At 62.2% G+C, this 47208-nt stretch carries 48 protein-coding genes and 1 pseudogene (1 of these 49 running past the window's edge); 15 read left to right on the forward strand and 34 right to left on the reverse strand.

The genetic code is table 11. The features are described 5' to 3' along the window. The 12 genes from V8J83_RS18510 to pdeM form a co-directional block, all read left to right on the forward strand. Positions 1-63 carry the end of a type II and III secretion system protein family protein gene (locus tag V8J83_RS18510; RefSeq protein WP_339987979.1) on the forward strand. The gene continues 1332 nt to the left of window position 1, outside the view, so the window shows 63 of its 1395 coding nt (coding positions 1333-1395); its start codon lies off the left edge, out of view; its stop codon occupies positions 61-63. Between the two features lie 10 nt (positions 64-73). Further along, a complete protein-coding gene (locus tag V8J83_RS18515; protein ID WP_339987980.1) occupies positions 74-724 on the forward strand; it encodes an OmpA family protein in 651 nt (216 codons plus the stop codon). 292 nt (positions 725-1016) lie between these two features. Continuing rightward, positions 1017-2279 (forward strand): CpaE/TadZ family protein, encoded by a 1263-nt coding sequence (locus V8J83_RS18520; RefSeq protein WP_339987981.1) that lies wholly within the window; start codon positions 1017-1019, stop codon positions 2277-2279. Beyond that, positions 2280-3758, forward strand: coding sequence for a TadA family conjugal transfer-associated ATPase (locus V8J83_RS18525; RefSeq protein ID WP_339987982.1), 1479 nt, complete (start codon positions 2280-2282; stop codon positions 3756-3758). A 14-nt stretch (positions 3759-3772) separates the two neighbouring features. Further along, the gene (locus V8J83_RS18530) at positions 3773-4741 is read left to right on the forward strand and encodes a type II secretion system F family protein (protein WP_339987983.1); all 969 of its coding nucleotides are present in this window, start codon (positions 3773-3775) and stop codon (positions 4739-4741) included. A gap of 39 nt (positions 4742-4780) precedes the next feature. Next, positions 4781-5761 (forward strand): type II secretion system F family protein, encoded by a 981-nt coding sequence (locus V8J83_RS18535; RefSeq protein ID WP_339987984.1) that lies wholly within the window; start codon positions 4781-4783, stop codon positions 5759-5761. Positions 5762-5825: 64 nt separating this feature from the next. After that, a complete protein-coding gene (locus V8J83_RS18540) occupies positions 5826-6440 on the forward strand; it encodes a tetratricopeptide repeat protein (RefSeq protein ID WP_339987985.1) in 615 nt (204 codons plus the stop codon). A gap of 63 nt (positions 6441-6503) precedes the next feature. After that, positions 6504-7346, forward strand: coding sequence for a tetratricopeptide repeat protein (locus tag V8J83_RS18545; protein WP_339987986.1), 843 nt, complete (start codon positions 6504-6506; stop codon positions 7344-7346). A gap of 145 nt (positions 7347-7491) precedes the next feature. Then, positions 7492-8019: an A24 family peptidase gene (locus tag V8J83_RS18550; protein WP_339987987.1), complete on the forward strand. Its 528-nt coding sequence runs from the start codon at positions 7492-7494 to the stop codon at positions 8017-8019. Between the two features lie 12 nt (positions 8020-8031). Continuing rightward, positions 8032-9354, forward strand: a complete 1323-nt coding sequence (locus tag V8J83_RS18555) for a DUF8689 domain-containing protein (RefSeq protein WP_339987988.1) — start codon at positions 8032-8034, stop codon at positions 9352-9354. Between the two features lie 148 nt (positions 9355-9502). Beyond that, a complete protein-coding gene (locus tag V8J83_RS18560; RefSeq protein WP_339987989.1) occupies positions 9503-11929 on the forward strand; it encodes a ligase-associated DNA damage response DEXH box helicase in 2427 nt (808 codons plus the stop codon). A gap of 51 nt (positions 11930-11980) precedes the next feature. After that, positions 11981-12646 (forward strand): ligase-associated DNA damage response endonuclease PdeM, encoded by a 666-nt coding sequence (gene pdeM / locus V8J83_RS18565; RefSeq protein ID WP_339987990.1) that lies wholly within the window; start codon positions 11981-11983, stop codon positions 12644-12646. Between the two features lie 15 nt (positions 12647-12661). Here pdeM and V8J83_RS18570 read toward each other — a convergent pair whose 3' ends face one another. Beyond that, positions 12662-13462 carry a LytTR family DNA-binding domain-containing protein gene (locus V8J83_RS18570; RefSeq protein ID WP_339987991.1) on the reverse strand — a complete coding sequence of 267 codons (801 nt, stop codon included), beginning with the start codon at positions 13460-13462 and terminating at the stop codon, positions 12662-12664. A 102-nt stretch (positions 13463-13564) separates the two neighbouring features. Between V8J83_RS18570 and V8J83_RS18575 the strand changes: the two genes are divergently transcribed. After that, the gene (locus tag V8J83_RS18575; RefSeq protein WP_339987992.1) at positions 13565-13996 is read left to right on the forward strand and encodes a PaaI family thioesterase; all 432 of its coding nucleotides are present in this window, start codon (positions 13565-13567) and stop codon (positions 13994-13996) included. Between the two features lie 42 nt (positions 13997-14038). On the opposite strand, the gene folD is transcribed toward V8J83_RS18575, so the two are convergent. Together folD and V8J83_RS18585 are read right to left on the reverse strand one after the other, a co-directional pair. Next, positions 14039-14938 (reverse strand): bifunctional methylenetetrahydrofolate dehydrogenase/methenyltetrahydrofolate cyclohydrolase FolD, encoded by a 900-nt coding sequence (folD, locus tag V8J83_RS18580; protein ID WP_339987993.1) that lies wholly within the window; start codon positions 14936-14938, stop codon positions 14039-14041. Then, positions 14938-16614, reverse strand: coding sequence for a formate--tetrahydrofolate ligase (locus tag V8J83_RS18585; RefSeq protein ID WP_339987994.1), 1677 nt, complete (start codon positions 16612-16614; stop codon positions 14938-14940). The genes folD and V8J83_RS18585 overlap by 1 nt, the downstream gene beginning before the upstream one ends. Positions 16615-17009: 395 nt before the next feature. Here V8J83_RS18585 and V8J83_RS18590 point away from each other — a divergent pair, with 395 nt between their 5' ends. Continuing rightward, on the forward strand, positions 17010-17300 hold the full coding sequence (locus V8J83_RS18590; protein ID WP_339987995.1) for a sll1863 family stress response protein: 291 nt from the start codon (positions 17010-17012) through the stop codon (positions 17298-17300). Between the two features lie 72 nt (positions 17301-17372). On the opposite strand, the gene ftsH is transcribed toward V8J83_RS18590, so the two are convergent. The 16 genes from ftsH to ruvC all read right to left on the reverse strand — a co-directional run bounded on the left by ftsH (position 17373) and on the right by ruvC (position 32462). Next, complete coding sequence (gene ftsH / locus V8J83_RS18595) at positions 17373-19286, reverse strand: ATP-dependent zinc metalloprotease FtsH (RefSeq protein WP_339987996.1); 1914 nt, start codon at positions 19284-19286, stop codon at positions 17373-17375. 75 nt (positions 19287-19361) lie between these two features. Continuing rightward, positions 19362-20642, reverse strand: coding sequence for a tRNA lysidine(34) synthetase TilS (gene tilS / locus V8J83_RS18600; RefSeq protein WP_339987997.1), 1281 nt, complete (start codon positions 20640-20642; stop codon positions 19362-19364). Then, a complete protein-coding gene (gene ybgF / locus V8J83_RS18605; RefSeq protein WP_339987998.1) occupies positions 20639-21490 on the reverse strand; it encodes a tol-pal system protein YbgF in 852 nt (283 codons plus the stop codon). The genes tilS and ybgF overlap by 4 nt, the downstream gene beginning before the upstream one ends. Positions 21491-21493: 3 nt before the next feature. Next, positions 21494-22009, reverse strand: a complete 516-nt coding sequence (pal, locus tag V8J83_RS18610) for a peptidoglycan-associated lipoprotein Pal (protein ID WP_439649803.1) — start codon at positions 22007-22009, stop codon at positions 21494-21496. 69 nt (positions 22010-22078) lie between these two features. Then, positions 22079-23404, reverse strand: a complete 1326-nt coding sequence (tolB, locus tag V8J83_RS18615) for a Tol-Pal system beta propeller repeat protein TolB (RefSeq protein ID WP_439649804.1) — start codon at positions 23402-23404, stop codon at positions 22079-22081. Between the two features lie 82 nt (positions 23405-23486). Beyond that, positions 23487-23891: a cell envelope integrity protein TolA gene (gene tolA / locus V8J83_RS18620; RefSeq protein ID WP_339988001.1), complete on the reverse strand. Its 405-nt coding sequence runs from the start codon at positions 23889-23891 to the stop codon at positions 23487-23489. Next, positions 23888-25318, reverse strand: a complete 1431-nt coding sequence (locus tag V8J83_RS18625) for a hypothetical protein (protein ID WP_339988002.1) — start codon at positions 25316-25318, stop codon at positions 23888-23890. The genes tolA (V8J83_RS18620) and V8J83_RS18625 overlap by 4 nt, the downstream gene beginning before the upstream one ends. Beyond that, on the reverse strand, positions 25315-26484 hold the full coding sequence (tolA, locus tag V8J83_RS18630) for a cell envelope integrity protein TolA (protein WP_339988004.1): 1170 nt from the start codon (positions 26482-26484) through the stop codon (positions 25315-25317). Before tolA (V8J83_RS18630) ends, V8J83_RS18625 begins: the two co-directional genes overlap by 4 nt. Before the next feature lie 7 nt (positions 26485-26491). Further along, entirely contained in the window at positions 26492-26965 is a 474-nt protein-coding gene (gene tolR, locus V8J83_RS18635; protein WP_339988005.1) for a protein TolR, read from the reverse strand. Then, complete coding sequence (tolQ, locus tag V8J83_RS18640; RefSeq protein ID WP_339988006.1) at positions 26965-27657, reverse strand: protein TolQ; 693 nt, start codon at positions 27655-27657, stop codon at positions 26965-26967. The genes tolR and tolQ overlap by 1 nt, the downstream gene beginning before the upstream one ends. A gap of 113 nt (positions 27658-27770) precedes the next feature. Then, on the reverse strand, positions 27771-28181 hold the full coding sequence (gene ybgC / locus V8J83_RS18645; RefSeq protein ID WP_339988007.1) for a tol-pal system-associated acyl-CoA thioesterase: 411 nt from the start codon (positions 28179-28181) through the stop codon (positions 27771-27773). A 140-nt stretch (positions 28182-28321) separates the two neighbouring features. Beyond that, on the reverse strand, positions 28322-28993 hold the full coding sequence (locus tag V8J83_RS18650; protein WP_339988008.1) for a hypothetical protein: 672 nt from the start codon (positions 28991-28993) through the stop codon (positions 28322-28324). Further along, on the reverse strand, positions 28990-30249 hold the full coding sequence (locus V8J83_RS18655) for an Ivy family c-type lysozyme inhibitor (protein ID WP_339988009.1): 1260 nt from the start codon (positions 30247-30249) through the stop codon (positions 28990-28992). Before V8J83_RS18655 ends, V8J83_RS18650 begins: the two co-directional genes overlap by 4 nt. Then, positions 30246-31265 carry a Holliday junction branch migration DNA helicase RuvB gene (ruvB, locus tag V8J83_RS18660; RefSeq protein ID WP_339988037.1) on the reverse strand — a complete coding sequence of 340 codons (1020 nt, stop codon included), beginning with the start codon at positions 31263-31265 and terminating at the stop codon, positions 30246-30248. The genes V8J83_RS18655 and ruvB overlap by 4 nt, the downstream gene beginning before the upstream one ends. Before the next feature lie 34 nt (positions 31266-31299). Then, the gene (gene ruvA / locus V8J83_RS18665; RefSeq protein WP_339988011.1) at positions 31300-31962 is read right to left on the reverse strand and encodes a Holliday junction branch migration protein RuvA; all 663 of its coding nucleotides are present in this window, start codon (positions 31960-31962) and stop codon (positions 31300-31302) included. Continuing rightward, positions 31959-32462, reverse strand: coding sequence for a crossover junction endodeoxyribonuclease RuvC (gene ruvC / locus V8J83_RS18670; protein WP_339988012.1), 504 nt, complete (start codon positions 32460-32462; stop codon positions 31959-31961). Before ruvC ends, ruvA begins: the two co-directional genes overlap by 4 nt. A gap of 397 nt (positions 32463-32859) precedes the next feature. Here ruvC and V8J83_RS18675 point away from each other — a divergent pair, with 397 nt between their 5' ends. Beyond that, positions 32860-33063 carry a DUF1127 domain-containing protein gene (locus V8J83_RS18675; RefSeq protein ID WP_339988013.1) on the forward strand — a complete coding sequence of 68 codons (204 nt, stop codon included), beginning with the start codon at positions 32860-32862 and terminating at the stop codon, positions 33061-33063. 129 nt (positions 33064-33192) lie between these two features. Here the strand turns inward: V8J83_RS18675 and V8J83_RS18680 are convergent, their stop codons facing one another. The 15 genes and pseudogenes from V8J83_RS18680 to V8J83_RS18750 form a co-directional block, all read right to left on the reverse strand. Next, a complete protein-coding gene (locus tag V8J83_RS18680; RefSeq protein ID WP_339988014.1) occupies positions 33193-33495 on the reverse strand; it encodes a hypothetical protein in 303 nt (100 codons plus the stop codon). Positions 33496-33689: 194 nt separating this feature from the next. Then, positions 33690-34562 carry a 50S ribosomal protein L11 methyltransferase gene (locus V8J83_RS18685; RefSeq protein WP_339988015.1) on the reverse strand — a complete coding sequence of 291 codons (873 nt, stop codon included), beginning with the start codon at positions 34560-34562 and terminating at the stop codon, positions 33690-33692. 61 nt (positions 34563-34623) lie between these two features. Then, complete coding sequence (locus V8J83_RS18690; RefSeq protein ID WP_339988016.1) at positions 34624-35871, reverse strand: MFS transporter; 1248 nt, start codon at positions 35869-35871, stop codon at positions 34624-34626. Between the two features lie 132 nt (positions 35872-36003). Beyond that, on the reverse strand, positions 36004-36552 hold the full coding sequence (locus tag V8J83_RS18695; protein ID WP_339988017.1) for an HIT family protein: 549 nt from the start codon (positions 36550-36552) through the stop codon (positions 36004-36006). Between the two features lie 121 nt (positions 36553-36673). Continuing rightward, a complete protein-coding gene (locus tag V8J83_RS18700) occupies positions 36674-38092 on the reverse strand; it encodes a homospermidine synthase (RefSeq protein ID WP_339988018.1) in 1419 nt (472 codons plus the stop codon). 89 nt (positions 38093-38181) lie between these two features. Continuing rightward, on the reverse strand, positions 38182-38886 hold the full coding sequence (locus V8J83_RS18705; protein ID WP_339988019.1) for an anti-sigma factor family protein: 705 nt from the start codon (positions 38884-38886) through the stop codon (positions 38182-38184). Next, positions 38883-39407 carry an RNA polymerase sigma factor gene (locus tag V8J83_RS18710; protein ID WP_339988020.1) on the reverse strand — a complete coding sequence of 175 codons (525 nt, stop codon included), beginning with the start codon at positions 39405-39407 and terminating at the stop codon, positions 38883-38885. The genes V8J83_RS18705 and V8J83_RS18710 overlap by 4 nt, the downstream gene beginning before the upstream one ends. Before the next feature lie 245 nt (positions 39408-39652). Next, positions 39653-40483, reverse strand: a complete 831-nt coding sequence (locus V8J83_RS18715) for an inositol monophosphatase family protein (RefSeq protein WP_339988021.1) — start codon at positions 40481-40483, stop codon at positions 39653-39655. A 162-nt stretch (positions 40484-40645) separates the two neighbouring features. Beyond that, positions 40646-41266: a 30S ribosomal protein S4 gene (rpsD, locus tag V8J83_RS18720; protein ID WP_339988022.1), complete on the reverse strand. Its 621-nt coding sequence runs from the start codon at positions 41264-41266 to the stop codon at positions 40646-40648. Between the two features lie 248 nt (positions 41267-41514). After that, positions 41515-42597, reverse strand: a complete 1083-nt coding sequence (locus V8J83_RS18725) for a Hint domain-containing protein (protein ID WP_339988023.1) — start codon at positions 42595-42597, stop codon at positions 41515-41517. A gap of 139 nt (positions 42598-42736) precedes the next feature. Next, positions 42737-43663, reverse strand: coding sequence for a lipid A-modifier LpxR family protein (locus tag V8J83_RS18730; RefSeq protein WP_339988024.1), 927 nt, complete (start codon positions 43661-43663; stop codon positions 42737-42739). A 139-nt stretch (positions 43664-43802) separates the two neighbouring features. Next, the gene (locus V8J83_RS18735; RefSeq protein ID WP_339988025.1) at positions 43803-43976 is read right to left on the reverse strand and encodes a hypothetical protein; all 174 of its coding nucleotides are present in this window, start codon (positions 43974-43976) and stop codon (positions 43803-43805) included. A 142-nt stretch (positions 43977-44118) separates the two neighbouring features. Next, positions 44119-45669 (reverse strand): TniQ family protein, encoded by a 1551-nt coding sequence (locus tag V8J83_RS18740; protein ID WP_339988026.1) that lies wholly within the window; start codon positions 45667-45669, stop codon positions 44119-44121. After that, a complete protein-coding gene (locus V8J83_RS18745) occupies positions 45666-46637 on the reverse strand; it encodes a TniB family NTP-binding protein (protein ID WP_339988027.1) in 972 nt (323 codons plus the stop codon). Before V8J83_RS18745 ends, V8J83_RS18740 begins: the two co-directional genes overlap by 4 nt. Before the next feature lie 2 nt (positions 46638-46639). Beyond that, positions 46640-47208, reverse strand: a pseudogene (locus tag V8J83_RS18750) (hypothetical protein); the annotation flags it as partial.

Consider the following 47208-nt stretch of genomic DNA (forward strand, 5'->3'; position numbering starts at 1 on the left):
ACCGCCGCTGGCGAAGTAGCGCAACAGGATTTCTCGGGATCCTACGGCTACGTCCTGGATTGAGGAGGCGACCATGACCAACAAACTTCCCTCACGGCGTCTCGTCCTTGCGACGATGGGCTCAACCCTCGCGCTCTCGGCTTGTGGCCAATTTGCCATCGAAACCGGACGCCCGCTCGGGTCCGAAATCGACGAAGGCAACTTCGGGGAACCGACGCGCATCAACCGCGGTTTGCACAACGGCGACATCAACTACGCCGCCGTTCTGGGCGAGCGCTTCGCCAATGAAGTGCCGACCACCATCAACTTCGCCTTCAATTCGGCGGAGCTGGACGCAAGTGCGCGGGCGATCCTGATGCAACAGGCGGATTTCATCCGGAACTTCCCCGAAGCACGCTTCTCGGTCTTCGGTCACACCGATGCCGTCGGCAGCCGCGGCTACAACCACCGCCTCGGCCTGCGCCGGGCACGCGCGGCGGTGAACTTCTTGGTTCATCAGGGCATCTCACGTCATCGTCTGGCCGCCCTCGTATCGCTGGGTGAAACGCAGCCGATCGTGCCCACCGAAATGGAAGAGCGTCGCAATCGCCGCACCGTGACGGAAGTGTCGGGCTTCGTGGAGAACAGCGACCTTGTCTTGGATGGTCGTTACGCAGAGATCGTCTACCGCTCTTATCGTGGCGGCAGCGGTGGGGGTGGTGGCGAAAGCGCCAGCGCCGAGTAACGCTTAACGATCAATAAAGTCAGTATGTTAAACCGCGTCGGGGCCTCTCCGGCGCGGTTTTTCGTTTGGCGACAAACCACTGCGATGTCCTCGAATTGTATACGTAATCCCTTTTTTGTGTCCCATTCTCGCCGTTTTTTTCCAGCACCTTCATCTTTGGGAAGGACCGAAGTGGCATGAGTCGTTTCGGCACCGAAATGGGTCCATGGATCGACTGATCGAGCAGAGCGGTCGTCCCATGCGAATTCGAGAGTATGACCCGGGGAACCTCGGGCAGATTGGGATTTGAGGAATGAGTAGCGGACTGGCATTGAAATCCGAACCGTCGCCGATCATCGCGTGCACGGTATCAAGCATGGTTCATCACTTCGGTCTTCTGATCGAGGATATGGAAACCGAGTTAGGCGAAGCCTGGGGTGATCTGGGCTTTGAAGAAGCGCGCGATTTCATCAACGCGCTTGAACCCGGCAATCTGGAATTCGTCGCACTGGCCGTGCGCGAAGAGGATGAGGCCGATCTCGGTCGCGTCGGCGAGGTGATCCGCGCCGCCCGTTCGAAAGAGATCAAGGTCATCCTGATCCCCGAAAACCTGTCCACCGCCGGATTGCGGGAACTCCTGCGCCTGGGCGCCGACGATTTCGTCCCCTACCCGCTGGCCGAGGGCGCATTGCACGACGCGATCGAAAAGATCCGCGCCAAACCCGTGCCTGCGCCGGTGCCCGATCTTCCGGCCGACGGCCCCGCCGCTCCGGCGACCGGCCAACGCCTCGACACGCAATCCGCCATTTTCGCGGTCCAGAACCTCGCCGGTGGCACCGGTGCCACGACGCTGGCCGTCAATATGGCGTGGGAACTGGCCACGATCGACAAGACCAACCCGCCCTCTGTGTGCATCATCGACCTCGATCTGCAGCAAGGCTCGGTTGCGACCTATCTCGACCTGCCGCGCCGCGAAGTCATGCTGGAGATGTTGCAAGACGCCTCCAACATGGACACCGACGGCTTCAAGCAGGCTCTGATCGGGTTCGAGGACAAGTTGTCGGTCTTCACGACGCCCTCGGAAATCGTGCCGCTAGATATCATCGGCCCCGATGAGGTCAGCGCCGTGCTCGACCTGGCCGCGCAATGCTTTGACATCGTCATCATCGACATGCCCCGCACCATGGTCATGTGGACCGAAACCGTCCTGAACCGCGCGGACATGTATTTCGCCACGCTGGAGCTGGACCTGCGCTCGGCCCAGAACGCAATGCGCTTCATCAAGGCCCTGCAATCCGAAGATCTGCCGCTGGACAAGGTGCAATATGTCCTCAATCGCGCCCCCGGCATGACCGATCTCAACGGCAAGACCCGCATGAAGAAGATGGCCGAAAGCCTCGGCGTCTCGTTCTCCAACCAATTGCCCGATGGCGGCAAGCAGGTGTCTCAGGCCTGCGACAACGGCGAACCCTTGGCAGATTCGGCCAAGAAGAACCCGCTGCGCAAAGAAATCACCAAACTCGCCGACGGGCTGTTCAAAGCCATGGTCGGCGACGTGAAGGCGAAGGGTAAGTAAATGTTTTCCAAATATAAAAAGCCCGGCCAAGCGCCGGCCACCGGAGCACCCGGTGCCGGCGCCAACGCCTCCAAACCGGCCGAAAATGCCGCCAGCGCGGCAGCCCCCGAAGCCCCCTCGCCCAAGGTCGCGCGCCAGCCCGACAATGTGACGGAGATCGCCAAGACGCCCGCCACACCCGACGGCGACGACAAGGATCGCAAGCGCCGCCTGCGTCTCGATGAAATCAAAACCGAGATGCACCATCGCCTGCTCGACAACCTCAACCTGTCGGCACTCGAAGGCGCCAAGGACACCGAACTGCGCTCCGAGATCACCGCCATCACCAGCGAACAGCTGGCCGAACTCGGCATCGTGCTCAACCGCGAAGACCGGCAGACGCTCAACACCGAACTCTTCGACGAAGTCACCGGCCTCGGCCCGCTCGAGCCGCTGTTGCAAGATGAAACCGTCAACGACATCCTGATCAACGGGCCGCAACGTGTCTTCATCGAACGCGCCGGCAAGCTCGAACTCTCGGACGTGCGCTTCAAGGACGAACGCCACCTCCTGCGGATCATCGACAAGATCGTCTCCGCCGTGGGCCGCCGCGTCGACGAATCGAACCCCTATGTCGACGCCCGCCTGAAAGACGGCTCGCGGTTCAACGCCATGGTGCCGCCGGTTGCCGTGGACGGCTCGCTCGTCTCGATTCGTAAATTCAAGAAAGAAAAGCTCGGCATCGATGACCTGGTGAATTTCGGCGCCTTCTCCGAGGAAATGGCCGCCTATTTGCAGGCCGCCGTCGCCTGTCGCCTCAACGTCATCGTCTCCGGCGGTACGGGCTCGGGTAAAACCACAACGCTCAACGCGCTCTCGTCGTTCATCGACAACAAGGAACGCGTGCTGACCATCGAAGACACCGCCGAACTCCAGCTGCAACAGATCCACGTGGGTCGCATGGAAAGCCGACCGCCCAACGTCGAGGGCAAGGGCGCGGTGACGCAACGCGACTGTCTGCGCAACGCGCTGCGGATGCGTCCCGACCGCATCATCGTCGGCGAGACACGCGGCGAAGAAGTCATCGACATGCTGCAGGCCATGAACACCGGCCACGACGGCTCGATGACCACGATCCACGCCAACAACGCCCGCGATGCCTGTTCGCGCCTTGAGAACATGGTCGCCATGGCCGGGATCGAGATGCCGCTGAAGGCTGTCCGCGCCCAGATCGCGGCGGCTGTGCACCTCATCGTGCAGGCCTCGCGCCTGCAGGACGGCTCGCGCCGCATGGTGTCGATCACCGAAGTCACCGGGATGGAGGGCGAGGTCATCTCCATGCAGGAAGTCTTCCGATATCAGCGCACAGGCCTTGAACCCGACGGCAAGATCATCGGCCATTTCACCGCATGCGGCGTGCGCTCGCATTATTCCGAACGGTTCCGGCAGTGGGGCTACGACCTGCCCAATGCCATCTATGAACCCATCGCAGCTCAATAAGGGGCGACGCCACCATGCAACTGTCCATTGAACCGCTCATCTACATCGGCATTTTCGTCGGTGTGATCATGCTGGTGAACGGCATCTACCTGCTGGTTTTCGGCAAGTCGATCAGCCTGAATGCCCGTGTGAACCGCCGCCTGACGATGCTCGAATCCGGCACCAGCCGCGAAGACGTCCTGGCCAAACTCCGCAAGGAGCTCGACCAACACAAGGGCGGCGTCAGCCTGCCCTTCTACCAGATGATCGCCGACAAGGCGCAACGCGGCAACATCGCGTTCTCGCCCAATCAGTTGATGCTGATGATGCTGGTCGGCGGCGTCGTGTCCTTCCTTTTGATGACGATCCTGACCGGTGCCTCCTTGCCCCTGCGCGCGCTCGGCTCGATCGCGATGGGCGTGGGTGGTGTGTATTTCTGGGTGAATTCCAAGGCCAAGAAACGCATGGCCATGCTCGAAGAACAGCTGCCTGATGCAGTCGAATTGATGGTACGCAGCTTGCGCGTCGGCCATCCCTTCGTCTCCGCCATCAACACCGTCAGTCGTGAGATGTCCGATCCCATCGCGTCCGAGCTTGGCATCATCGCCGATGAGGCCGCCTATGGCCGCGACGTCGCCGAAGCGATCCAATCCATGGCCGAACGCCTCGATATTCAGGATTTGCGCTTCCTGGCCGTGGCCGTGGGCATCCAACAGACCTCGGGCGGCAACCTCGCCGAAATCCTGCAGGGTCTGGCCAACGTGATCCGGGCGCGCTTCAAACTGTTCCGCAAGGTGCGCGCCATCACGGCAGAGGCCAAATGGTCCGGCAACTTCCTGTCGGTCTTCCCGATCCTCGCGCTGATCGGCATCAATGTGGGCCAGCCCGATTATTATTCCGAAGTGATGGACACACCCGCCTTCATTCCGGCCGCCGCCGTCGTGGCCGTCATGCTGGCCTTGAACATGATCATCATGCGCATGCTCGTGAACATCAAAGTTTAAAAAAGGGGCCTTCGCGCCCGCGTAAGAAAGAGCAGTCCGATGGAATTTATCTCAGGTCTCTTCGATAGCGTGAACGAGTTTCTTGTCGCGCAACTGGGTGAACTTGGCCCCCTGATCGCCGTGGGCGGGTTGGGTGTGCTGCTGGTGGTGGCCGCGCTGCCTTCCCTGCTGAAAAAACAGAAGGATCCGTTCAAGTCCCTGCGCGAGAACCGCACGGATGCCGCGGCCGGCAAAAAGCAGGATGGCCTGCGCCTTTGCGGCAAGAACGAAAAGCTTGAACGCTTCGCCCAATATCTCGAACCGCAGGACGAGCAAGAGCTCTCCGCCACCCAGATGCAGATGATCCGCGCCGGGTATCGGTCGAAATCGTCGATCCAGATGTTCAATTTCGCTAAGCTCGCCCTGGGCATCGGCGGCCTTGTGTTGGGCACGCTTTACGTCCTTGTGGCTGGCGGCGGCTCGGCTCAAAGCTCGGTCCTGACCGTGCTGGTCCCCGGTCTGGTTGGCTACTACGCGCCGAAATACTGGATCTCCCGCCGGGTGCAGGCCCGCGAGGATCAGATCAATTCCGGCTTTCCCGACGCGCTTGACCTCATGCTGGTCTGCGTCGAGGCCGGTCAATCACTCGATCAGGCCATCGTGAAGGTCGCCCGCGAAATCAAGGCCTCCTACCCCGCCCTCGCTGAAGAATTCGAGATTGTGAGCTTCGAGATGAAGGCCGGCAAGGACAAGGCCAAGGTCCTGCGGGACATGGGCGAACGCGTCGATATTCAGGACGTGAACTCCTTCATCACCACGCTGATCCAATCCTCGACCTTCGGTACATCCATCGCCGAGGCGCTGCGCGTCTACGCCGACGAGATGCGCGACAAACGGGTGATGCGGGCCGAGGAAAAGGCCAACAAATTGCCCACCAAGCTGACGCTGTTCACCATGCTGTTCTGCGTCCCGCCGCTCTTGATCATCCTGATCGGGCCGTCGGTCTACGGCATCGCCACCGACCTCAACGGCGGCGGCTGACCCGGCCGTCCCCACCGCGGGACGCACCGAAACAAAACCAATGCAACAGGCGCCCGCATCGCGTATGCTGGCGCCCGAGTGGTTTTCAAAAACAAAAGGCGCGCAAGTGCCCCGCAAATGTCTCCTGATCCTCGCGCCCCTGGCGCTCTCGGCCTGCCTCGGACCGCCCCGGCTCGATACCGGATTTCCCGATCTGACCGGCCTGAATATCCCCGACACCGTCAACGGCTATGACGAAGGCATCGACGGGCTGATCGTCGGCGACCGGCTGATGGCCAATGGCGAATATGAACTGGCGCTGCGCGCCTATTACCGCGCCGCCGCCGAGGAGGGGCTCAACATCGACCTGGTCACCGCCATCGGCGCCGCGAACCTCGCGCTCGGGCGCCTGGGTCAGGCCGAAGACCAATTCCGTCGCGCAATTGCCACACAGCCAGATTTCGTGCCTGCCCTCAACAACTTGGGGGCCACCCTCATTGAGAGGGGCGAATATGGTGAGGCCCGGCGCATCCTCGAACAGGCATTCGCCCTCGATAGTGGCAGTTCGGAAACGATCCGCAACAACCTGCGCCTCGCTATCGCGCTGATGGAAAATCAGGTATACCCTGAAGATGAGCAAAATCGGCCCGGGCTCATCCGGCGTGGCGGCGGTGTCTACACCCTGACCGCGGGCGGCTGACGATCCGGGGCGAAAACAAACGAAGGCGTGGCGCAAGATCACGCCCCAAAGATGAGGCAGAGCATGACCCGTATCCTCCGGTTTGCCCCGGCGGCCCTTGCCGTCTTGGCGCTTGCAGCGTGTAACACAACCGACGCCGAAGTCGAACGTGCGCTCGATCCACTCAACGTGATCGACGAAACCAACATGGCCGACATCATGCTGAGCGCCGCCGCCCCCGATGAGGCGGTCAATTACTTCCGCCGCGCGGCCACCGAAGATCCCACCCGCATCGACCTGCAACGCGGCCTGGCCACCAGCCTGGTGCGCGCCGGACGTGCCGGCGAAGCGTTAACGGTATGGCAACGGGTCCTCGACCATGAGGCCGCCATGGATCAGGACCGCGTGGACTATGCCGATGCCCTCATTCGCAACGGCGATTGGGATGACGCGCAGGCGCAACTCGACGCGACCCCGCCCACCTTCGAAACCTACGAACGCTACCGGCTCGAAGCGATGATCGCCGACAGCGACGAAGAATGGGATCGCGCCGACAGCTTCTATGAAACCGCCGCCGGGCTGACGACCCGCCCCGCCAATGTCTACAACAACTGGGGCTACTCGCTCCTGACCCGGGGCGATTTCCCGCGTGCCGAGGAAATGTTCCTGCGTGCGATCTCCTATGACCCGGACCTGTTCACCGCAAAGAACAACCTGGTCCTCGCCCGCGCCGCGCAGGGCAATTACCAATTGCCGCTGGTCAACATGAACCAGATCGAGCGCGCCCAATTGCTGCACACCGCAGCGTTGGCCGCCATCCGCCGCGGCGATGTGCGGGACGGGCGCGGCCTTCTGACCGAAGCCATCGACACCCACCCGCAGCATTTCGAAGACGCGGTCACGGCTCTGCGCGCGCTCGACGCCTGACCTCGGGCCCATTTGCACGACCTCGGGGCCCCTTCGGGCCCCGAAGCGTTTCCAGATTTACCGAAACGACCCTGTTCTTGCCCCTATTCAGCCCGATTTAATCGCCACAAATCGGCAAAACCGTTTCCAAAATCGGGAAAAGAACATGAATTTCGACGTAGCCCTTACCGCCAGCCAGGCCTGGATATTCCTGCCGATCTGCTTGCCGATCGCATTGTGGGCGATCTACACGGACCTGACCGAACTGAAGATCAAGAATGTGGCCGTGACGGCGCTCTTCGCGGGCTTTATCGTGCTGGGTCTCTTCGCCCTGCCGCTGCCGGAATATGCCTGGCGCTTCAGCCACTTCGGCGTTGTCCTGCTGATCGGGTTCGTCCTGTCGGCGATCGGGATCCTCGGCGCGGGCGACGCGAAATTCGCCGCCGCCATGGCGCCCTTCATCGCCCTGCCCGACGCCATGCTGGTCCTCGCGATCATCACCATGTCGGCCTTCGCCTTCATGATCGTGCACCAGATCGCCAAACGCATCCCCGCTGTCACCGCCGCCACGCCCGGTTGGGCCTCCTGGGACACGGGACGGCGCAGCATCGGCAAGCAGGCTTTTCCCTATGGCATCGGCATTTCCACTGGCCTGATCGTTTACATGATCCTCGGCATCACCGGCACCGCGTAAGGACGAAATCCCATGAATATGCAGGTCACAGACAATTCCACCGCCTTCGCCCCACCGGCCCTGCGCAAGCTCACCGATACGGGCCTGACGCCGGTGATGATGCGCGACATCGTGCTCAAGACGATCTTCCGCAAGAACGTCGAACAAATCTCCGAGATCGCCAAGGCCGTCTGCCTGCCGATCCCGCTCACCACCGAGCTGATCGACATGCTCCGCGACCAGAACCTGTTGCAGGCCACCGGCACGCTGCACGCCACCTCGTCGTCCGAGATGGGCTTCCAGCTCACCGATGGCGGCAAGGCCCGCGCGCTCGATGCGCTCAGTCAGTCGGAATATTATGGCGCGATGCCCGTGCCGCTCGAAGATTACAAGGTGCAGGTCAAGCGCCAGTCGATCCGCGACATCAAGCTGACCCGCGACATGTTAGAGGCCTCCATGGGTCACCTGATCCTGCCCGACGGGCTGATTGATCAGCTTGGGCCCGCCGTGGGCTCGGGCCGCTCGGTCCTGATGTATGGCCCGCCCGGCAACGGTAAATCCTCGATCGCCGAAGGCATCCGCGCGGCGATGGGTGACAACATCTACGTCCCCCATGCGCTGGCCTACGCCGGTCAGGTCATCACCGTGTTCGACCCGATCGTGCACAGCCCGATCATGGCCACCGAAACGCCCGAGCAAACCAGCCTGCGTCGCGCATCGTCGAAATTCGACACCCGCTACCTGCTGTGCCAACGCCCGACCGTCATGACCGGCGGCGAGTTGAACCTCTCCATGCTCGACCTCAACTACAACGCCGTCAGCCGCACCTATCAGGCCTCGCTGCAGCTCAAATCCACCGGCGGCGTCTTCATCGTCGACGACCTTGGCCGTCAGGAAGAGCCACCCCAGGCGCTGATCAACCGCTGGATTGTTCCGATGGAGGTCAATTATGACATCCTCGCGCTGCAATCGGGTGAGAAATTCGAAGTCCCCTTCGACACGCTCGTGGTGTTCTCGACCAACTTCCACCCCAACGAGATCTTCGACCAAGCGGCCCTGCGCCGGATCTTCTTCAAGGTGAAAATCGACGGCCCGAACCAAGAGCAATTCCTGAAAATCTTCGCCATGGTCGCGAAGAAAAAGGGCGTGCCGCTCGACGAGGCGTCGCTGATCCACATGCTCAAGAAAAAATATCCCACGATCGACAACATCTACGCCAACTACCACCCGGTGTTCCTGTGCGATCAGATCAAGGCGATTTGCGAATTCGAAGGCATCCCCTACCAGATGACCCCCGATTTCATCGACCGCGCCTGGGAAAACCTTTACGTCCGCGAAGAGAAGATCGTGCACTGACGCTTTCTTGGCACGGCGGGCGGGGCGTCTTCGGTCTTTGACCGAACAGCGTCGCCTGCCGTGCCAAACGGAAAGACAAAAAGAACTACAGAAAAACTACAAAAAAACTACACATACATTCACGCGATTTTCGACCTATGTTCGCCCCATGGACACGCGTGCAGCAGCCCCCCTCCCGCCTCAGATCGAAGGCTGGTTCAAAGCCCGCGGCTGGTCCATCCACCCGCACCAGCAACAGATGCTCACATTGGCAGATCAACCCTGCCAGCTCCTCATTGCCCCCACCGGCGGCGGCAAGACCATGGCCGGGTTTTTGCCCACACTCGCCGAGCTTGCGGACGGGGCGCACGAAGGTCTCCACACACTTTATATCAGTCCGCTCAAGGCCTTAGCCGCCGATATCAAACGCAACCTAACGGTTCCCATCGAAGAAATCGGCCTGCCCATCCGCGTCGAAGACCGCACCGGCGACACCCCATCGAGCCGCAAGCGGCGCCAACGCGCCGACCCGCCGCACATTCTTCTGACCACCCCCGAAAGCCTCGCGCTCCTGACCAGCTATGAGGACGCCGCGCGCACCTTCGCGGGCCTGCAACGCGTCATTGTCGATGAAATCCACGCGCTCAGCGAAAGCAAACGCGGCGACCAACTCATGCTCGCCCTCTCCCGCCTCTCCGCCCTGCGCCCCGGCCTGCGCCGTGTGGGTCTTTCGGCGACAGTTGAGGACCCGGACGCCGTGGCGCGCATCCTCGCCAAGAACCCCGACCCCTGCGCTATTCTGCAAGCCGATCCTGGCCCGGATCCCGACATCCGCATGCTCACGACCGAGGCCCCACCGCCGTGGTCCGGAGGCGGCGGCAGATATGCGATGCAGGCCGTTCTCGAGCAAGTAAAGGCCCATAATACAACGCTTATCTTCCACAACACCCGCGCGCAGGCAGAGATTTTCTTCCATCACCTCTGGCTGGCAAACGAGGACCAGATCCCCATCGGCATCCACCACGGTGCGCTTGCCCGCGAACAACGCGAGCGCGTCGAACAGGCCATGGTCAACGGCGAACTGAAGGCCATCGTCTGCACCGGATCGCTCGATCTGGGGATCGATTGGGGCGACGTCGATCTCGTGATCCAGGTCGGCGCACCAAAGAACGTCAAACGCCTCGTTCAGCGCATCGGACGCGCCAACCACCGTTACAATGCACCCTCCAAAGCCTTGATCGTGCCAGCAAACCGGTTCGAGGTGATCGAATGCGTCTGCGCGTTGCAGGCCGTGCGTGAGCACACGCTTGACGGCGACACCGACCACACCGGCCCGCTTGATGTGCTTTGCCAACACATCCTGATCCGGGCCTGCGCCGGGCCGTTCTCCGCGGATGCGTTGTTCACCGAGGTGCGCACCGCGGGCGCTTATGCAGACCTTCCGCGCGCCACCTTTGACCGCTGTCTCGACTTCGCGGCGACCGGCGGTTACGCGCTGCGTAGCTACGACCAATGGCAACGCCTGATCGAACAAGATGGCACCTACCGCCTGCGCGACCCGCGCGCCACGACCCGCATCCGCATGAATATCGGCACCATCGTGGATGCCGACAAAATGGCCGTCCGGCTGCACAAAACCCGAGGCGGCAGGCCGTTGGGCGAGGTGGAGGAATACTTCGCATCAACCCTGCGCAAGGGCGATACCTTCCTGATCGGGGGCGAAATCGTGCGCTACGAAGGTATGCGCGAGATGGTCGTGGAGGTCACGCGCACCCCCTACCAAAAGCCCAAGATCGCCACCTTCATGGGCACCAAATTCGCCACTTCCACGCAGCTCAGCGACCGTATTCTTGCGATGTTCCGACAAGACGATTGGCCTGAATTGCCAACCCACACCCGCGAGTGGCTGAACCTGCAACGCAAGGTCTCACAACTGCCCGAACGCGATCGACTGCTGGTTGAAACCTTTCCCCACGACGGGCGCGAACACCTCGTGGCTTACGGGTTCGCGGGGCGCAACGCACAGCAGACACTTGGCCTGTTGCTGACCCAGCGGATGGAGGCGCAGGGTCTGAACCCGATGGGCTTCGTCTCGACCGATTACGCGACGCTGATCTGGGGTCTGGACAACGTGACCGACGTCGCCCCGCTGTTCTCGCGCGAAAATCTGATGGAGACCATGGAAAGCTGGCTCACCGACAACGCCGTGATGAAGCGCACCTTCAAGGGCAGCGCGATCATCGCCGGTCTGGTGGATCGCGCCATGCCCGGCGGCAAACGCAAATCCGGGCGGCAGGCGACGTTTTCAACTGATATCCTTTACGATACGTTGCGCAAATACGACCCCCACCATGTGATGCTTGAGATTACACGGAACGAGGCGATGCGCGGCCTTGTCGACTTCGGCCGGGTCGAAGAGATGCTGGACCGTATCGGCGACCGCATCGATCACAAGCCGCTAAGCCGCGTCACGCCACTTGCAGCCCCCCTGTTTTTGGAACCCGGTCGCATCCCAATCCAGGGGCTCGCCAATGAGCGCCTGCTTGAGGATGAGGCCGCACGCCTGATGGAAACGGCGGGCCTGTCCCTCGAATGACCCCGCAAGTTGCGCTTGCACCGAAAGCTATGCGCAGAATATGAACGAAACATGAACGCTCTCGAATTCCGATTTTGTGGCGAGACCCTCGCGGCCCTGTCCTCCGGCGCGCTCTGGTGGCCTGCGCAGGCCACGCTCGTGGTCAGCGACCTGCACCTGGGACAGGCCAAACATATGGCACAGCGCGGCGGGCCGATATTGCCGCCCTATGAAATTCGGGAAACGCTGGACCGCCTGATCGCCGATTGCGACACGACCCACGCGGCGCGGGTGATCTGCCTTGGAGACAGTTTCGATGACCTCGCCGCTGCGCGCGCAACTGCCCAAGCCGTCACAGACCGGCTTGCTCCGGTGATGGCCGGGCGCAAATGGATCTGGATCGAAGGCAATCACGATCCCGGTCCTGTCGACATCGGAGGCGATCACCTTAGCCAGATCAACATCGCGCCGCTGACCTTTCGCCATATCGCTGGCGACACGGATGCCAGCGGCGAGGTTTCGGGCCATTACCACCCCAAAGCGCGGGTGAAAGCCCGGGGCCGTACGATCACGCGACCTTGTTTCCTGCTTGATGCGGCGCGTCTTATCCTGCCGGCCTATGGCACCTACACCGGCGGGCTGCACTGCGATCACCCTGACCTCTCGGGCCTAATGGGTGACGGTGCGACCGCAATTCTGCTGGCCCGCCCGCCCATACGCATCCCGATGCCCCGTTGAGCTACCGGGTGGCATTCAGCCGTCCGAAAGTGTTACTCCCGCATCCGTCAAACCCGACACATAGGTTGGGCTGACCGGAACGCTCGCCCCGCACCGCAACTTTGCGACGTATCGGCGTCCGTCTTGCTGCAACTTGTCGATGGCATCAAAAGCCAACCAATGGGAGCGATGCACCTGCATGCCCGACGCGCCATCAAGCTGAATCAAGACGTCGGCAAATCGCATCCGCACGGACGCTTCGCCCTTTTCTGTATAGATCTGCGATTGCCGGTCATTTGCGGACACCCGTTGGATCGGGCCGCGCATATCCGGCTCCAAATGACGTAACAGCGGGATCACCGCATCAGTGTCTGCGAGACGCTGCGCTGCGACGGGTTCGGGCTGGACCGGGGCCGCAGTCTCCGAAGGCGCGAGGACAAAGTGGCGTACCAGCAACGGCACCAAGCAGATCAGCCAGATCACAACGAGATGTTCGAAAAACGCGCTCCACCCGGCAACGATCTCACCCAGAAGCTGCCGGTTTACCCACCAGATCACTGGCGCAAGGCAAAGACCAATGGCAAAAACTGCACGGAAATCACGCCGTAGCGTGCTGCCGGGTATCGAGTGGCGAACCCACACGCGAATCCAATGAGCCGGCAGAAGAAAACCGCTGATCAGCGCGCCCCAATACAGGGTACGCTGGCCCAATCCAAAACGCTCATACGTCGAAAACGGGCCGACAAGCGAAACAATGATGATAGCCAGAATGCAGATCGCAATGCGAACATACCAATCCCGCTTGGGCCCAAACATACCCGTCAGCGTGTCTTTCATTAACACTCTTTTTCATCTACGTCTTAATTCAATAAAGCTTTAAATAGTGCTGTAATTACATTGGCTTCAAGAGAAAAGATGGAAACAATCGAAAGACTTGGAATGACCTCTGAGATCACGCAGCGCATTAACCAAAGCTTTGCCCGGCAAGACATGATGAATACACTTGGCGCGCGTATTGATAAAATCGACACCGGGAAAGTCGTATTAACCATGCAAATCGCGCCATTCATGAGCCAGCAGCATGGCGCCGTCCACGCCGGGGCCACCTTCGCCCTGGGCGATAGCGCGTCGGGTTACGCGGCCTTGACGGTGATGGAGCCCACAGTGGAAGTGATGACGGCCGAAATGAAGATCAATTTGCTCGCCCCCGCCGTCGGCGCGCGCCTGATTGCCTCCGGCCGAGTGGTGAAGGCCGGAAAACGGTTAATCGTGACCCAATGCGATATTGAGGCCGAGGACGAAAATGGCGCGCGGAAGGTAGTCGCCATCCTTCAGGGAACCATGGTTCCGGTACAGACGCCGTCCACGTGACGATCCCCGTACACACGCGTCAGGCATGATCTCTGCACCGCGTTAAACGGTCAGGCCCTGCGGCTCCTCAAGCCCGTGCGCCCGGCAACAGGCCGTTAAGGTGTTGGCCAGCAAACAGGCGATGGTCATGGGACCGACCCCGCCCGGCACAGGTGTAACAGCGCCAGCGACCTCGACCGCTTCGGCGAAATCGACATCACCCAACAATTTGGATTTGCCCGGCTTTTCGGGATGCGGGATACGGGTGATGCCCACGTCGATCACGGTCGCACCCGGCTTTATCCAGTCGCCCTTCACCATCTCGGCCCGCCCCACGGCGGCGACCAGAATGTCGGCACGGCGGCACACCTCGGCCAGATCATTGGTCCGCGAATGCGCGATGGTCACTGTGCAATTCTCCTGCAACAAAAGCTGCCCCATCGGCTTGCCAAACAGGTTGGATCGGCCAATCACAACGGCGTCCTTACCGGACATATTGCCGACCTGATCGCGCAACAGCATCAGGCAACCCAGCGGCGTGCAGGACACCAACCCGGTCTCTCCGCTTGCCAGAAGTCCCGCATTCACCACGCTCAAGCCATCGACATCCTTTGACGGATCGATCCGCGCAACAACGCGCCGTTCATTCAGGTGATCGGGCACCGGAAATTGGCACAGAATGCCATGAACGCTTGCATCGGCGTTCAGTTGATCGATCAGGGCAAACAAAGCCTCTTCCGAAACATCCGCTGCCAGCCGATGCTCGAAGGAGGCCATGCCAACCTCGACCGTTTGCTTGTGCTTGGCGGCGACATAGACCTCGCTCGCCGGGTCTTCGCCGACAAGGATCACGGCCAGCCCTGGCGTGATCCCGTGGTCGGCCTTCAGCCGCGCGACATGATCCGCAATCTGCGCGCGGACATCGCCCGCGAAGGCCTTCCCGTCGATCGTCGTCGCCGTCATCAGAACAGCCCCTCGATCTGACCATCGTCGTTGAGGTGGATGGCTTCGGCAGAGGGGACCCGGGGGAGGCCAGGCATGGTCATGATCTCGCCACAGACCGCAACGACGAAGCCTGCGCCGGCCGACAGGCGCACTTCGCGCACCGGGACCGAATGGCCCGTGGGTGCGCCGCGCAGGTTCGGGTCGGTCGAGAAAGAGTACTGCGTCTTGGCCATGCAGACCGGCAGGTTACCGTAGCCCTGCTCCTCCCAGAGCTTCAGCTGGTCGCGGATCTTCTTGTCCATCAGTGCCTCGTCCGCGCGGTAGATACGCTTGGCAATGGTCTGGATCTTCTCGGCGAGGGGCATGTCATCGGGGTAGATCGGGGCGAAGTTCGCGGTATCCGCGTCGGCCAGTTCCGCCACTTTCGTCGCCAGATCAGCAGAGCCTTCGGAACCCAATTCCCAATGCCGGGACAGGACGGCTTCGGCGCCATGTTCGGACACGTACTCTTTGATCGCCTGCACCTCGGCGTCCGTGTCGGTGACGAAGTGGTTAATGGCGACCACGACCGGCACGCCGAAACTCTTGAGGTTCTCGATGTGGCGGCCCAGGTTTGGGCAACCCGCCTTCACCGCGTCCACGTTTTCCGCACCAAGGTCGGCCTTGGCCACGCCACCGTTCATCTTCATCGCCCGCACGGTCGCCACGCAGACCACCACCGACGGCGCCAGCCCGGCCTTGCGGCACTTGATGTTCATGAATTTCTCAGCGCCCAGATCGGCGCCAAACCCAGCTTCAGTGACCACGTAATCGCACAGCTTCAGCGCCGTGGTCGTGGCGATGACCGAGTTGCAGCCATGCGCGATGTTGGCAAACGGCCCCCCGTGCACGAAGGCGGGGTTGTTCTCCAGCGTCTGCACCAAGTTCGGCTGCATCGCATCCTTCAAAAGCACGGTCATCGCGCCATCGGCCTTGATGTCGCGCGCGAACACGGGGCTGCGATCGCGGCGATAGGCCACGATCATCGCGCCGAGCCTCTCCTGCAGATCCTTGAGATCTTTCGCCAGGCACAGGATGGCCATGACCTCGGAGGCCACGGTGATATCGAAGCCTGCCTCACGCGGGAAGCCGTTGGCCACGCCGCCAAGCGAGGCCGTGATCTGGCGTAGCGCACGGTCGTTCATGTCCACGACGCGGCGCCATTGCACCCGGCGGACGTCGATCTCGAGCTCATTGCCCCAGTAGATGTGGTTGTCAATCATCGCGCTGAGCAACGAATGCGCGGAGGTGATCGCGTGGAAATCACCCGTGAAGTGGAGGTTCATCTCCTCCATCGGAACGACCTGGGCGTAGCCGCCACCCGCCGCGCCGCCCTTCATCCCGAAGTTCGGCCCGAGAGAAGCCTCCCGGATACACACCATCGCGTTCTTGCCGATCCGGTTCAGGCCGTCGCCCAGACCCACGGTCGTCGTCGTTTTGCCCTCACCCGCCGGTGTCGGGTTGATCGCGGTAACAAGGATCAGCTTGCCGTTGGCGCGATCCTGCACGGAATTGATGAAGGATTGGCTCACCTTTGCCTTGTCGTGGCCATAGGGCAGAAGGTCGTCCGACCCGATCCCGATCTTCGACCCGATCTCCTGGATCGGTTTCTTCTGCGCCTCGCGGGCGATTTCAATGTCGGATTTGTAGCCCATGGCGCGCGTCTCCCTCGCGAAAAAACCGGTCTCTACTCGCCTATAACGGGCGGGCCACAGAGCGACAGGGCCAATTCCGACATTTTCACAGAGCAACCCGTCATGGACAGACACGGGGTTTCCGAAAGGAAAATTCGCAGGATGCGGGGAACCGGACCGTGAAATGCACCGTTTCTTAACGGAACCGATATCTAAATATGTGTGTATTGATGCAATGGGGGAATGAAGATGCAAGTCAATGCAATCAGCCTGATGATCCTCACCGGCCTCGCCATGGGCATGAGCGCCGGAGTTATGCTACTGGCCGTCGCCTGACGCCAGCATGGCCGGACTGCGCGCCCCGTGACGTCCCCGCATTTCGTGGTAGTGTCGGTGTGTCAACACGGAGAAGACACATGAACGACCCGAAAGACTTCATGGCTCAAGCCAAGGCTCAGATGGAGAATTGGACTGCCGAGATGGGCAAAATGCAATCCAAGATGATGGAAGCCGGTGCCCAGGGGCAGGCCGAGATGGCCAAGCAAATCGACACGCTCAACGATCAACGCAAGCATGTCGAAGCTCAGATGGAAGAACTTGGCAAAGCCAACATGGATGCCGCCAAGGAGATGCAGGCGAGTGTTCAGAAAATGTGGACCGACCTGGACGCCCAGATGAAAGACATGCAGAAGAAATTCATGGGGTAACCCCGCACAGTCACAAAGAGAAAAGCCCCGGTCCATCGACCGGGGCTTTTCTATGAAATGTGTCCGATCGGATCAGGCCGTCGGTTCCGGCTCCATGTCACCGGACGGTTTGGATTTCGGCGGCAGCTTCGGGATGGCCGTCACCGAAGGCGTCCCGCCCGAGGTTGGCGCCTCGTCATCGTCGTCGCCGCGGTTCAACGCTTCGCCAGCGATGACCTTACCGATTTCCTTGCCGGTCAGCGTCTCGTATTCCAGCAAGCCTTGGGCCAAACGTTCCAGATCATCGCGCTTTTCAGTGAGAACACGCTTCGCCGTCTCGTAGCCTTCGTCCACCAATTCCTTGACCTTATCGTCAATAACCTTCTGCGTCGCAGCGGAGTGGGTCGTCCCACCACCATACGAGCCAAGATGTGATTGCTGTTCGTTGGCGTAGTCGACGAAGCCAAGCTCCTCAGCGTATCCGAACTGCGTGACCATGGCGCGGGCAATGCGCGTCACCTGCTGGATGTCCGATGCCGCGCCCGACGTGATGTTCTCTTTGCCGAACACCAGTTCCTCCGCCACACGCCCACCCATCGCCATGGCAATCTTGGACGTATATTTGCGGTACGATACGCTCAATTGATCGCGTTCCGGCAGCGACAGAACCAGACCCAGCGCACGGCCGCGCGGGATGATTGTCGCTTTGTGGATCGGGTCGTGGTCCGGCACGTTGAGGCCAACAATCGCGTGCCCCGCTTCGTGATACGCGGTCAGCTTCTTCTCGTCCTCGGTCATGACCATGGACCGACGCTCGGCACCCATCATGACCTTGTCCTTGGCATTCTCGAAGTCTTCCATCGTCACGAACCGCCGGTTCACCCGCGCCGCCATCAGCGCCGCTTCGTTCACCAGGTTTGCAAGATCTGCGCCCGAGAAACCGGGCGTGCCGCGGGCGATGATGCGCAGATCCACATCGGGGCCAAGCGGCACCTTGCGGGCATGCACCCCGAGGATCCGCTCGCGGCCCTTGATGTCGGGGTTCGGCACCTGCACCTGACGGTCGAAGCGACCGGGGCGCAGAAGCGCGGGGTCAAGCACGTCGGGGCGGTTGGTCGCCGCGATGATGATGATGCCTTCGTTGGCCTCAAAGCCATCCATTTCGACCAGAAGCTGGTTCAACGTCTGTTCACGCTCGTCGTTGCCGCCGCCGTAGCCAACGCCACGTGACCGGCCCACGGCGTCGATTTCGTCGATGAACACGATGCAGGGCGCGTTTTTCTTGGCCTGTTCGAACATGTCGCGCACACGGGACGCGCCGACACCAACGAACATTTCAACGAAGTCCGAGCCCGAAATGGTGAAGAATGGCACGCCCGCCTCACCTGCAATCGCACGGGCGAGAAGCGTCTTACCGGTTCCCGGAGGCCCCACCAGAAGCGCACCTTTGGGGATCTTGCCGCCAAGGCGCGAAAACTTCTGCGGATTGCGCAGGAACTCAACGATCTCTTCAAGCTCGTCCTTGGCCTCGTCGATGCCGGCCACATCGTCGAACGTGACGCGGCCCTGCTTTTCGGTCAGCAACTTGGCCTTGGACTTGCCAAAGCCCATCGCGCCGCCACGTCCTCCGCCCTGCATCCGATTCATGAAGAAAATCCAGATGCCGATCAGGACCAGAACCGGCAGCCAGAGCGACAGAACGCTCAGGAAACCAGATTGCTGCTGCGCTTCGGCTTCGATGCGCACGTCGTTGGACAAAAGTGTTTGCGTCGGTTCAGCGTCGCCCGGCGCGATGGTCGTGAAGGTACCGTCACTGGTTGTGAACTGCACATTCTCGCCATCGAGCGTGGCCGAGGAAACCGACCCGTTTTCAACGGATTGTACGAATTCGGAATACGGCACCGTGCGGTCGTTCACCTGGCTTTGACCGCCAGAGAACAAGTTGAACAGCGCCAGGATCAACAGGAACAGAATGACCCAGAATGCGATATTTCTCGCGTTACCCAACGGAGATCTCCTCGAAACGAGTAAGGGCGAACCGATGTCCGCGTTGCGCCTAAGATAAGCTTTGAGGGGGCAAGTTCAACGCGATTCAAGGAATGTGATGAATTGTCCCGCCGGCGGCGACAGTTGCACCTGACATCCCGGATGCCTTTCTGCCGGATACCAATCGACCAGCCGTTCCCCATCAAAGAGCGCTGGCAGACAAATTGCGGCGTCGTGGGGAGGCGGGTTTTCCGGTTTCTGCTCAGCCTGTTGCCACCCGTCAGAACCAAGCGCACGCAGCGTAAGAGCGCGCGTTTTTTGATCGGTGGAGACGCGCCAACGCCCGTCCCAAATCACAGCATCATCGCCAAGGGATACCGAAAGATGGCGGATCGCGGCGTATTCCCGGCACACCCGAATGTGTTTCGCACCCACAAGCAAGCGCGCGCCGTGCAATGTGCTGCCACCGCCCGACATTGCACGGTCCAATACGTCTTCCAGAGCGCGGGCGCGCGGCCGGTAAACGGCCGAGGACACCCATTGCAAAGCGGCGGCCACAAGGCGCAGTTGCGTATCACGCTCCACCGCGGTGAAGGGATCGCGGTCGATCAAAAGGTCCCCCGTGGGCATTCCCGCCCATGTGTCTTCGCGGACACACGCCCGCCCGGCATCAGCCGCCCGTCGCCACAGCGCCTTGGACGCCCGCGACATGCGGCTGGCAGTGGTTGCAAGCGTGTCGGCATCGATCCCCAAAGTGGCCAAGGCTTGCCGCGCCTTGACCCGATCAAATCGCATATCGCTGTTTGACGGATCATCGACATAGGGAACCTGCAACGTATTGATATGATGGCGCAGATCGCTCCGCGCCTCTTGCAGCAGGGGGCGCACCACCTTGAAGGCACCGCGCGTGCCTTGGATCGTGCGCAACTCTTCCATCGCCGATAACCCCTCAACCCCTGAGCCGCGGGCCAGTCGCATCAGGAAGGTTTCGGCAACATCGTCCCGTGTGTGAGCCATAAGGACGTGCGTGATTTCGCCTCGCCACGCGTCCATCAGATCAAGCCGCGCGCGGCGCGCCGCGTCCTGCAGATTGCCCTGCCCGTCCCACGACCAACGCAAAGTGGCATGCGCATGACCAAGCTCCGCGCATTCCGCAGCTACCATTTCGGCCTCCGCAGCACCGTCGGCACGCAACCCGTGATCCACCGTCACGACCCATAAACGCACGCCAAACACCCGCGCCCATTCATGCGCGAGGGCCAGCATCGCCATGCTGTCGCCTCCGCCCGAGACGGCCAGCGCGATAACAGTGGGGAAATCGGGCCCGAGCAGTTGACCCATACGGGCGGCAAACCGCTCGGGCAGCGTGTCGTTCACTGGCAGCCCAGGCGCCCGCGTTCCGCTTCGGCTTCCGCGACCGAAGCACTGCCGGGGTAGCGGGTGGCCACTTCGGCAAGCGTCAGGCAAGCCTCATCCGTTTGTCCGATCTGCGCAAGAGCAACGCCCAGAGATGTCAGGGCAATCGGCGCGCGTTGCCCATCGGGCGCGGCGCTGAAGCTGTCCAGAAAGGCGCGCGCGGCATCGCTCCAGCGGCCTTGGTTGGCCTCGGCCTCACCGCGCAGATAATGCGCGTCCGCCGAAAGCGGCCCGCCCGGGTAATTGTTCGTGAAGGCTTCGAACATCACCGCCGCGTCCGCGAAGTCACCGGCCTCGAACGCGGTGCGGGCGCGGTTGAAATCCTCTTCCTCGGCCACGGCCAGGTTCGCCCCGCCGGTGTCGGGCAGCGTCGAGCTCGCAACCTCGCCACCGCTTGGGGCCGGAGCCGGAGCCGCGCCACCCGATGCCGGCGTGACACCGCCCAAGGAGGGCGTGTCGCCCAAGGTGGCAATGTCGCAGTCCGCTTCCAACTCGCACAGCCGGAACTCCAGATCGCCGATCCGGTTTGTCCCGTCGCGCACGACACCGTCCAGATCAAGCTGGATCCGTTCTGTCAGCGCGGTCAGGCGCTGGACCTCGGCCTCGATGGCGTTCACCCGGTCGATGGTGCCACCCGTTGCACCCGACCCGCTGGCCCCGCCGGTCGTGTTCAGCTGTCCACGCAGGCGTTGAATCTCAACGAACAGAACCGAAAGCTCCTGCCGGATATCCGCCAGCGTCTGCGCCCGGTCCTGCGCAAGCGCGGGCCCCGTCACAAGAAGCGCGCACACGGCAATAACAAATCGCATGGGTTACGCTCCCAGCCCTGCCGAAATCACGGTGACCGAACGGCGGTTCTGACTGTAGCAGGCCTCGGTCGAACAAATCTCGATCGGGCGTTCCTTGCCGTAGGAAATCGTGCGTAGACGCGTGCCCGGCACCCCGCGCGAGATCAGGTATTCCTGCACCGCCGCCGCACGCCGTGCACCGAGTGCAAGGTTGTATTCGCGCGTGCCTTGCTCATCCGCGTGCCCTTCGATCAGAGCCGTGAACTCGGGGTTCGACATCAGCCAGTCGGCCTGACCATTCAGGATCGTCTGCGCCTCGGGCGACAGGGTAGATTGATCAACGGCAAACAGCACGCGATCGCCCACAACCTGGTTGAAATAGGCCGAGCTCGTCGGGTCATTTACCCCACCCGCGCCCGCAGCGCCTGCGCCATCCGCGCCCAGGGCCCCGTCGCCCCGGAACCCGCCCTGCGAACAGGCCGCCAGTGCCAGCGTGCTTACCAAAAGGACCACTGGGGCCTTGCGAAAGAAAGATGTCATCATTGCTCTGATCCTCGGACCTTGTTTTTTTGTCTTATACCACGTGGGACACACCCACGCCAATCACGGTTAACTTTGCAGCGGTCCCCACGCCGGATCCGATGCCATGCCGGGCGTCGCCACCCGTTGCAGGTTCCGGCCCGAGATGTCGACCGAATAGACCGCCGGCGCGCCATCGTCGCCCGGCGTCTCGCGGGTGAACATGATGACCCTGCCGTTCGGTGCCCAGGTCGGGCCCTCGTCCAAAAACGAGGACGTCAGCAACCGCTGCTCGGATCCGTCGGTGCGCATCACGCCTATGTGGAAGCGCCCGTCCGCCTGATAGGTGAACGCGATGTAATCGCCGCGCGGGCTCCAGACCGGGGTACCATAACGGCCCGCCCCGGTCGAAATCCGCCGCCCTTCGCCGCCACCCGCCGGCATTACGTAAATCTGCTGCCCGCCGGTGCGGTCGCTTTCAAACACGATCTGGCTGCCATCGGGGCTGAACGATGGCGCGGTTTCAATCGCTGGCGATCCCGTCAGCTGGCTGCGGGTTCCCGTCGCCAGATCAACGCCGTAGATATCGGAATTGCCGCCCTGCTCAAGGCTCAGGACTACGTTCTGCCCCGAGGGCGTGAAGCGGGGGCTGAACGTCATGTTGCCGCCCGAAATGGCCTCCAACGGGCGGCGCTGCACACTGGCGACATCCATGATGTAGACCTGCGGAAAGCCGCTCTCGTAGCTGGTGTAAAGCAACCGGTCGCCCGAAGGCGAGAAGCGCGGCGCAAGCACAAGCGACCGCGAATCCGTCAGGTATTGCACGTTCGCGCCGTCGTAATCCATGATCGCCAACCGCTTGAGGCGTGCGTTCTTCGGCCCCTCTTCGTGGATGAACGCCACGCGCGTGTCGAAATAGCCGCTCTCGCCCGTGATCCGGCTATACACCTGATCGGCCACGTTATGGGCCATGCGCCGCCAACTGTCAGCGGGCCCCACGAATTGAAGCCCCTCGCCCAACGGCGCCTGGCTGAACACATCGAACAGGCGGAAGCGCACGGCGATGTTGCCGTCGCCGCGGTCCTCGACCTCCCCGGTGATCAGCGCCTGCGCATTGATCGCCTGCCAATCGGGATAGCTGACCTCGGCGTTGAAGCTGGTGACCTGGCTGATGTAGGCGTCCGGCGGGATTTGCCGGAACAGCCCCGTCCCGCGCAGATCGGCTGCAATCACGCGACTGATATCCGCCGCTGCGTCGCTGGCACCGATGAACGTGGGCAAGGCAAACGGCAGCGGCTCGATCACGCCTTCGGTGATCTCAAGGCGCAGCGGACCGTTTTGGGCCAAGCTCACATGCGGCAACACGGTTGAGGCCAAAAGCAGCCCGGATGAACCGATGAAATTCCGGCGTGTCAGCATAACACCACCTCTTTTTTGCTGGGGCGCACACGGCGGCGCGCGGTATCTGGGGCAATATCTGGGAAGGTTTGGACCATGTTCAACGCACCCTCATGCCACTTGGGTCAAACGTGACTTCGACGTGTTCCCACGACGCAAACGCGGCAGCCGGAAGATCGTAGCCACCCGCACCACATCGGATCACCGCACGACGGGCGGCCTGAAACGCCAACTCTGTATGGGCCGCATCCTGCGACGATGTCTCGACCAATTCCAAACTATCCGCCACGGGCACGCCAGTCGGAGCCATCGTGAACCGAACGCGCATAACTATGTCCTGCGCGTCGGCTGGCAAGGCACCCACGTTCCAACAGGCCTGCATCTGCGTCCTGAACGCGGCGGCGTCCTGCTCGGTCAAGCCACTCCCATCCAGTGCAGTGGCTTGAGCCATTGCAGGGCCCGCCAGCAGGCCCGCACAAATCAGACGATACACAAAGCCCATCATCTCAAGCGCACCCCGGTTCGATCAAACACAAGGGTCGCGGCGGCTGTTGCGGGCGCACCTTCCGTGGCCTCGGCGCAGGCGATCAACGCCCCGCGCGCCGCGTGATAGGCCTCCGCCGCCGACGACGACATGACGTTCGAGAACCCGGTCAACCGGATGCTGTGCGCGGCGGGCATGTTCATCTCGTCCAACGCAACCTCAACCGACAGGCTGGCCCAGGCGGCATCGGCGGCGAGGTCGGCAAACTGCCAGCAGATCTCGGCCTCCGTCACAAGCCGCGCCAGTGCCGTTGCGTCAGGGGTCGGCAAGTCCGGATCGCCCTCGGGATCCCGCGGCGGTTCATCGGCCAATGGCATATCCGGCAGGGACAACGGGTCCAGTGGGTGCGGCGCGCTTCCTGGATCACCCAGCAAGACTGCGGCCATGCGCTCCAACACCTGCACGGGCGGGCGCGTCGTGCGATCCTGGCTCTGCGGACCAGCGGGCAAAGACCCGCGCGGCAGCGCGAAATAAGGAAACGGGTCGGGCGTGGGCAAGGTGGTAAACGCCACCGGCGCGACCCGGCTCGGAGGTATGCTTACACCGGGCATCAGCGCCGCCGAAACGGTCACGAATGCGGGTGGTTGCGGGGTGTCCATGGTCTCCTGCACGGCTGGCTCATCCGATTGCGGGCCGGGGGCAACCGGAGCACGGTCCTGCCGGGGCACGGCGAACGCTGCCGGTTGCACATCGGGCCGCGCGGCAGACAGCGGACCGGGCAAATGCACCGCGGATCGCGACGCGGGCGGCATGCGGGGGGTGATGTTTGCGACGGTTTCCGTCGCTGTCGGTGTCGGCGCACGTCTAACATCAGAGGGTGTAACCGTGGGCTCCAAAACAAGTGACGGCGCAGGCGACGGGTTCGGCAGCACAGCAGCCGCGATCACAACTTCTTGCACCGCCTCCTCGACCGGCAGAACCAGTGCGGCCGGCGCGTCAACCGCAATCTCGCGGGGTCGCTGCGCCGGACGCGGCCCGGCGGTGTCCGCATCCACAACGATCACAACGACCTCTTCCTGTTCTGGGGTCACTTCGACGACATTCTCGGCAACGTTTAGGTTCGTGGGGCGCGGCTCGGGGCGCGGCGGCGGCTGTCTCGTCGCATCGGCCGCAACCCCGACCCTTGCATCTCCAACCGGCTGATATTCGAGGAACACACCCTGTCCGCCGCTCGTCGCCTCCAGCAACACGCCGTCAGACGCCTCGCCGGTGATCAGCGGGCCGAATTCCGGCACGGTCAGAACCTGCGCTTCCTCCGCTGTGACCTGCTCAACGGTGATCAAAACGCGTGAACCGTCCGATGACGTCGATTGCGCGGCCACGGGGGCGGCAAGCGGGGCGATGCCCACCGTTAAGGCCAAAGCAAAGGCGGTTCGAACATACCTCATCGCAGACGCATCCCTTCGGGATTGAACACCAACTCGACCTGTTGCCAGCGCCCGTAGCTTTCTTCGGGTAGGCCATAGCCATTTGCTCCGCACCGTATGATCGCCCGCCGCGCCGCCTCATAGGCCTGCAACGCCGCCGCCTCTGATCCGCCGGTGAACTCGATCATACGGATCGTTCCGGTCTCGGGCCGCGCGTCGGTTGTCATGTCGAAACCCACCACCACGGTTGTGCCCAAGGCCTCCGTCGACAACGATCCGACGTTCCAACATGAACTCACCGCTACGCGGAACCCATCCCGCACACCCTGGCTCAGCGGCGGACCGGCGGGCGCAGAAACGGTTGCCGTCGCAGGCGTGTCCACCGCCTCGGCCACGGCCCCGGCAATCGCAGCAGCCAGCGGGTCTTCCTCCGCCACAACGTCTTCGGTCGGCGCCTCAGCCACACTCTCGTCGGTGGGGGCGGGATCTTCCGCTTCGGCCACGGCCTCCTCGACCGGCTCTTCCACGGGCGCGGGGCGTGCGGGCCGTGCCGTTGGCCGGACGGAGGCCGTTGGCGCCAGCGCCGCCGCGGGCTCCTCGGCTTCGGTCACAATCTCGGTTGTGGCCTCCTCCGGCGCGGTCTCCGTCACCTCTTCGACCGGGGCTTCCTCGGCCACAGCCTCTTCGGTGGGTTGCTCCAATACCTCAGGCGCGGTCTCAACGTCCGGCTCGGGAAGCGGCGCGGCCTCCGGAGCCACGCGCGGGGCCTCTTCCGGTGTCGGTGTGTCCGACGGCTCGGCGTCTGGCGCATCGGGCGGCGGGGCCAGAACGGCGACCTCGTCGCTGACCTGCGTGTCGGGCACTGGGTCTACCGGTACGGGATCGCTTTCGGGCGCGGGCGCTCCGGTCTCGACGGGTTGTTCGGTCACTGGCGGCGGCGTTTCAAAGGCCGGGATCTCGGGCGCTTCGGTGACTTGCGGCAAGGCCGGCGTCTCAAGCGCTTCGATCACTGCAGGTTCATCGCCGGCCCCGCTGGTCAGCGCCTCGAACTCGTCTGTGGTGATCAACGCCACACCCGTCACTTCGAACTCGACCTCCGGGCTGCGCTCGAACAAGAGCCCGCCAAAGGCCACCCATCCAAGGATGCCCACATGGATCGCGGCTGAGGCATAGAGCGACCGGCGCATCTGCGTCTCACTCCTCCTGGCCATCCAGCGTCGGACCGCCGGAATCCGTCACCAGACCGATCTCGCGGAATCCGGCGGCATTCAATGCGCCCATCACCTGCATCACCTGCTCATAGGGAATGCCGCCATCAGCGCGCACGAAAATGCGCGGGCTGTCGCGTTCTGCGGCAATTGCCTGCAGGCGCGGGATGATCTCTTCGCGGGTCACTTCCGTGGTCTGCAACATCACCCGACCGTCAGAGGCCAGCGTCACGGTAAGAGGCTCTTCCTCTTCGCTCGGCAAGGCCTCGGCGGAGGTATCGGGCAGGTCAATCGGCACGCCCACCGTCATCAAGGGGGCTGCCACCATAAAGATGATCAAAAGGCACAACATCACGTCCACGAAAGGCGTGACGTTGATCTCGGACATCGGGCGCGCACCTCTGCGGCCCCGACCCCTGCGGCGACGTTGACCGCCGCCCTGCTGGACGGACGCCCCCATCAGTCGAGCTGCCGACTGAGCAGGGTGGAGAATTCGTCGGCGAAGCTTTCGTAATTGCCGATAATCTCATCGGCGTCACTCGACAGCTTGTTGTAAAGGATCACCGCCGGGATTGCCGCCAGTAGGCCAAGTCCGGTGGCCAGAAGCGCCTCCGCGATGCCGGGGGCGACCACGGCAAGCGAGGTTTGCCCGGAAATCGCGATCTCCTGAAACGAGCGCATGATGCCCCAGACGGTGCCGAAAAGGCCAACGAACGGTGCGGTGGCGCCGGTTGTGGCGAGAAAGTTCAATCCGTTGGTCATCCGCTGGCTTTCGCGCGCGATGGCGACATCCATGGAGCGGTCCACGCGCTGCTGTACGCCTGGGATCAAGGCGCCATCATCGCGCAACGAGCGGCGCCATTCGGTCATGCCCGCGACGAAGACCCGCTCGGACGCGGATCCCGGTGTATCAGCGACCTGATCATAGAGTTCATCGAGCGGCTCGCCGGACCAGAACGCCGCGTCAAACGTCGCCGCATTGGTGCGGGATCGACGGAACATGGAGAATTTCGTGAAGGCAATCGCCCAGACCCAAACGGAGGCGACGATCAACGCCAGCATCACAAGCTGAACGATGAAACTTGCACGGAAGAATAGGGCGACGAGGGTGAAATCCGCCTCGTTCGCCAAAGCGAGCGTCTCTGTTTCCATGAGCTTTTTGCTGTCCTCTGCCCGGCCTCAAACATAAAGGGCGCGATTTTTTGGTGCGCCTCATTTGATGATGAGTTTATCAGCAAAAAAGGGGTATGGCGAACACTTCTGTGTCACACGCCGCGACTTGCCGTAAGCGCTGTGACTTTTGCGCGGATATCCGCCGGAAGCCGGGCGGCGCGACCCTGTTCATTGAGAATGACGACCGTGATACGCGCCTCCATAAGGACCTCATCACCGCGCAGGATGCGTTGCGGCATGTCGAAAGAGGCGCCTTTGAGGCGATCGAGGCGGGTTTCGATGACGAGTTCATCGTCATAACGGGCCGGTTTGAGGTAATCGGCTTCGACGCGGCGGACGGCGAAGACGAGGCCCGCAGTTTTCATGTCGAGCTGGCTGATGCCTGCGGCGCGGACCATTTCGGAGCGGCCGCGTTCGAGATATTTGAGGTAATTCGCATAGTAGACGATTGCCGCCAGATCGACGTCTTCGTAATACACGCGGAGGGGCCAGTGATGGATCATGGGGGCCATTGGTCGGGGATTGCAGCCGCGCCGTCAAGAGCGGGTATCACGCGTGCACCATTGGCCATGTCGCTGTTTAATAAAGAAAAACCGGTTCTTCTTTACCAAATATTCACCCGCCACAACACCAGATCCGCCCCTCAATGACCCTGCCCCGCCCCGGCGGCGATGCGGGCCGAAAGCCGCAATGCAAAGGCTGCATCCGATGCCGCGACCGGCAAAATCGGATCATAGCCCGCGCGGATCACATCGGCGATTTCAGGGCGCAAAACGGCAGCGCCGTTTTCCAGCACTACCAGCGGCGAGGCGCCCAGAAAGGCGGTGTCGGACCACAGCAGGATGGTTTGCACAACCTGGCTCAGCGCGATGGTCTCGGCGGGCACGGCAGACATCGCCATGTCCATGCGAATGAAGACAAACGCGGCCTTGATCCCGCCATCGGTGTCGAAGCGGAAAGACCGGTATTGGTTGGCATCGGCGCGCTTCAGACGGTCCACGGTCGATGCGAGATCAGGGATCAAACGATCCAGGTTCGGCGTTTCGACCAATTCGTCCCAATCGCGGATGAAGAAGATCATCAGGTTCGCACCCAGTTCCGGGTCCGTCTCGGCCATTTGATGGCCTGCTAGGGCGACCACGGCCTCGATCGCACCCTTGAGAATGCTGACCGTCGTATCCTCCACCCCGAAGACGACGGGCGCGATCGGCCGCCCCCAGCGGGCGAACAGGAACTGCCCATCGGCACGGGTAAAGTACGCCTCGATGGCGACAGGATCAGCCGTGGCAATGGGCGCGGAGGCCGGGTCGCTCAATTTCCGTGCTCCGCGATGAAGGCGGCCACGGTCGGATCATCGACCGCACCAAAGCCGGTCACATAGGACGGGGTGCCGCGCAGAATGGCCGCAGCGACGGCTCCGTCAGAGATCCGCACGGCCCAGACCCCGCGCGCATCACCGCAATTATGCCGCTGGCAGGAGCCGGTGAGGACCCAATCGCCGCGCTGCTCGATCTGACTGCCGAAGCTCATCACACCGGCCAGTTCCTGCACGTCCTGGGGCGACATCACTGCACCCATCCGCGCGCGTTCCGAGGCATCCTGAAACATCTCCCAGGAATTGCGACCGATCCAGCGGGTGACATCCGCACCAGCCCCGGCGGGCGCGGCGGCGGCCTCTGGGACCAAAACGGAGGCAAGCGTGACCCCATCCCAGGTGAAGGTTTCGCGCGCTATGCCCAGATCGCCGTGGGTCATATCAAGGACCAGCGCGTTATTTTCAACGCGCACATCCGCAATCCCGCGGCACGCATCAAGCCGCGGGGCGAATACGGTGCCCGCGGCGCTCAGCTGGATCAGGAACCACTCCTGAAAGCCGCCGCACATGTTGCCGCTATGGTTTGACGAGACGATGACCCAATCGCGGTCCGTGCCCTCATATAGGCCCCGGATCCAGAATTTTTCGGCGGTGCCCGCGCTCTGGATCGGCGTGCCGTCCTGGATCAGGACCTGCTCCCACTGACCTTGATTCTGCGCCCAGATCCGCCCGAAACGGGTCGTGACATTGGCCGATTGCGCCATGCGGACCGGCAGCGTTGCGGGGGGCGTCGGGGCGGTGTCGGCGGTGCCTGTGTGAAGCTCCTGACCGTCAAAAGTGTAGGTTTCCGGCGTCACGCCGCTGCCGCCGAGGGTAACTTGCACCTGCCCGGGCAGGACCTGCATATCCACCGGCTCTGCGCTGCAGGACCCAAACGGCGCGCTGAAGCCGAGCCCCCGGGGTGTGGCAGCCAACAGGCGGAAATTGCGTTCGCACTGATCATGGAACTGCGGCCCCTCGATCAGCGCCCAATCGACCTCGGCATCGGCAAGACCTGCGGTTGCGCGGATCTGGAACCTTGTGGCGTAGAGTTGATCGTAGGTCAGACCATCGAAGAAGATGAAATTGTCGACCTCGCCGCCGACCACCTGCAGGCTGCCGAAACGGGTTTCGACAACATCGTCGGAGCCGAACGGGATTTGGGCCGCCGTGGTCGTGGCCCAGATCGACAGCAAAACGCACAATAGAATTCTCATAACAACTCCCCCTGATCCGGTCGCTTCGGGGCGGCGAGGCCGAGATGGCTCCACCCCTTATGGGCCAGCATTCGACCCCGGGGCGTGCGCGCGATCAAGCCCTGTTGCAGCAGGAACGGCTCGATCACCTCTTCAAGCGCATCGCGGGGTTCGGCCAGCGCGGCGGCGATGGTTTCAATGCCCACGGGGCCGCCGTGGTAGTTTTCGGCGATCAGGTTGAGGTAGCGGCGGTCGGCCCCATCCAGGCCCAATGCGTCAACGCCAAGCCGGGTCAGCGCGCTGTCGGCAATCGCACGGCCGAGCCGTCCGTCCCCTTCGACCACGGCGAAATCTATGACCCGGCGCAGAAGGCGGCCCGCGATGCGCGGCGTGCCCCGGGCGCGTTTGGCGATTTCGCGCGTGCCATCGGAATCGGCGGAGATACCGGCAAGGCGGGCGCCGCGAGCGACGATAAGGTCCAGCTCATCCTCGGTGTAGAAATTGAGCCTTGTGGGGATGCCGAAGCGGTCGCGCAGCGGCGTGGTCAGCAGGCCGAGGCGCGTGGTGGCGCCAACGAGAGTGAAGGGTTGCAGTTCGATCCGGACGGTCCGCGCAGCGGGGCCTTCGCCGATAACGAGATCGAGTTCGAAGTCTTCGAGCGCGGGATAAAGCACCTCTTCCACGGCGGGGTTGAGGCGGTGGATTTCGTCGATGAACAACACATCGCGCGCTTCGAGATTGGTGAGGATCGCTGCCAGATCGCCCGCCTTGGCCAGCACCGGGCCCGAGGTCATCCGAAAGCCAACGCCAAGCTCTTTCGCCATGATCTGCGCCAGCGTGGTCTTGCCAAGGCCCGGGGGGCCGTGAAACAGGACGTGGTCCATTGCCTCGCCGCGCCGCTTTGCGCTTTCGATGAAGACGCGCAGGTTCGCGCGCGCCTCTTCCTGCCCGGTGAAATCATCCAGGGTTTGGGGGCGCAGGGCGCGGTCATCCTCGGGCAGTTTGTCCGGGCGCAGGGTCGGGTCGGAATCCGTCATATCCATCGCTTATGTCCCGTCGTGTGGCCGACCGCTAGTCTTTCGGCGCCAGCAGGCGCAGGGCCGCGCGGATCAGGGCCGAGGTCTCGGTTTCCGCTTCGGCGGCTTCGGCCACGGCGCGGGCGGCGTCGGCGGGGGCGTAGCCGAGGTTCTGCAGCGCCGAAAGCGCTTCGGCCTGCGCATTGGCGGCGGCGGGGTGCGGTTTGGGCGCGGGTGCGGCCGCTTCATCCACCACCAGAGGTGTCGTCGCCTCCGTGCCCATCGCAGCCCCGAGCGTGCCGCCCTGGGCCATCGCCGCAGGGGCCTTGTCCTTGAGTTCATTGACGACGCGCTGCGCGAGTTTCGGGCCGACACCGGGTGCAGCCTTGACCGCCGCCGCGTCGCCCAGAGCAATGGCGCGGGCCACGCCGTCGGGGCCGAGCGTTCCGAGAATTGCCATGGAAGCCTTGGCACCGACGCCTTGGACCGAGATCAGCAGGCGATGCCATTCGCGTTCATAGGGGGTCGTGAAACCGAAAAGCTGCAGCAGATCTTCGCGCACCAGAAGCTCTGTATAAAGCGAAACGGCCTCGCCGGAGCCGGGCAGAGACGCCAGCGTCCGATCCGAGCAATGCACGACATACCCGACGCCGCCCACATCAATAAGCGCGTGGTCATGGGCGCGGTAATCAACGCGGCCGGTGAGTTTGCCGATCATGACGCGGCCCCGATGGCTGTGGCCAGGCGCGCCGATGATGCAGCGTGGAACGAATGGCAGATGGCGATCGCAAGCGCGTCGGCCGCATCTGCGTTTTCGGGCGCGCAGCCGGGGAGTTGCAGGCGCACCATATGGTCGATTTGGCGCTTGTCGGCATGGCCCACACCCACAACGGCCTTTTTCACGGCGTTGGGCGCGTATTCGGCGACGGGGAGCCCGGCCTGCGCCGGAACCAGCATGGCAATGCCACGCGCTTGCCCCAGCTTCAGTGTACCGGCGCCGTCGCGGTTCACGAAGGTCTGTTCGACCGCCGCGGCCTCGGGTGCGTGGCGGGCGATCACCTCCGACAATTGCGTATGAAGAGACAGCAAACGCGCGGCCAGATCGTTGCCCATGCTCTTGCAGGTGCCGTTCGCGACATGGGCAAGACGCCCGTTCGCCGCGTCCACCACACCCCAACCCAAACATCTCAGCCCGGGGTCGATTCCAATGATCCGCATACGCTGCTCTTCCTGTCCGGTTTTCCGGCCCACGTTTTGGCCCATGCTCTCGGCGTGTGGCGGCCTCGTTTCGACCCGTTTCCGAACGCCTAGCACGAAACGCGAACATCGCCAAGTGACGCCCGGATCAGGGCGGTTTTCGACATGCGCATGTCGCTTTCGCCCTGCGCGGCTCAAACACGACATTTTCCAGCCATTTATCGACAAGCTGATCACGCTTTTTTGTATGTATTTTAAGAGCTTGGAAAGATTTTCAGCCATGCAGGAATTGCATGGAACCCATGCAAAAAAATCGACTTGTGGGATAATATTTCCACCACTAGATGGCGCTTGTCAGCCAGCGGTCGAGATGGTCGCGGGCGAAGCACGAAACACGAAATCAGAAAGGATGACTGCCATGGCCATCATCACCAACCGCCCGCTCGGTGCGGGGTTCAACGCCACCCGGATCGTCTCCGATCTGGTTGCCAAGATTGCCGCCTGGAACGACGCGCGCGTGACGCGAAAGGCGCTGTCCGGCCTGACCGATCGCGAGCTTGACGATCTGGGACTGAACCGCGGCGACATTGACGACATCGCAGCCGGTCATCACCTGCGCTGATCCAAGCAGCACGGCCGGCAACGGATGCGAAAGGGCGATGGGTGAGCCAACCCATCGCCCTTTTTTCATTCACGCAAGCGACATGCGGCGCGGCCCGACCCCGGGCCGGGCGCGCGATATGTCAAGGCGTCAGGCCGCCTGCGCGGCGAGACCGCCGCGGATGAAGACGTTGATATCCTCGAACCGCTCCATCCCCCACATGGTCAGGGCATCGGGCATCAGGATAAGCCCGGCGATCCGCTCAAAGCTGGATCCGCTCAGCAGGCTTTGGACTTCGAGCGTGTAGATTTCCACGCCGAGGAACCACATCAAATAGGATTTGACCGCGACGGCGACCATCAAAGACAGAATGATCCCCTTCAGCGGGAAGGCGAAACGCAGGCGCGACGACGGTTTCCCGATCGCGGTCACGATGCCATCAGGATGAACCACGAACCCCATCCCACCACGCTGACGGCGACGGGCACGCTGGATCCGGTTCAACCGGGAATGAAACTTTTCAGTATCGTTTACCATTGGGCAGCTCTAACACAAGAATACTGCCCCCACCGGGAATTTAGGTAGCATTTCTCTGACCAAATTGCGACAGATTTTAGGCAGGTACGAGAGACCGCCCCGCGCTTGCCTTATTTCGCACGTTGCAAGGTTAACGTGGTCCATTCCCCAATCTCATCGCGCGCGCGCACATCAAAGCCTGCCTCCGCGTATGCGGCCACGACATCATCGGCCTGCGGGTTCAGGATACCCGACAGGATGACATGGCCTCCGCGCGCGACCTGGGCTGCCATATCGGGAGCAAGCTCCACCAGCGGACCTTTCAAAATGTTCGCAAAAACAAGGTCATAGGGTGCGTTTTCCCGCAAATCGGGATGCGCAAACCCCGCGGCCTCGACGCAGGCCACCAGCCCCTCGACCCCGTTGGCGCGCGCGTTCGCTGCCGCGACATCCACCGCCTGTGGATCAATGTCTGAGGCCATGATCCGACGGTCCAAAACCTTCGCCGCCGCAATCGCCAGAACCGCCGTGCCGCAGCCGATATCGGCAACGGACTTCGGCAAAACGCCGTTCGTAAACAGTTTGTCCACAGCTTCGAGACAACCTTTTGTGGTGCCATGGTGGCCCGTTCCAAAGGCCATCGCCGCCTCGATCAACAGCGGCACCGACTCGGGTGGAACCTGCGCCGCGTCATGGCTGCCATGGACGAAGAAGCGCCCCGCCTCGACCGGGTGCAATTCGCGGCGCACATGCGCGACCCAATCGGTTTCGGGCAATTCCGATACGGCGAACGCGTTGGCGCCGTAGGCCGCAGATAAGATGGCAAGGGCGATCTCGTCAGGCGCTTCGATGAAATACGCGCCGATTTCCCAAAGGCCCGAGTCGTCCTCCATCTCGAAAACGCCGACGCCGGTTGGGGTGGGTTCGATCGCTTCGAGAGCGAGGCCAAGGGCTTCGGCCTTGGGTTTGTCGTCGAGCGTGGTCAGGGCCGTCCAGGTGGGCATGGTGCCTCCGTCGTGATGTCTCGGTGCGGTAACGTCTTCGACCAAGAATGGCAAACGCGCGCTATTCCGCCGGTTGCGCCGCGCGAGGGGCCAGCACGGTTTCATGGCCCGCTTTCGGATGGCGCGGAACGAGGAAAGACAACGCCAGCGATACCGCCGCCATGCCCGCCGCCGCCACGAAGACCGCCGTGGGCGAGGTCAGCCACAGGTAGCCAAGCCCCGCCGGCAGGAACACTGCCGCGATGTGGTTGATCGTGAAGGCCACCGCCGCGGTCGGCGCGATATCGGCAGGATCGGCGATTTTCTGGAAATAGGTTTTGATGGCGAGCGCCAGCGCAAAGAAGATGTGGTTCACGACATAGAGCACCGCGGCCAGTTGAAAGCCCCAGTCGAACAGGTAGAGCCCGGCGTAGAGCACGAAGACCGCCGCCAGCCCGCTGTATTCCACGACCAGCGCCAGGCGTTCCCCGAACCGCGCCACAACCTTCCCCAGCAGCGGTGCCACGACCATGTTGATCAACAGCGTGACCATGTAGAGCGCGGTGATGTGGTGTACTTCGAACCCGTAGCGTTCGACCATCATGAAACCCGCGAAGACCACGAAGATCTGCCGCCGCGCGCCCGACATGAATTGCAACGCATAGTAAAGCCAATAGCGGCGGCGCAGGATCATCTTCTTGTGCTGCGGGTCGGGACTTTCGAATTGCGGGTAAATCAGGAAACACGCCAGCGCGAGCACCGCCGTCGCCCCGCCCGACACCCAGTAGACGAAATCGAAGCTGAGGTCATAGGCCCGCCACGTCACCACGATCGCGCCATACGCGATCAGCGTCGCGCCCGCGCCGACGCTCAACAACCAGCCCAGGACCTGCGGGGCGCGGTCCTTTTCGATCCATTGCAATTGCAGGCTCTGGTTGACCGTTTCGTAATAGTGGAAGCCGATGGAGCTGAGTAGAGTGACGAAAAGCAAGCCGCCAAGCGACGGGAATTGCGCCGTCATCGCCGTCGCCACACCGAGCAGGATCAGGGAAACGAGGCCCAAAACCTGCTCGCGGATGAACAGCAGCAGGAAGATCACCCCGATGGCGAAAAACCCCGGGATCTCGCGCACCGTATGCAGCCAGCCGATGTCCGACCCGTCGAACCCCGCCATTTCGACTACGAAATTGTTCAAAAGCGCCGACCACGTCGCAAAGGCCACCGGCATCGCGAACGCCATGACCGCCAAAAGCGCGATGGGACTGCGCCAAAACGGCAGTTTCCGCCCGTCTTCGAGCGAAACAGTCCTGAGTGTGTCACCGATGGCCATGCCCCCGCCTTACGCCTGTTGCGCGGGTTTGGCGAGGGGGGGCGGCGAGGTGGCTTTGTGTAGAGCAAGGTAGGTTTTGCGGGACAGAGCGGACATGGCGGTTATTGCCATGAACGTCCGCTTTCAATTTGGTCAAACCTTGGATAAGCGCGCTCGAAGTTCATCTGCCCGCCTTTTTCGCTCGTCGTCCGGAGCCGTGGATGTATCCCAAGTCAGCCGGAAATCATCTCCATGCCAGCGCGGTTTGACGTGCATGTGCAAATGGAACACGTCCTGCCCAGCAGCCTGTCCATCCGAGAGAATGAGGTTTACACCATCGCAACCCGTCACTGCACGCAGTGCACCGGCAACCTTCTTCGCTAAATGGAAAACTTCTGCGCCAGTCTCATCAGCCAAGTGACTAAGGGTAGCGGTGTGCTTTAGCGGAACAATCAGCGGATGGCCTTCAAGCGACAAGAATGCAATCACATGTTGACCCCGAAAAAGGACATGTGCGGGGGCTTGGCCTTCAATTATTGAGCAAAAAATACAAGTCATACTGCACCTTGGAAGTTTTAACTGCGGCAGGCGAGCAATAGAAGTCGCCAGACTATCGCAGAAGACCTTCGTTCTTTGCGCAGCATTTGACACTTTGGGCCCAAACCCGACCTTCGTTGCATGGCCGACATAGATGCAAAACACCACGCGATTACCGCCTGTAACGCGCAATCGAATCAAGCCAAGAGAAGTACGATTTAAATTCTTATACTATAACGTGTTTATCATTATAATTCATATATTTGACCCCCTTGCGCACGCGTGATCAACTCGCCAAAACGTTCCGAAACGCCCAAGGTTCGTTCTCGTCGATGTCCTCAGGGAACATCTCCCAGCGGTTCTCCAAAGGCGTCCAATCCGTGTAATGCGCCTCCACCGGACCAAGGTAGGGCCGCTGCACCTCAAGGCACCGCGCGTGGTCCATCTCGTCGGCCTCGACGATGCCTGCATTCGGGTTCTCCAGCGCCCAGACCATGCCCGCCAGCACCGCTGACGTGACCTGCAACCCGGTCGCATTCTGATACGGCGCAAGCTCGCGCGTCTCGGCATTCGACAAACGCGAGCCGTACCAGAGCGCGTTCTTTTCGTGCCCGTACAAAAGTACGCCCAATTCGTCGATCCCTTCGACGATCTCGTCCTCGGCCAAGATGTGATGCGCGGTCTGCGTCACGCCGGATCCGAACATCTCATGCAACGACAGCACGGCATCATCGCAAGGATGGTAGGCGTAGTGGCAGGTCGGGCGATACTCGGGATGATGCCCCTCGCCCACCGTATAATAATCGCTGATCGAAACGGCCTCGTTGTGGGTCACAAGGAACCCGAACTGCGGGCCGGGCGTGGGACACCAGGAATGCACGCGGGTGATCGCGCCGGGCTGTTCCATCCAGATCGCCGCCTTGCACCCCGCCTCCTGTCGGTGGCCGTTTTCGGGAAACCACGGCTCATGGGTGCCCCAGCCAAGCTCGGCGGGTTGGAACCCTTCGGCGATGAACCCCTCGACCGACCAGGTGTTCACGAACACATCGCGAGGACGCGGCGCAAGGCGCGCCTGCGTGTCGCGCTCGGCAATATGGACGCCCTTCACGCCAAGATCCCGCATCAACGCGGCCCAGTCGTCACGGCTTTGCGGGGCGGCGTCGCGTCCCAGATCACGGGCCAGCGTAACGAGACCTTCCTTGACGAACCAGCTCACCATGCCCGGGTTAGCCCCGCAGCACGACACGGCGGTCGTTCCGCCCGGATTGGCCGCCTTCTCATCGCGCACCCGCTGGCGCAGCGCATAATTGGTCCGCGCGGCATTGTCTTCGGTGCCAAAGTAATAGCCCGCCCAAGGCTCCACCACCGTGTCGATGTACGGCACGCCGATCTCGCGACAGAACTTCATCAGGTCAAGCGAGCCCGTGTCCACCGACAGATTCACGCAAAAGCCTTTGCCGGGTTCCAGCAGGCCGCCCAAAATCTCGCGATATGTCTCGGGCGTCAGCGGCGTGTCGACAAAGCTCAACCCATGCTGGCGCAGGAAATCGTGCTGCCGCGCATCGGGTTCGATCACCGTGAAGCGGCTTGCGTCATAGTCGAAGTGCCGCTCGATAAGGGGCCAGGTCCCCTTCCCGATGGAGCCGAAGCCGATCATCACAATGGGGCCATCGATCTTGGCGTAGACGGGATAGTTGTCGGTCATGGCGTGCCCTCCGCTTGAGTTGCGGCGTGATACGCGGGCGCGGCGAAAATGGGAACCGCTTTGCGTGCCCCCAAGCTCGTCCTGGGTGTCTAGAGTTGTGCCGCGACCCGCGCACCGAGTGCCTCGGTATCCGTCTCGGCATCCGGTCCGATCACAAGCACCTGCAACGCGCCCGACGGAATGGTCGTGGTGGACAGGCCATGGCGCTCTTGGGTCAGCACCGCTTGCGCGCCGTCGTTGGTCGCCATCACACAGACGGCCACCGGACGACCGGACGCATCGAGATAGGCGAATTGGACCAAGGTCTCGCCCTCCCACCCCAGAACCTGCGCGCGGCGGAAATCGAGGCCTTCGATCTCGGTCAAAGCGCTCAGGTCATGGCCGAGTGCCTCCGATACATAGGCAACACCACCATCCCCCTGGACTGGCGCAGCGAGTGTCTCGGGCTGATAAAGCAGATGGTAAGCGGCGGCATAGTCGCGCCAATCCTCGGCCCCACCAAGGCGCGTGCCGACAAGGACCCCGCCCAATACAAGCGCCAATGCGACCGAGGCCGCCATGGCAAGCGTGGCAACGGAACCGCGCGGGGCGGCGATGTCTGCGGGCACGGGCGGGGCAGAGGCCAGCAGCGCGTCGGCGGACCCGCGCAGGCCGCTCAGGTCCACATCCAGCACCGCAAGTCGCGCCTGAAGTGCCGGATCGGCAGCCATCTCGGCGCGCAAGGCGTCGGCCTCCGCGTCCGGCAGCACGCCGTCCAGCAGCGCGACCAAATCGGCGTCTCGGTCCTGTGTCATTCCCGATCTCCCAACCGTTCCTTCAGCGTCTTGCGTGCGGCGGCAAGGCGGCTCATGACAGTGCCGATGGGCACATCGAGCAACTCCGCAGCCTCCGCATAGGCGTATCCTTCGACATAGACCAGCATCACCACGCTGCGTTGCGCTTCAGATAGGTCCAATACGGAAGATAACACCTCAGCTCCGAAAAAAGTCTGTTCCTGATTTTCAGGAGCCAGCAGGCCCGCGTCTTCGGCATCGACGACGCCGGTGCCACGCCGGACCTTGGCGGCGCGCAGGCGGTTGAGCCAGAGGTTGTGCACGATGCGCATCATCCAGCGATCCACCCGGGTGCCGGGGGTGAATTGCGCGGCTTTGGAAAGCGCCTGCGCGACGGCCTCTTGTGCCAGATCCTCAGCCTCCGCCCGGTCGCGGGTCAGCGTCAGGCCATAACGCCAGAGGCGCGGCCAGACCTCTGGCAGAGCTGCGCGGATTTCGTCTTCCGCTTGGGATGGGAAAAGGCGCCGGATGCTTCTGGTCACGTGGGTCGGGCTCTTTCGTGGTGGGCCCGATGGACCGTGGCCGCCCGAGCGACCTTTGGAAGCGCCCGGACATACTGTCCATCTTAACGCAGGCGGCGCGATCCCTCTAGCCTGTGATAGGGACCTCTGTTTGAGGCAGGTTGCAAGGTTGCAACCCGGACTTAAGCCATTGTTTTTAATTTATATTGAAAAATTCATTTACCGTTTTTTAGGGTTTCAGATCTGGATTGTCGTGCAGGGCATCATCAGGGGATGAGGGCGGAATAGATGTCGGCAAGGGCCGCCCACGACGCTTCTGACTTCGCCAGAAGCAGACGACCATCGCGCCGGGTGGGACGATAGTCCGCGCCATCCAGAAGCCTTGCAACGCCACCTGCCTCTTGCACGATCAAGGCGCCAGCGGCGTGGTCCCAGGGGTTGAGATGCGCGTTGAGACAAAAATCGACGCTGCCCTGCGCCAGGAGGCGGTATTCGTGACACGAGCACATCAGGTTGGTCACGCGATGAAAGCGCGGCAGCGTCTGGGCGATGTGCAGCTGATCCTTGGCCGGGAATTGCGAGCTGACAATCAGGCCGGTCATGCGATCGAGCGCCACGGCGCTCCCCATCTGCACCGCGCGCGGCGCGGCATCCGGGGCGCAGAACCACGCGCCTTGCCCGACGCGGGCGGCGATCCAATCGTCATGGGTGGGGTCGTAAAGCATACCCCAAATCGTGCGCCCCTCGGACACAACGGCCACGATCACCCCGAACACCGACAGGCCGTTGGCAAAGTTCCAGGTTCCGTCAATGGGGTCGATGATCACGCAGAGCCCGGTGCCGACGCGGTCGAGGATGGCGGGATCATCCGCTGCGGCCTCCTCTCCGACAACGGTGGCCTCAGGCAGGATGCGCTGCACGGCGTCCGTGATCGCGCGCTCCGCCGCGCGGTCCGCCACGGTGACAAGATCATCGGGGGCGGATTTGGTGGCGATGTCGGCGGCGGGCAGGTTCCGGAACCGTGGCATGATCTCGGAGCGGGCGGCCGTGCGGACCGCGTCGATCAGGGCGGCTTCGTGATGGGCGTCAAAGGACATGTCGGACCTGCGCGATGGGGGCGGTTTGGGGCGGTTGGGGGCGTGATACAGACCCAATCCGCTTGCCACCATACCCGCACGAAAAAGGCCGCCCGATGCGGGGCGGCCTTTGACATGTAGCGTGCAGAAAACGCTTTAGGTCTTGGCGTAGAATTCCGAGCCTTAGTTCTTGGCGTAGAATTCCACGACGAGGTTCGGTTCCATCATCACCGGATAGGGCACATCGCCCAGGGCGGGGGTGCGCACGAAAGTGGCGGTCATCTTGGAATGGTCGACGTCAAGGTAGTCGGGCACGTCACGCTCTGCCAGCCCCGCGGCTTCGAGCACGATGGCCAACTGCTTGGAGCGGTCGCGGACCTCGATCACGTCGCCTTCCTGCACACGGTAGGAGGGAATGTTGACCTTCTTGCCGTTCACCCGGACGTGGCCGTGGTTCACGAACTGACGGGCTGCGAAAACGGTCGGCACGAACTTGGCGCGGTAGACGACGGCGTCGAGGCGGCGCTCCAGCAGGCCGATGAGAAGCTCACCGGTGTCACCGCGCAGACGCTCGGCTTCGGCATAGATGCGGCGGAACTGCTTCTCCGTCAGATCGCCATAGTAGCCCTTGAGCTTCTGCTTGGCGCGCAACTGCAGGCCGAAGTCGGACATCTTGCCCTTGCGGCGTTGGCCATGCTGACCGGGGCCATATTCGCGGCGGTTGACGGGGGATTTCGGACGGCCCCAGATGTTTTCACCCATCCGGCGGTCGATTTTATACTTGGCAGACGTGCGTTTGGTCACGGCTGATCTCCTTTTTGCGTGGCACGTCAGCTTGATCCGAAACCGGTTCCCACCTTTCGGGCTGAAATCGCGTCTCCGCATCACCCGATGTGCAAACCCGCCCGCAAGCCTGGTGCCTATGTAAAAGGGCGTTGTCCTTTGTCTTGCGACCGACAGGCTTCCCCTTGCGGGGGCCACCAACACCAAATGAAAACCCCGCACCAATTGATGCGGGATTGGCGGGCTTTTAGGCAGGGATCACAGGGGTGTCAATGCAGGCCGGATGCGATCGGTCGGGTTGGCGCACCCTGGATCAAGATCGCGGCCTCGGCCCGCGACAGCATGCGGCGGGCCGGCGCTCCGTAGGCATGGGGATTGCCGTCCAGTTCGGGACGCATTTCCAGCAGGCTCTTGCGTTGCAGGTTCGACAGATGCTCCAGACCCATGAAGCCGGGATGGAAGGTTTCGACCTCAAGCCCATTGGCCCAGACCACTTCATGCCGGTCCAGCATGAGGTGAATATAGAAGGTCTCGCGCAGGGAATGATCGACGGTCACGCGGGCATCGCCCACCAGATCGGCGGCACGCACCAGCACCTCGGGCTCGCCCCAGAGATCGCGCGCGGCGCGGCCCGTGACGAGCACCCGGTGTTCGGGGCTGACGATCAGGTCGCCATCGGGGCGGTCTACCCCAAGCGCGCCAGCCCGCATGCGGATCGGGCGTTGATCAGGCATTGCAAACAGGCGCGCACCCGACATGCGGCGATGCCCGGACCACAGCACCTCTTGCGGGCCGTTGTCGCGGGTCAGAATGCGGTCACCGGTGCCCAGGTCTTCGATCGCGACGTCGCCCGCTTCGGTGCGGATGCGCGTGCCGGGGGTGAAGCAGATCACCGCAGGCTCATCGGAGGGCGTAGGCTTGAGCGTTTCCTCATTGCGATGCACGATGGTCAGGGCCCGGCCCGAGGGCGGTGGATCACCGGCAAACAGCAACAGCGGCGGCGTGCCGTCTTCGAGCAGGATCGGAACGATTGTGAAAAAGCGCGCGCCGTCAGAGACGATGAACGCCCCACGGTAGAGCGGGTCGGCATCGGTAGCGGCAAATTCGGCGGGGCTCGGCGCGGGGTGCTGCAACAATTTGCGCACGACACGCGCCGCACGGCGACGAAGCTCATCCTGGTCACGGCTGGCGGTCAGAAGAAGCGCCGCGGGATCTCCATCCAGCGGTTGGAGCGGACCGTGCCAGCTCCAGTTCATTCCTTCGGCCAATTCTTGTTGTGGTTCTGCCGGAAACCCTTCGATGCAGGTCTGCGCCCATGCGATCACGAACGCGCCCTGAAAGCCCGTAGCCATGTTTATCTGCCCCGCCTCGGAGTTTTTGACGTGTTTGGCCGGTGGTTGATCCCCGGCCTTGGAACGCAAGCTAGCAGAGGTGATTCGTTTGGGGCAAGCCTCTGATTCGCCAATCCGCTAAAAGGTTAACGGCGCTGTGTTAGAAGCGCAGCATCAGAGAAAGCGTTCCAACCAGCTGCCCTTCGAATTGGGTGACGAATTCCTCCGACAGGTAGGTCACGCCATAGGACAGATCCGCGGGACCGACGCCGTAATGCACTGCGCCGCGCACGCGAAAGCGGACGTCTTCGGCATCGGGGCCTTCGGACGGCAGAAGGACGCTGTCGTGCACGTAGGCCACATCGGCGCCCGCCGCAAAGCTCCACCCCCCAACGGTGCCGCCGGGCAGGCCCACGACCCGCTGACCGGTGACCGTATCGCGGATCAGCATGGCCTCCGGATCGTAGCGACCAAACCGCAGATCGGCCCCCGCACGCACGAGGGTCTCGACACCGGCCTGCGCCTCGACGAAGGGGCGCAGCTCGGCGGTGCCAAGATCGAAACGACGCGCCGCTTCGGCGGTGCCGGCAAGGTAGGTGCCGTCTTCGATGATGAAATCGCTGAAGTCGACGGCGGTGCCACCAAAGGCGCGATGGATGCTGTCGTGGACCCCCATCAGGCCGGTCTGATCCCCCACAACGGCGATATCGGCGCCAAGGGTGAAATCATATCGGCTGCGGCTGAAATGGGTGGAGGCCCCGAAATAGAGCGCAGGCGCATAGAGGCGGTCATCGGCGGCAGGTGCGGCAAGGTTGTCGGGCGCGATGATCTCGGCCCGGACGCGCAGTTCGACAAGGTCAAAGGGGCGGTTGGGCAAGGTGCCGGTCCAATCCTCACCCCAGAACGCGCTGACCTGATAGGAGCCGGTACGCCAGCGATCAAACCGATCACCAACGGGCATGCCATACCAATCGTTGGAAAAAATCTGCGACACGCCCTGGTAGGAATAGGCGCTGTCCTGGGCGTGGGCGGCGGGCGCGCACACAGCGGCGCAAACCGCCAACGCGCGAAGGAATGTGGGTTTCATATGCTCTGCCTGCGGTCTTTTGTTTCCCGGTCAGATGCCGGTGATTTGTGGCTAAATTAGCACCAAAGCGTGCAGATGGAGCAAAAAGTTAACGGATCGCGGACAACGGCCCGATCCCTGCGACATGTCTGCGACACCTTCAGGTGCGGGCCTTGTCGAAGAGGTCGCGGATGGCCGCATTGGATCGGTCAAGCGGTGCGGGCACCCAGGCCCAATGGCCGCGCCGCCAGACGAGCCGGCCCGTGGGCGTGGTGATCAGGTGATCTTCTGTGGAGACATAGCAAAACATGACCATTCGGTTGTCTTGGAGCATTGATTTCATTAAGTAATTTTGACCAATAGGCGGCTAAATTGACCTTTTGCACAGATCAAATGGCCATCGAAAGTTCGAAAAAAATGCCACCCGAAGGCGGCAATTAAGCAAATCAGTTGGCTTTCACTCCACTGTGACCCCTTCACCCCATCCAGAACCGAATCTCATCCGGCGCATTTGGTGGCGGATCCTGTAGACATTCAGTAATTTCGTTCGGTGATACGAGCACAGCTTCGAACCCGTTGTGCCCCTCAAATCGGCAGATGCTTTTCAGGTAACCATTGAACAACATCTCGAGAATGACGCGCATGGTGACCCGGCATTTTTCGGCAGACTTGGCCAATGGCACGTGAGTCTCGGGCGCCTCGTCGACAGCTTCACCGAGTTCTTCGATAAAGGTTCGGACGCGATGGATCGATCTGCCATCGATCGCCTTACCGAGTTTGCTTTTCAGCTGACCGTGCTCTTTTATCCTGACCAACTGCTCCATCGCGATCAGCTCGGCAACGACAGGTCGCGACGCGGTCAGCATGTCAGGCACCTGAGTCACTGGAACGGCATGCTTCGCGATGTCGATCAAGTCTTTGGCCTTCGCATAGTCAGTGACCACATTCCGCGCTGCTCTCAGATCTTCGTCACCGCCAATTAGCCCCGCCACCCGAAGCACATTGGTGAGGGTCTTCGAATGCATGCCTTCCGCCTTTGCGACAGAAGATATGCTGGCAAGGCGCGGGTCTGCGACGGGTTTACCCAGAAGCACTTGCCCGGGGATGAAAGGCACCCGCTCGATAATGACCTCTCGAAGAATGTCTCGAACTGGCCCAGGGTCTTTTGACAGCCGACTGGCGGACAGCCAGCTATGGAGCATACCAAATGCGTTGCGTGGGCTGGGGTGCCCGTTCCGACGCAGGCAGCTGGCAAGTGTCTGCCCAAGAAAGTCCCGCACTGGTTCGGGGCCAGCCTCCATTAAAGGCCATGCATTACGCGCCGCCGCGTCCCACATATCCTCGGTCATGCTTGCCGCCTTTTGGCTGGGACCAAAAAGCATGAGCCCCCCAAGCATTTCGGCGGCGCGACACACCTGTTCGATCCCTTGACGATCAAGCCACGACGCGCTGGCCGCGCCCGCGAGACGTCGCACAACGTAGGTCTGCATCGGTGAAGGCTCCCGGCGAACGGCGTTGTCCGAAGACACCCGTGCCTCCTCAATCGCACCCGACATGGCCTGCAACTCGTGAACCATATCGCTCCATTTGCCGATCCGTACATCCGTTAATGGAAGACCGTGCGCCGGACATGCCCGGAATGGCGCGAGTCTCCAAAGCACGCGGTGGCGCATGGCCGTGTCTGGATCATCCGCTCCTTTGGCATCCTCCTCCAGGCACAACGGGCAGAAGCGTGTGACTACACCGGTCGTGAACTCCGCCGAGAACTCATGGCCACGAAGCTGGAACCGGCGGTTTCCGACTGTCATGATCAGGTTTCGAAGAACTGGATCAGGATCCTGACCGGCAACCTCACACAGACGTTCAGCGGCCTCACGCTTGCCTCGCGCCAGATCAGCAACAGGGATGCCGAAATCATTCAAGAATGGCACGACGCGACCGCCCGTATGGAAGGCCGCCTGACGCGCCGCCCAAGACATGGGCGTCTCATCCATATCGAACGCAATCCGGGGAAACAGCATGCTCATTGCCCCCGCCCCTTCCGTCCACGACGGCTCCGGGGCGTTCCCGTGTCTTCATCGGCGTCTGGATCCAGCAACAAGAAGTTCTCTGCATAGAAGACGTTCTGGGATGCAGGCACAGCTTCGTTCATCGCATAGGCAGAGGCGAAGTGATCGATCGTCAGGTGCTCGGCCTCGCGGGCAATGGCGAACTCCATGGCGACCAGCAGAAGCTCAATAGCGCGCCCGAACCGGTACCGGGCGCCGTGAAAAACACGGCCGATCAGGTCTGCCTCGACGGGCGGCTCAAGCCCTACGCGAGCGCAATAGTCCTCAAGGATCGCGCGATACATGTCTCCATGCACTGTCTCCACGAGCTCGGGCAAAACCATAGCGGTGAAGCGACGTTTGACCTGAGGTTCAGTGCGAATGACTTGCGCCAACTCCTCCGTGCCAGACAAGACCACAGCAACGGCATCCTCCCCCTGCATAAGTGATTTTAGGGCCTGGAGGATAAGCTTGCGATCCGCACAAAAGAGATCCTGTGCCTCATCGATCCAGAGTACGGCCACCCCAAGCATGCCGAGCCTGTGACGGAACACCTGCCAGAGCGACCAGGCTTCCTGGCGCGGGTTGGCACCGCGGTACCCAGACTGCTCCAGAAGCGCGAGTGCCATGCTTTTGAAAGTGGCAGGGCTGGGAACGGAGCACGCAACGATCCGGGGCACACCATCATCGGCGCTGACCAGCTGAGGAATCTTGGTCAGCGTCCGATCCATGAGGTGCGATTTCCCGCTGCCCGGAGCGCCCACGAGCATCATGCCACGGGTCTCGCCGGTCTTGGTGAAGTATCGGGGCTTGGGGAGGAGATTGCCCTTCTCGTCCCGACCCAGGAGGCGCTTGACATGCATGGCCGCCTCGCCGTCCCAGTCGAGGCCGATGTGCAGTTCGCGAACCGCATCCAGAGCGGCGTCCTTGTTGACGAAATCCTTCATGATCAGTCCTCCTCGATCGTGATGTTGGTTGGCTTGGCGGGCAGGTCTTCGGGCACTGCCGAACCGCCAGACGGTTTCTTCGGCGCGTTGTGATCCATCGGAACACCCGTCAATTCTTCCGTGGACGGAATGTGATGGCCCAGTTCGCCCTTCTGCTGCGAAGGCACCTTGCGCTCGAAGAATTCGACCCCGGCCAACAAATCTCGCTCTGCGCGCTCCATGCGCTCCTCAGACCAGTCTTCAAGGTTCAGGCTAGACGCCTGCTTGGCCTGCTCATTGCGGTCGTTGATGGCCTTGATGGCTTCGCGCACCGCCACGTTGTCCAACCGGTTGGAGGTCGGATTGGCGGAACGTGTGCGCCGGATGGTGGTAAGCCAGGTCTGTGCAGCAACCCCCTTCAGCGACGTGTCGAGGGCTGGAACCTCGAACCATTCCTTGCCCAAGCGGATGGAGTAGCCCCCTGAAAGTGGTGCACCAACTGGGATAGATTGTCCCGCAAATTGGAGGATCAGCGATGGCTGGGAAACGAGAAAAGCCCGAAGAGATCGTATCGAAGCTTCGGCAGGTTGAA

It is taken from the genome of Gymnodinialimonas ulvae, from assembly GCF_037543845.1.
Taxonomy (GTDB): domain Bacteria; phylum Pseudomonadota; class Alphaproteobacteria; order Rhodobacterales; family Rhodobacteraceae; genus Gymnodinialimonas; species Gymnodinialimonas ulvae.

Excerpts from the sequence above, each read along its gene's own strand:
- V8J83_RS18515 (WP_339987980.1), top strand. The coding sequence starts at position 74 with ATGACCAACAAACTTCCCTCACGGCGTCTCGTCCTTGCGACGATGGGC.
- V8J83_RS18520 (WP_339987981.1), top strand. The coding sequence starts at position 1,017 with ATGAGTAGCGGACTGGCATTGAAATCCGAACCGTCGCCGATCATCGCG.
- V8J83_RS18525 (WP_339987982.1), top strand. The coding sequence starts at position 2,280 with ATGTTTTCCAAATATAAAAAGCCCGGCCAAGCGCCGGCCACCGGAGCA.
- V8J83_RS18530 (WP_339987983.1), top strand. The coding sequence starts at position 3,773 with ATGCAACTGTCCATTGAACCGCTCATCTACATCGGCATTTTCGTCGGT.
- V8J83_RS18535 (WP_339987984.1), top strand. The coding sequence starts at position 4,781 with ATGGAATTTATCTCAGGTCTCTTCGATAGCGTGAACGAGTTTCTTGTC.
- V8J83_RS18540 (WP_339987985.1), top strand. The coding sequence starts at position 5,826 with ATGCTGGCGCCCGAGTGGTTTTCAAAAACAAAAGGCGCGCAAGTGCCC.
- V8J83_RS18545 (WP_339987986.1), top strand. The coding sequence starts at position 6,504 with ATGACCCGTATCCTCCGGTTTGCCCCGGCGGCCCTTGCCGTCTTGGCG.
- V8J83_RS18550 (WP_339987987.1), top strand. The coding sequence starts at position 7,492 with ATGAATTTCGACGTAGCCCTTACCGCCAGCCAGGCCTGGATATTCCTG.
- V8J83_RS18555 (WP_339987988.1), top strand. The coding sequence starts at position 8,032 with ATGAATATGCAGGTCACAGACAATTCCACCGCCTTCGCCCCACCGGCC.
- V8J83_RS18560 (WP_339987989.1), top strand. The coding sequence starts at position 9,503 with ATGGACACGCGTGCAGCAGCCCCCCTCCCGCCTCAGATCGAAGGCTGG.
- pdeM (WP_339987990.1), top strand. The coding sequence starts at position 11,981 with ATGAACGCTCTCGAATTCCGATTTTGTGGCGAGACCCTCGCGGCCCTG.
- V8J83_RS18570 (WP_339987991.1), bottom strand. The coding sequence starts at position 13,462 with ATGAAAGACACGCTGACGGGTATGTTTGGGCCCAAGCGGGATTGGTAT.
- V8J83_RS18575 (WP_339987992.1), top strand. The coding sequence starts at position 13,565 with ATGACCTCTGAGATCACGCAGCGCATTAACCAAAGCTTTGCCCGGCAA.
- folD (WP_339987993.1), bottom strand. The coding sequence starts at position 14,938 with ATGACGGCGACGACGATCGACGGGAAGGCCTTCGCGGGCGATGTCCGC.
- V8J83_RS18585 (WP_339987994.1), bottom strand. The coding sequence starts at position 16,614 with ATGGGCTACAAATCCGACATTGAAATCGCCCGCGAGGCGCAGAAGAAA.
- V8J83_RS18590 (WP_339987995.1), top strand. The coding sequence starts at position 17,010 with ATGAACGACCCGAAAGACTTCATGGCTCAAGCCAAGGCTCAGATGGAG.
- ybgF (WP_339987998.1), bottom strand. The coding sequence starts at position 21,490 with ATGCGATTTGTTATTGCCGTGTGCGCGCTTCTTGTGACGGGGCCCGCG.
- pal (WP_439649803.1), bottom strand. The coding sequence starts at position 22,009 with ATGACATCTTTCTTTCGCAAGGCCCCAGTGGTCCTTTTGGTAAGCACG.
- tolA (WP_339988001.1), bottom strand. The coding sequence starts at position 23,891 with ATGATGGGCTTTGTGTATCGTCTGATTTGTGCGGGCCTGCTGGCGGGC.
- V8J83_RS18625 (WP_339988002.1), bottom strand. The coding sequence starts at position 25,318 with ATGAGGTATGTTCGAACCGCCTTTGCTTTGGCCTTAACGGTGGGCATC.
- tolA (WP_339988004.1), bottom strand. The coding sequence starts at position 26,484 with ATGCGCCGGTCGCTCTATGCCTCAGCCGCGATCCATGTGGGCATCCTT.
- tolR (WP_339988005.1), bottom strand. The coding sequence starts at position 26,965 with ATGGGGGCGTCCGTCCAGCAGGGCGGCGGTCAACGTCGCCGCAGGGGT.
- tolQ (WP_339988006.1), bottom strand. The coding sequence starts at position 27,657 with ATGGAAACAGAGACGCTCGCTTTGGCGAACGAGGCGGATTTCACCCTC.
- ybgC (WP_339988007.1), bottom strand. The coding sequence starts at position 28,181 with ATGATCCATCACTGGCCCCTCCGCGTGTATTACGAAGACGTCGATCTG.
- V8J83_RS18655 (WP_339988009.1), bottom strand. The coding sequence starts at position 30,249 with ATGAGAATTCTATTGTGCGTTTTGCTGTCGATCTGGGCCACGACCACG.
- ruvB (WP_339988037.1), bottom strand. The coding sequence starts at position 31,265 with ATGACGGATTCCGACCCGACCCTGCGCCCGGACAAACTGCCCGAGGAT.
- ruvA (WP_339988011.1), bottom strand. The coding sequence starts at position 31,962 with ATGATCGGCAAACTCACCGGCCGCGTTGATTACCGCGCCCATGACCAC.
- ruvC (WP_339988012.1), bottom strand. The coding sequence starts at position 32,462 with ATGCGGATCATTGGAATCGACCCCGGGCTGAGATGTTTGGGTTGGGGT.
- V8J83_RS18675 (WP_339988013.1), top strand. The coding sequence starts at position 32,860 with ATGGCCATCATCACCAACCGCCCGCTCGGTGCGGGGTTCAACGCCACC.
- V8J83_RS18685 (WP_339988015.1), bottom strand. The coding sequence starts at position 34,562 with ATGCCCACCTGGACGGCCCTGACCACGCTCGACGACAAACCCAAGGCC.
- V8J83_RS18690 (WP_339988016.1), bottom strand. The coding sequence starts at position 35,871 with ATGGCCATCGGTGACACACTCAGGACTGTTTCGCTCGAAGACGGGCGG.
- V8J83_RS18700 (WP_339988018.1), bottom strand. The coding sequence starts at position 38,092 with ATGACCGACAACTATCCCGTCTACGCCAAGATCGATGGCCCCATTGTG.
- V8J83_RS18705 (WP_339988019.1), bottom strand. The coding sequence starts at position 38,886 with ATGACACAGGACCGAGACGCCGATTTGGTCGCGCTGCTGGACGGCGTG.
- V8J83_RS18715 (WP_339988021.1), bottom strand. The coding sequence starts at position 40,483 with ATGTCCTTTGACGCCCATCACGAAGCCGCCCTGATCGACGCGGTCCGC.
- V8J83_RS18725 (WP_339988023.1), bottom strand. The coding sequence starts at position 42,597 with ATGGCTACGGGCTTTCAGGGCGCGTTCGTGATCGCATGGGCGCAGACC.
- V8J83_RS18730 (WP_339988024.1), bottom strand. The coding sequence starts at position 43,663 with ATGAAACCCACATTCCTTCGCGCGTTGGCGGTTTGCGCCGCTGTGTGC.
- V8J83_RS18735 (WP_339988025.1), bottom strand. The coding sequence starts at position 43,976 with ATGCTCCAAGACAACCGAATGGTCATGTTTTGCTATGTCTCCACAGAA.
- V8J83_RS18740 (WP_339988026.1), bottom strand. The coding sequence starts at position 45,669 with ATGAGCATGCTGTTTCCCCGGATTGCGTTCGATATGGATGAGACGCCC.
- V8J83_RS18745 (WP_339988027.1), bottom strand. The coding sequence starts at position 46,637 with ATGAAGGATTTCGTCAACAAGGACGCCGCTCTGGATGCGGTTCGCGAA.